The sequence below is a fragment of the Mesorhizobium sp. M0496 genome (assembly GCF_040321205.1).
GTDB lineage: Bacteria > Pseudomonadota > Alphaproteobacteria > Rhizobiales > Rhizobiaceae > Mesorhizobium.
The window spans coordinates 1-54,552 of sequence record NZ_JAMYRC010000026.1 but is presented as its reverse complement, the minus strand read 5'-3'; the positions used below and the strand labels follow the sequence as shown (position 1 = coordinate 54,552).

Here is a 54,552-nt window from a genome sequence, read left to right as displayed (position 1 = left end):
CTCCGTCATTGCGGCCCGGTGCGGGAGCCGAATTGCTTGACCACATGTATATCGGGACGGAGGTCGATCGCGTCAACGATCGGCGCCAGCCGTTCGGCCCATGCCAGAGCGCCCTTCTGGTCTGCTATCAGATCCTGGCGGATCTCGATCAATGCATGAGCAAAACCGTTGACGATGGCGTGCTTGTACATGGTGTCGCCTCGCAGTGCGCCGTCATAGGGCTCGTTATCGCCGACGACGAGGTCTTTGTCCTCGGCCAGCATGTCTATCAGCGGCCGCGCCACCCGGTCGTCGAGGTCCCACAGGATACCGACATGCCAGGGACGCAGTATCCCTTGCATGGCAGGCGTGAAGGAATGCACCGAGAAGATGAAGGGCGCCTGTGCAGAGGCCCGCGCGACCGAGGCAATCATGGCGCCGACGGCATCGTGATAGGGCCGGTAGAAGCCATCGAGCCGCCTTTCGCGCTCCTCGGGAGCGATGGGGTAATTACCGGGCACGACAGTGCCGTCATAGAGCTGGCGAATGAGTGTCGGATCGTCTTCGCCGCGATTGGGATCGATCAGCAGCCGCGAAAAATTGGCAAGCACCGCCGGTACGCCAAGCAGAGCGGCCAGTTCGCGCGTCACCGTTTCGACGCCGATGTCATAGGCGATGTGGCGGTCGAACTCCGCCGCAGGCAGGCCGAGGCTGCCATAGTCGTCGGGCAGGTCGCGGCGGGCATGGTCACACAGGAGCACGATGCCTCGCTTGCGGTCACCTTCGACAATGTCGAAAGGCGCGAAAACTGTGGATCGGGTCATTGATGGGAAATGGTCTGTTCGCTGGCTTCCGGGGAGGATGCTATCGTCATTCCACGAAGACGACGCTTGCGCAATGCCGTTGTTTGGCCAAGGTTTCCCGAGAAATCTGGCAGAGGTCGGCGAATTGTGCGCCGGAGCCTTTCTAAATCGATTGGAATTGAACAAAACGGTGCGTTGACATGCGCCCGGACTTTTCCGAAAAGGGGCGCAGAGAGATGCTGATGTGGTTCTTGAGGGGTTTTCGGATGGGTTCCGCCGGCAGGCAGCGCACGCGCTCTGCCTTTGCCATGCCGCTCCTGATCCTTGTCGTCGGCCTGTCGGCTATGGTCATGGCCTCGCCGGCGCGTGCCGATTTCCGTGTCTGCAACGCCACGCAGAACCTGGTCGGCGTCGGTATCGGCTATCGCGCCAAGGCCGGCTGGATCACCGAGGGCTGGTGGCACATCGAGGGATCGAGCTGCAAGACGCTGATCGAAGGGCCGCTGTCATCAAGGTTTTACTATCTTTATGCAGAAGACGCCGAGCGCGGTGGACGCTGGGACGGCCCGATCAACATGTGCGTGGCTGAAAAAGAGTTCAAGATCGCCGGCGTAACCGATTGCGTCGCCCGGGGCTTTCAGCGCGCCGGATTCCAGGAATATGACACGGGCGAACAGGCAAGCTGGATGGTCCAGCTGACCGATGAGTCCACAACGGGAGGCGCTCCAGCCGCCCCGGGAACAAACAGTCAATGAGACGTAGCCGCAAGGTCAAGATCCTAGCCACCATCGGTCCGGCCTCCTCGTCGGAGGAGATGCTGAAGAAGCTGTTCGAAGCTGGTGCCGACGTGTTCCGCATCAATATGAGCCATACCGATCACGAACTGATGCGCACGCTGGTCGGACGCATCCGCGCTGTCGAGGAAGCGGTTGGCCGGCCGATCGGCATCATGGCCGACTTGCAAGGGCCCAAGCTGCGCGTCGGCAAGTTCGCCAATGGCAAGGAAGTGCTGACCGTCGGCCAGACTTTTACACTCGACGACAATCCCGAGCCCGGCACCTCGACCAGGGTCTATCTGCCGCATCCGGAAATCCTGACCTCGGTCGAAGCCGGTCATCGCCTGCTGATCGATGATGGCAAGCTCGAGCTGAAGGCGGTGAAGAGCAACGGCAAGTCGATCGTCTGCACGGTCGTCGCCGGCACCACGATCTCCGACAAGAAGGGCGTCAGTCTGCCCGACACCGACCTGCCGGTTGGTGCGCTGACCGAGAAGGACCGCAAGGATCTCGATGCCGTGCTGGCCACAGGCGTAGACTGGGTTGCGTTGTCCTTCGTGCAGCGGCCGGAGGATCTTGCCGAGGCGCGCAAGATCGCGCGCGGCCGGGCGCTGATCATGGCCAAGATCGAAAAGCCGCAGGCTGTCGCCCGGCTGGCCGAGATCATCGAACTGTCCGACGCGCTGATGGTCGCCCGCGGCGATCTCGGCGTCGAGATGCCGCTCGAGGCGGTGCCTGGCATCCAGAAGCAGATCACGCGCGCGGCGCGCCGCGCCGGCAAGCCGGTGGTGGTTGCGACACAGATGCTGGAATCGATGATCACAGCACCCGTGCCGACCCGCGCCGAGGTGTCGGATGTTTCGACCGCAGTCTTCGAAGGCGCCGATGCCATCATGCTGTCGGCGGAATCGGCGGCGGGCGCCTATCCCGTCGAAGCCGTGGCGATGATGAACCGTATCGCCACCAAGGTCGAAACCGATCCGACCTATGCCGGCATCATCAACGCCCAGCGTTCCGAGCCGGAAGCGACCGGTGCCGACGCCATTTCGCTGGCTGCGCGTGAGATCGCCGAAACGCTGAAGCTGTCGGCGATCATCACCTATACGGCATCCGGCACCACGGGCCTGCGCGCCGCCCGCGAGCGTCCGCAAGTGCCGATCATCGCGCTGTCGCCGATCGTCAACACGGCGCGGCGGCTGTCGCTGCTATGGGGCACGCATTGCGTCGTCTCACCCGACGCAATCGATCTTGACGACATGGTCGACCGCGCCTGCCGCATCGCCTTCGAGGAAGGCTTCGGCAAGCCCGGCGACCGCGTCATCATCACAGCCGGTGTGCCGCTGAGGACGCCAGGCTCGACCAATATGCTGCGCATCGCCTATGTCGGATCGGACGTGCAGACTAGCCGTTAGATCGACCGTCCGAACCGGCAGGCGTGATCAGGTCGGCGCGAGTTCGGCCTGCGGCACCTTGATATCAGCGCATCTGCCGGCGCCATAAGCATCGCCGGCAATGCGCGCTTCCACTGTCTTGGCCATTGCCTGCAGGTCGATCTTCTTGCCAGCGACCTTCTCGATGGCGCCGACGGCCAGGTCGGGCGCAATCCAGTCCGGCTTGTGGCCGAGATTGTGCACCCAGATGAGTTGGGCGCCCGGTATGTCGCGCTGGAGGCCGATCGAGTGAATCTGCGCATAGACGACCTTGTCGCGATCACCCGAAATGACCACGGTTGGGGCCTTGATCTGATTGTAGTGCGGTGCGGCGCCAAGGGCGTAGCGATAGAGCCCGGCGACATCGGTGGCGTTGGCGCGAAAGGCCGATGGCCGCAGCACTAGCGGGATCGAAGCCACGGCAACATAGTTGTCCGGCACCTTGTTGGGCGAGAAGACGCAGGTCGTGGCGTCTTCCATCCGCAGCGTTCCCGTCGGATAGGTCAGCGTCTCGGAAAACAGCCAGCCAATCACCGGAATGGTCGTCAGATCATAGTACCAGGAGGTTGCGCCGCCCGGCCATGGATGGGTTGCCGGTGCCAGAAAGACCAGGCCGAGCGTCCTGTCGGGATGCTCGCGGCCGAACGCCGATGTCACCACACCACCGAAGGAATGGCCGACGACAACAGCCTTCCTGATGCCGAGACGGTCCATCAGCGCGGCGATGGTGTTGGCCTGCGCCGACGGGTCCTCGTTGTTGCCGGGACCACGACCCGACCAGCCGTGGCCTGGCCGGTCGAAGAACAGCATTTCGGCGCGGCCTTCGAGCAATGGCCGCAGCGGCAGCATCTGATCCCTGAGATTGGCACTGGCGCCGTGGACGAAGACGATCGGCGGCAATTCGGCGTTAGCGGGCCCCGGAATATGGACATAGTGGATGCGGGCGCCATCGATGTCGGCAAACTCGCCAATCGACGGATTGCGACGTTCGATCAGCCATGAGCCGGCGCGGGTGACGCCGACAAAGCCGAAGACAAGCGCCATCAGAAAGGCAAGGGCAGCGTAGATCAGGTTCATGGGGAGAGATACGGGGGTGGAGGGGGATAAGTTGTGCAGTAGCGAATAGGCAGTAGGCAGTAGGAATGTGCGTAACGCGATCTGCGCCTACTGCCTAATCCCTACTGCCTATTCCCTTAAATGCCTTCTCCAGCAAGCTCTTCCGAAAGCGTGCCGACCTGGTCCTGGGCGCTGCGCATCATTGGATAGATCGCCAGAACCTTCTGCCAGGCCTCGAGTGCCGATTGCTTGTGGCCGGTCAGCGCCATGATCTGCGCCAGGCCGGAGAGCGCGCCGAAATGGCGCGGCTCGAGTTGCAGCGTATGATCGATGTCGGACATCGACTTGCCGTAGTTTTTCATCATGAAATGCACGGTGGCGCGCCGATTCCAGCCTTCGGCGTAGGTCGGCTGCAAGGTCACGACCTGGTCGAGGAAATCGAGCGCAACGTCGAATTTCTGGCCTTCGACTGCCTTCTGCGACCATTGCATCATCAGGTCGATCGAGGCGCTGCCGGACTGGGACCACTCATTCCAGATGTTGCCGGCAATGCGCTCGGCTGCCTTTTCGTTGCGCTCACGCTTCAGGTCACCGAACAGCTGGTCGAGACGGGCCTGTTTCGTCATTGCCACCGGTGGCGCGTTCTGGGTGGCCGGCGGAGCGACAGCATCATCCGCCCGCGCCGGGCCATAAACGGCACCGGAAACAAGCAGAGATGTCAAAAATGCAAAAAGAATCCGCATCGCCGGACTCTAATCCCGGGCGGCGGAACGTCAAACTGAATTTGGCGTGAAGGGGCCGGCAGGCGGGCAACAAGCATCAACAGGCGGAGGCAACAGCCTCCAGCCCTAAACTCAGCCCTGGCGTGCCTTGTAGCGCGGGGCGGTCTTGTTGATGATGTAGATGCGGCCCTTGCGGCGAACCAGCTGGTTGTCGCGGTGACGCGCCTTCAGCGCCTTGAGCGAATTCTTGATCTTCATGGTCTTGCCTGTCGGTGTGGACCCTGTCCGGGTCGAAATTTTAAGGCGCGCCAGAAGACGCGCCTTTGAACTGTGGGTGGCTCATAAACGAGGAGCCTTGTCCGTGTCAACCGCAAGCGTCAATAGCGGATGTGATTCATCCCTATCATCAAATATCCGCCATCTCCACCTGGCGGCATTGCGCGGCCCCGGACCGGCTGGGATGATGCTGCCGCCATGAAGTGATTTGGGGATGACTATGCGCCGATTTTTCCTGTCCGCCTGCCTTGTCCTACTGGCGGGGGCCTCGGCTGCCCGCGCGCAGGAGTGCGACCGCAGCGACGACGGCCAGCAGATGATGAACATCTGTGCCGGCGAGGATTACCAAGCGGCCGACGCCAGGCTCAACACGGCCTACCAGGACCTCATCAGCGCGGATGACGCCAACAGCAAGAGATTGCTGCAGGTGGCGCAACGCGCCTGGATCGCTTTTCGCGACGCCGAGTGCGCCCATTCCACCGCCGCCAGTGAGGGCGGCTCGATCCATCCGATGGAGGTTTCGCAATGCCTGACCAGATTGACGAATGATCGCGTCAAGCAGCTTGCCGCGTTGGCCAATTGCGAGGAAGGCGATGTGAGTTGCGCCAGTCCCGACGAGGACGAGAGCGACGAGGTGCAATAGACGGCGTTATCAGGCGCGACGGCCGATCCGGGTGAAATGGCCCATCTTGCGGCCGGGCCGCGCCTCGGCCTTGCCGTAGAGATGCAGCATCAGATCCGGTTCGGCAAGCAGGGCCGGAACACGCAGCACATCGTCGCCGATCAGGTTCTCCATCACGCAGTCGGAATGGCGGTCCGGGCTTCCCAGCGGCAGGCCGGCAACCGCGCGGATATGCTGCTCGAACTGCGAAACGATGCAGGCTGCCTCCGTCCAATGACCGGAATTGTGCACGCGCGGCGCGATCTCGTTGGCCAGCAGCGAGCCGTCGGCGAGCACGAAAAACTCGACGCCGATGACGCCGACATAGTTCAGCGCCGACAGGATCTTCGATGCCGCTGCTCGCGCCGCTTCCGCCGTTTCGGGCATGATGGCGGCCGGCAAGGTCGATGTGTGGAGAATGCCGTTGCGATGGACATTCTCGGCCGGATCGTAGGCGGCGACCGCGCCGTCCAGCCCACGCGCCGCGATCACCGAGATCTCGCGCTCGAACGGCACGAAGGACTCCAGGATCAGCGGCACATTGCCCATCGCCTCGCAGGTGCCGGCGAAACCGCCCGTTTCCATGTTGCGGAAGATGCGCTGGCCCTTGCCGTCATAGCCCATGCGGCGCGTCTTCAGGATGCCGCTGCCGTCGAATGCTTTCAGTGCTGCCGTCAGTTCGTCATCATTGTCGACGGCGTGGAAATCCGCGGTGGCAATGCCGATGGCATTGAGGAATGTCTTCTCGCTCATCCGATCCTGCGCCACATCAAGCGCTCGCGCCGGCGGATAAACCTGAACCTGGATGGCAAGCGCGCTGGCGGCCGCAACCGGCACGTTCTCGAACTCGTAGGTAACGACGGAACTCGACGCTGCCAGTTCGGCAAGGGCTGCTGGGTCGTCATAGGCAGCCGTTATCTGCCGATTGGCGACCTGCGCCGCCGGGCAATCCGCCTGCGGCTCCAGCACCACCGTGCGGTAGCCGAGGCGGGCGGCGGCAATAGCCAGCATGCGGCCGAGCTGGCCGCCGCCAATGATGCCGATGGTCGATCCAGCGGGCAGGCTCACGGCGTGTCCGTCGGTTCGGTCGCGACCCTGGCGGTCTGCGCGGCGCGCCAGGCATCCAGACGGACGGCGAGCTTGTCATCGTTCAGCGCCAGCACGGCGGCGGCCAGAAGGGCTGCGTTGGTGGCACCGGCCTTGCCGATGGCCAGCGTCCCCACGGGAATGCCGGCGGGCATCTGGACGATGGACAGCAGCGAATCCTGGCCGGAGAGCGCCTTCGATTCCACCGGCACGCCGAACACCGGCAGCGGCGTCATCGCCGCTGTCATGCCGGGCAGGTGCGCGGCACCGCCGGCGCCGGCGATGATCACCTTGTAACCGGCCGCCTTGGCGCCTTTGGCAAAATCATAGAGCCGGTCCGGCGTTCGATGAGCGGAGATGATCAGCCGCTTGTGCGGGATGCCGAGTGCTTCCAGCGTTTCGGCCGCATGGCGCATCGTCGCCCAGTCGGACTGACTGCCCATGATGATGGCGACATCGGCGCGTTGATCGTCCAAGTCTGTGTTCCCCGGCGACAAAGGCGCGCCTTAGCGGAATTCGCGCCAAGCCGCAAGGATAGGCGGCGGCCGCAGTGGTTTGGTGAGGCGGAAACCAGTCTGTCAGATGCCGTCGCGCTCGGCCTCGGGTGTCGAGACCAGCAAGGCCGAAGCTGCATTGGCGGCGGTGACGGCCGCTTGCATGGTCTCCCCACGGGCAAGCCCCGCGGCCAGCGCACCGACGAATTCATCGCCGGCGCCATGCGTGCTGACGACCTTGACCGGGATGGCCGGCAGCGCGAAGGCCTCGCCGGTCCGCTCGCAACAGGCGACGCCTTCGCCGCCCGCCGTGACAATCGCGACAGGCCAAAGATCGGCCAGCAGCCGCGCGGTTTGCGCGGCGCCGTCCAGCGTCTCGACCACCGCCATGCCGGCCAGGAACTCCGCCTCGATGGCGTTGACCACCAATATGTCGACCAGCGCGGTCAACTCGCCGGAGAGTTTGCGCGCCGGGGCCGCGTTGAGCACGATGCGGCCGCCCTGCGCCTTGACCGCGCGTGCGGCGGCAATGTTGGCGGCTTCCGGCACTTCGTTCTGCAATAGGAGCACCGCCGTTTGGGACAGCATTTCGGAAGCGGCGGCAATATCGGCATCGCCCAGCGTGAGATTGCTGCCCGAGACGATCACCGCGCCATAGTCGCCGCCTTGGTCGAAGATCGCCACGCTCATTCCGGAGCCGGCGCCAGCGGCCACCCGTACGAAGCGGCGGTCGAGCCTGGCGCGATCGAGATTGGCCAGCAACGCCCGCCCGAAATCATCGTCGCCAACCGCTCCGATCATCGCCGCCCGCACCCCGGCCCTTGCCGCCGACGCGGCCTGGTTGCCGCCCTTGCCGCCACATTTCGGGTGCCAGGCATGGCCGGCCACCGTCTCGCCCTTGCGCGGGCGGTCGGGGGCGTCGACCATGATGTCGTAGTGCAGGCTGCCGAACACGGTGACCAGCGGCGGTGTCCTCATGAGCCCCGGTCTTTTCGTTTCGATGCCACCGCCGACATGGTGCGGCCGAGGTTGCGCTCCGCCGCCTGGTAGTCGCGCTGCGCCACGGCGACGAACAGCGCGTCGAGGATATTGAGCTGGGCGATCCGCGCCGCCGCGTTCTCGCCCATCAGCGGCGAGCCCTGCGCGGTCGAGCACAGCACGATGTCGGCGACTGAGGCCAGCGGCGAGTTGTCGTAATTGGTGATGGCCAGCGTGCGGGCACCGTTCTTGCGGGCCAGTTGGATGGCGTCGATGACGGCAGAGGTGTTGCCCGAATGCGAGAAGCCGACGGCGATGTCGTCGCCGCCGAGCAACGAGGCCGACATCAGCATCATGTGCGAATCGTCGTAGACGGATGCGCGGATGCCGATGCGCAGAAATTTGTGCGAGACGTCGCGCGCGATCTGCGCCGAGCCGCCGACACCGTAGAAATCCCGGTTCTTCGCACGATAGAGAAGATCGGCGGCGCGGTCGAAATCCTCAATGTCGAGGATCGCCAGCGTCTCCTCCAGTGCCTGGATGGAGGTGCGAAACACCTTCTGCACAATCTCGGCCGAACTGTCGTCCGACGACAGTTCCTGATGCATCTCGGCGGTCGGCAGGCGGCTGTATTCATAGACGGCGGTGCGGAAGTCGCGATAGCCGGAAAAGCCGAGCTTCTTGGCGATCTTGACCACCATTGCTTCCGACACGCCGGCCTCCTCGGCGATCTGCTTCAGCGGGATGCTCTCGTCAAAGCCGCGACGGCCGAAGACGGTTTCCACCACCTTCGCCTCCAGCGGGGTGAGATGCGGCATCATCATGCGGATGCGCGGTCCTACCGCTTTCAGGTCCAGCCCGCTCAAGGTCATCCACGCCCCCTCGTCACGCGATCGATAAGCATCGCGGCGAGGATTATAAGACCAGTTGCCAGAAGCTGATAGAAGGACTGCACGTTCATCAGCGTCAAACCGTTGCGCATGGCGCCGAGGATGACGGCGCCCAGGATGGTGCCGACGATACTGCCCTTGCCGCCCATCAGCGAGGCGCCGCCGATGGCGGCAGCGGCGATGGCGTCGAGTTCCCAGAGGTTGCCGAGGATGGGCTCGGCGGCACCGAGCCGGCCGATCAGGATTTGCGCGGCAAGGGCTGCCAGCAGGCCGGAGATCATGTAGGCGGCGATCTTGGTGCGGGCGATCGGCACGCCGGCGATGTAAGCAGCCTCCTCATTGCCGCCGACGGCGAGCAGATATTCGCCGAAGGGAGTCTTCTTCAAAACGACCCAGGCGACGATCGCCACGAAGGCGACGATGATAACCGCCAGCGGCAGCCCGAACAGCGAGCCGTTGAAGACGGCGCGAAAGCCTGCCGGCAGGCCGAGCACCGGATTGCCGCCGGTATAGATCAGCGCCAGTGCCCGGTATGTGCTGAGTGTACCCAATGTGACGATGAAAGGCTGCAGCCCGACATAGGCGACGAGCACGCCGTTGATGAGGCCGCACGCAAGACCAATGGCGAAGCCGGTGGCGATGGCGAGCGGAAACGGCACGCCGGCGACCATCATCGAGGCCGAGATGACGGCCGAGAGCGCTGCCGTCGGCCCGACCGACAGGTCGATGCCGCCGGAGATGATGACCAGCGTCATGCCCAGCGCCAGACAGGCATTGATGCTCGACTGCTGCAGGATGTTGATCAGGTTGCGCTCGGCAAAGAAGCCCGGCACCAGCGCTCCGAAGACGGCGAGGATCACGACAAGGCCGATCAGCGTGCCGGCATCGCGCATGGAAATCCCGCGCAGGAATTCGGCCCGTGGCTGCACCAGAGTGGTATCCGACATATCCTTCACCTACTGCCTTGCCGGCTGTGCGGCCGGCGTCTGTGTCTGCGGGATGGCGTGTGCCGCGATTGCCTGTTCGCTGATATCGTCGCTGTGGAGTTCGGCGGCGATCGTGCCGTCGCGCATGACCAGCACGCGGTCGGCGAGCCGGATCACCTCGGGAAGCTCGGAGGAGACGACGATCACCGCATGGCCTTCGGCGGCGAGTTCCTCGATCAGGTGATAGATCTCCGCCTTGGCGCCGACATCGATGCCGCGCGTCGGTTCGTCGAACAAGAGGATGCGTGTTCCGGCCGCCAGCCAGCGGCCGATGATCGCCTTTTGCTGGTTGCCACCGCTGAACAGGCGGATCGGCCGGTCGAGCAGGAATGGGCGCAGATTGACGCGGCCCATCTTGTCGACTGCCACCTGTTTCAACCTGGTGTGATCGATGAGGCCGCGCGACGCGAACACACCCATGGAAGCCAGCGCCATGTTGCTGGTGATCGAGCGCAGCGGCACGATGCCTTCGCGCTTGCGCTCCTCCGGAACCAGGCCGATGCCGGCGGCAATCGCGTCGCGCGGGCTGGCGAAGCGCGTCGCTTTGCCGTCGATGGCGATCGTCCCGGCCGTGGCGCGATCCGCGCCCGCCAGCAGCCGCAAAAGTTCAGTGCGGCCGGATCCGACCAGCCCGGCAATGCCCAGCACCTCGCCGCGATGCAGATCGAACGACACGTTGCGCACCTTCGTCGCCGAGGAGAGGCCGCGTGCGCTCAGCATCACCTCGTCCGAGGCATGGGAGCTATGGTGTTCCTGCGCCAGTTCGCGGCCGACCATCATCGCCACGACCGCTTTCTCCGACAGCTCTTTCAGATCGACGGAATCGACCACGCCGCCGTCGCGCATGATGGTGGCGCGCCGGCAGATGCCGAACACCTCATCCAGCTTGTGCGAGACATAGACGACGGCGACGCCGTCGCGAGCGAGGCCGGTGATGACATGCGCCAGCCGTTCGAATTCGCTCGGCGTCAGGCTCGATGTCGGCTCGTCCATGGCGACGATGCGGGCGCGGTCGAGCAGCGCGCGGGCGATCTCGACGATCTGCCGCTGCGCCACCTTCAGCGTGCCGAGTGGAGCGGCTGGGTCGATGGAGGGGTCTATTGCCGCCAGAGCCTCGGCCGCGCGACGCTCCTGCTCGCGCCGGGCGACAAAGATACCGCGCGTCAGCGGATGGCCAAGGAACATGTTCTGGGCAACGCTGAGGCGCGGCACCTGCTGCAGTTCCTGATGGATCATGGCGACGCCCGCCGCGCGCGCCGCGACCGGATTGGCGAGCGTAACCGGCTTGCCGTCGATAAGGACGCTTCCGGCCGTCGGCCTGTAGACGCCCGACAGGATGCGCAGCAGCGTCGACTTGCCGGCGCCGTTCTCGCCGAGCAGACCGTGGATTTCACCGGCACTGACCGAGAACGACACGTCGTTGAGCGCCCGGACGGCCGGAAACAGCTTGGAAATGCCCTGGAATTGCAGCCGGGGTGACATTGGGTTCTATCTCCGGGCAACGGTGCCGGCCGGGAGCGAATTGCTCTGGCCGGCACCCCGTCGATTGGCTCTACTGGCCCGCAGCGGCATCCTCGAGCAGTGCCTTGCGCGCGCCGGTGCCGGAATAGCGGTCGGCATTGTCCTTGGTGATCAGTGCCTGCGGCGTGGCAACGACGCGCGGCAGCTTTTGTCCGGCCACTAGCCGCAGCGCCGTTTCCAGTGCCACTTCGCCGGTCAGCACCGGAAAGCTGTCGACCGTGCCGGTCAGTTCGCCGGCACGGATCGAGGCATAGGCGTCGGAAATGCCGTCGGTGCCGAACACGGCAACCTTGTCCTGCAGGCCGGCAGCCTTGACCGCCTCGACAATGCCCAGCGCCATGCCGTCATTGTTGGCATAGAAGCCGATCAGGTCGGGGTGCTGCTGCAGGATGTTGGTGGCCGCATCATAGGAGGTCTGGCGGTCCCAATTGCCGGGAACGCTGGCGACGACCTCGAACTTGCCCCCTTCGGTGATGGTGGACTTGAAGCCATCGGTGCGCTGCACGGCTGCATAGACGCCGGCCTGGCCTTCGACGATGGCGACCTTGCCGCCATCCGGACGATTCTTGATGAACCATTTGGCGACGCGCACGCCATTGTCGCGCTGGACATTGCCCACATAGTGCTCGGCCTGCGGGATGACCGCGTCATTGACGTTGACCACCGGCACATTGGCGGCCTTGGCCTGCTCCATGATCGGCTGCAGATTGGCATCGGTCTGCGGCGAGACCAGCAGAACGTTGTAGCCCTGCGTCACCAGGCCTTCCGCGATAGTGAGCTGGCCGAGCTGGTCGCCTTCGCTCTGCGCCGCCTGGTAGACGACAGGCACGCCGACCTTCTCGCCGAACGCTTTGTAGCCCTCGCCCAGCGAGCGCCAGTATTCATTGGTCAGCGTCTTGGAAACCGCGCCCGCCTTTGTTCCTTCGGGCAGTTTGGGGAACGTGCCGAACTTGGCCTCGACCTGCGACCAGTCGATGCGGTCCTTTTCCGTATCGGAATTGAGCGGCGCGGGATCAGCGGAAAAGGCCGAGCCGATGGATAATGCCATCAGTGCGGCGGTAGCGGTGGCAAGCAGAAGTTTCATTGTATTCCTCCCTTGTTGAAAACGGCGATGGCTCGGATGCCTCAGCTGTCCGGCCCGAGCATGATTTCCTGGATGATGGCTTGCGACGTCACCGCGTCCTGACCGTCGATGGCGGCGGACAGGCGATTGTCCTGCTCCAGCCGGTCGACGACGCGCAGCATGCGCTTGACGGTGGCGATGTTGACTTCGCATTCGCGCACCGGGTCGAGCCCGGTCATGTCGGGGAATGTGTCGAAATAGATGGCGCCGGCATAGCCGTCCCTGCGGATCTGCCTGAGCAGCTCGATGGTCTGCAGCGTGTGCACCGCGCCGACCATCAGGCCGTCGTCGCGCTTGGCGTAACCGTCGTTGAGGTGCACGCCGAGCAGCTTGCTGTGACGCGCCACCAGGGCTGCGGCAAAGGCCGGCTGCTCGTCGGCATAGAGCACATGGGCGAAATCGAGCGTGACGCCGAGATTGGGCAGGCCGACGTCACGGATCGCCAGCAAGGTCGTCGCTGCGTCCGGCATCAGGCTATAGGATCGCGGCTCATTGGGCTTGTACTCAAGGCTGATCTGGCAGTCGGGGTCATGCGCGGCCACTTCACGAATGCCATCGATTTCGTGTTGCCAGAGCGAGGCATAGTCAGCCTGGAAGGCGTAATCGAAGCCGTCCTGGCCGAGCCACAGCGTCATCAGTTTGGCGCCCGCCTCGCGCACGGCGTCGATTCCCGCTTTGGTCAGGTCGATGGCCTCGCGGCGTACCGCCGGGTCCGGATTGGTGAAAGCGCCGAGCTTGAAGGCCGGGTTGGAGTAGTAGCGCATGGCGAAGCCATTGATGGAAAGGCCGAGGTCGCCGAGTTTGCGGGCGATTTCAGCAGGCTTTTCGCTGACATGGTCGGGGTAGTTCAGATCGAGGTCGGTCAGTCCGGCAACCTTGGCGGCGCGCGCCGCCATCTGCAGCAGCGACGGCTTGCCGGAGAGGTCGCGCCATTCGGCCTGTGGTCGCGAGGCAAAGGAATTCAGACGCGTGGCGAAGCGATTGGCTGTCATGATCGACCCTTCAATAGTCATAACTTCACACATACTAAAATATTTGTAAAGTTATTCTTTTGAAGGTCGGCGACTGTCTGGCCTCGTCGGCGGCCGGGCTGAGCCGCGCAAAGGCGGAGCCGGCAGTCTCCTGGCCGACGTCCTGGCCATAGAACCCGTCAGGGGAGCGGTCGCGTGATGGCGCGCGCCGATCGCGGCCGGCGCATTTTCAGGTGATGGTCTACCTGGCGTTTCAATCCGGCCAGCGCAGGACGCCGGATGAATCCTTGCGGGCAGGTCTCATGGCATTGGCGGGCCGCTCGGCCGCGGTCAGCATGGCGCGCAGACGTTCGGCGACGATCTCGGCCTCGCCGGGATGAAGGTTGCAGGGGTCGAGGAAGAAATGGCCGCGCTCCACTTCATGGTTGCGCACGATGATCGGCGGCGAGCCCGTCGCCAATGCCGAGGTGAGACCGGCCGCCGAGAACCGGCTTTCGGGCAATACAAAAATCTGCAGCCGGTCCAGAGGGTTGGCGGTCGGGTCGGGGATGATCTGCGCGACGATGCCCGGCAACCCCTGCAACGCGTCTTTCCACAGGTTCAGCGCCGCCTCTTCGCGCCGGCGGATGCCGGCGTGGTCGCGCTTTTCCCAGGCTTCCAGTGCGGCCATGGTGCCGGCGATGCTTTCCTTGCCGACCTTCATGGCGCGCGCGACGCCGCGGTTCTGCAGATAGGCGGCTCGAACCAGATCCTTGCGCCCGGTGACGATGCCACTGGTCGGTCCGCTCAGGAATTTGTGCCCGCTGTAGATGACAATGTCGGCGCCGCGCGCAAGGAAGCCGCGCAGATCATATTCGGAAGCCGCGTCGACGATGACCGGGACACCCCTGGCGTGGCAGATCTCGCAGAATTCCTCCAGCGACAGCATGCCGTACTGCACGGTGTGATGGGCGACGACATAGAGACCCGCCGCCGTGCGCTCGTTGATCGCCTGGCGCACGTGGTAGTCCTGCGTGACGCTGACGGTGCCGGCCGGCACGACCTTTGCGCCGGCCACGCGGACCGACTGGTCGATCGGCGCGCCGTAGTTGACGATGTGGCCGAGCTGGACGATGACCTCCGATTTCAGCCCTCCGGTGTCGTCCGGCAGGCGTTCGATGGCGAGCAAATTGGTTCCCGTCATCGCACCGGCGATCGCCATGGTGATGCCGCTGGCGCAGCAAGCGGTGATGAAACCGGCCTCGCCGCCGGTGAGACGCGCGACGATCGTGCTTGCGGCACGCTGCAGATCGTCCATCTCGACCCATTGCGAGGCTATTTCGGACATGGCGCTGATCGCTTCCGGGACGATGATCGACGCGCCGAGCGCCGTCATCGTGCCGGAGACGTTGATGATCGGGCGAAGGCCGAGCCGTTCGCGGATCGTGGTGTTGGAGCCGTCGGTGGACGTGGTTTTCATCTCTCGGATTCCATTTCTAGCGGGTCAGGCGGCGATCTCGACGACCGCCTCGATTTCGACGGTGATGTTTCCGGGCAAGGAACCGACGCCGATCGCCGAGCGGGCATGGCCGCCGATGGTGTCGAATACATCGGCGAACAGGTCTGAACAGCCATTGACCACTTTCGGGTGGTCGCTGAAGGTCGGTATCGCGTTGACGAAGCCGAGCAGTTTGACGATGCGCACGATACGGCCAAGGTCGCCGGTGGCTGCATGCATGACGGCGAGCAGATTGAGGCCGGTGAGGCGGGCATGGCCATAGGCCTCCTCGACGGTGACATCATCTCCCACCTTGCCGGTGAACAACGTGCCGTCGGTCCGCAGCGGCCCCTGACCGGACAGGAAGATCAGCCGGCCGCTTTCGGCATGGGTGACGAAATTGGCGATCGGGGTCGGCGGCTCGGGCAGCGTCAGGCCCAACGCGGCGAGCCGGATATAAGGCGTCATGAAAGAAGGCTCCTTGCGACAGCGCTCGCTGTCCCGTTCTAGAAATGCGAGGCGCGGAAACGTGCCAGGAAGGTGCGCAGGCGCTCGTTGTCGGTATCCGCCGCCAGGATTTCGGCGGGCGGGCCCGCCGCGCTGACGCCGCCATCGGCCATGAAGACGATGCGGCTCGAGGCATCGCGGGCAAAGGCCATTTCGTGCGTGACCATCACCATCGTCATGCCGTCCTCGGCCAGGCTGCGCACGACCTCGAGCACTTCGCCGACCAGCTCCGGGTCGAGCGCGGAGGTTATCTCGTCGAGAAGCAGGATCTTCGGCCCCATGGCCACGGCGCGGGCAATGCCGACACGCTGCTGCTGGCCGCCGGACAGTTCCGCGGGCAGACTGTCGGCCTTGTGAGCGAGGCCGACCCGGCCGAGCCAGTGTTCGGCGATGGTGCGGGCCTCCGCTCTGCTCTTGCCGCGCACCTTGGTTAGACCAAGCATGATGTTGCCGGCGGCAGTCAGGTGCGGAAAGAGGTTGAAGCTCTGGAACACCATGCCGGTTTCGGCGCGCATCGCGGCCAGATCGCGTTCGCTGCGGCGCTGGCGGGCTCCGGTTTCGCGAAAGCCGACCTCCTTGCCGTCGATGCGGATCGAGCCGCTGTCGTAGCTTTCGAGGAAGTTGACGCAACGCAGCAGCGTGGTCTTGCCGCTGCCGGAGGGGCCGATGACGGTCACCACCTCGCCGCGCGCCACCCGCAGGCTGACCGAACGCAGGACCTGGACGGTTCCAAAGGCTTTGGAGACGTCGCGGATGTCGAGAAGCGCCGGGGTGTCGTTCGAACCTGTGGACATTGCTAATCCCGAATGAAGGAGAAACGCCGCTCGAGCCGCCGGCTGGCGAACGAGAGGGCATAATTGACCGCGAAATAGATGAGCGCGCCGAGGAGGTAGAGCGGCATCGCCTCATACGTGCGGCCGATGACCTGATTGATGGCCTGCATCAGATCGGTGATGCCGAGCAGCGACACCAGGGCGCTGCCCTTGACCGCGTCGGTGACGCCATTGATCCAGGGCGGCAGGAAGCGCCTGAACGCCTGCGGGAAGATGACGTAGGCCAGACGCTGGCGAAAGGTCAGTCCGATCGCCATTGCCGCCTCGGACTGACCCTTCGAAATGGAGCCGACCGCACCCCTGAGATATTCGACGACCTGCGCCGTCTTGAACAGGGTCAGCGCCAGCACGGCAGCCCAGAAGGATGGGAGATGAAGCCCGACGGCCGGCAGGCCGTAATAGACAAAGAAGATGAGCACCAGGATCGGTATCCCGCGGATGGTATCGCTGAAGATGCGCACTGCCCATTGCAACGGCACGGGGCCATAAACGAGACCGACGCCCATGATCACGCCGGCGATCAGAGAAAACACCACGACCAGCAGGGATACCCACAGTGTCAGGGCAAAGCCCTGGGCGAGGAAAGGCAAGGCATAGGCGATCTGGGTCAGCATGTCAGCGCGCCGCCCTGAACCGGCGCTCGACAAGCCGAAGCGCAAAAAGCAGTGCGTAGCCGGTCACCAGATACATCGCCGTCACCACGAGATAGACCTCGACGATGCGGAAGGTGTTGAAGTTGATCCACTGGGCGCCGTAGGTCAGTTCCGGCACCGAGATGACCGACGCGACGGACGTATCCTTGAACAGCGATATGAAGGTGTTGGACAACGCCGGCAGCGTGATGCGCAGCATCGTCGGCAGGCGCACGTTGAGCAGCCTTTGCCAGGGCGTCAGGCCGATCGCCTTGCCGGCGTCCAGCTGTCCGCGCGGAACGGCCTCGAGCCCGGAGCGGAACACCTCGACCAGATACGCGCCGCTGTAGAGCGAGAGCGTGACGACAAACGAGGTCGGCGCGCTGTAGGCGATATCGACCACTGTCGGCAAGCCGTAGAAGACGAGATAGACGAGCAGGATCAACGGCACGTTGCGGATAAATTCGACATAGGCGGCGATGATGGTGCGCACCACGCGCCCGGCCGAAACATACCAGACCGCCAGTACCAGCCCGATGACGATGCCGATGGCGATCGAGATGACGGCGAGTTCGAGACTGAGCAGCAGGCCGCCCCACAGCTTGTCGAAATGCCGCCAGATCAGGTTGAAGTTGAGGGCATAGCCCATGCGTTCGCCTCGGTGCCGCAGGCCTTCGGGAGACGGACGGGCGCTGGATGCGCCCGTCCGTCCGTTGCAGGTCAGATGACCGGGAAGCCAGGATGGCGCGCTGGCGGCTCCTGCCCGAAATAGTCCTTGAAGGCGGCGTCATAGAGCGCCGTTTCGTGACCGAACATGGCGATGGTGAAGGTCTGGTTGACGAAGGTCAGCCAGTCGAGATCGCCTTGCCGGAGCGCCGCGCCGTAAAGCATCGAGAACCAGCTCTTGCCGGCATCGAAGTATTTGTCCGGATTGCGCGAGGCGAGCCAGCGCACGGTCGAAAGATCGACCGCGGCAGCGTCGACACGCTTCGATTCCAGCGCCTGCAGCACGTTGGCCTGGGTGTCGATCTGCATCACCTGCGATTGCGGCAGAGCGATGTGCACGGAGGCTTCCGCATCGACGTTCTGCAGGATGGAAACACGCGTTGCCGAGCCTGCGGCAAGCAGCTTGTCGAAAGTCTTGTTCTCGGCGGTCGGAAGCGTCAGCAAGGCAACGCCTTCGACGTAGTATGGTCGGGAGAAGTTGATCAGCTGCGAGCGCTGCGCGCTCATGGTCATGAACTGGATGGTGATGTCGACCTTGTTGGTGGTCACGTTGGGGATGCGCTGTGCCGGATCCTGCATGACGAACTCGACCTTGGTCGGATCGTCGAAAAGGCCCTTGGCGAGAATGCGCCCCATGGTAATGTCCATGCCGACCAGTTCGCCGGCATCGTTCTCGAAGTGCCACGGTGCGTTGGTGCTGCCGGTGCCGACGATCAGCTTGCCGCGATCGAGCACGGTGCGCAGCAGGCTGTCGGATGCTGCCTGGGCCGCGGCCTTCCGGGCATCGACGGTTGCCAGCACGCCGGCCGTGGCCAGCCCTGCCATTCCCATTTTCAGAAAATCACGTCTTCCGGATGTGTCGTTCACGGCGACCTCCTTTCATGTTGTGTTCCCCTTGTACACAGGCAAGACACGCGTCGGTGATTTTGTCTCTTACAAGAGACGAGTGTATCCTGTACAAGACAGATATTAACACCGGGAATCGACAATGCAAGATGGCAATGCCTCCGTGATTTCAGCCGACGAGAAAATCTCGGGCTCCCGTGAAAAGGGGCTTAACCGGGTGCTCGAGATTCTGGAGTTTCTTCACACGACCCAGCGGGCGATCGGCATTGGCGACCTTGCCAAAGGGGTGAATGCACCCCGCTCGACGACCTACACGTTGGTGCGGTCGCTGGTCGATGCGGGCCTGCTGGAGATGGCAGGCGACGGCAATCGCGTCTATTTCGGCAAGAAGCTCTATCTCTATGGAATGGACTATGTGCGCGGCAACGACCTTCTGAGGCGAGGGCGCCAGGAGGTCGACAACCTGTCGCGCGAGACCGGCGAGACTTCAGAACTGTGCATGCTGCAAAGCGGTCGCTACACGATCGTCCACGCGAGCCCTGGCACCAGGCCTTTCCGGATCAGCTCCGCCACGGGCTTGCAGATACCGCTGCCCTGGACCGCTTCGGGGCGGCTGCTTCTGGCGGGACTGGAGAGGGCTGAGATCGAAGGCATGGTGTCCGACGACGATCTCGTGCTGCCCGACGGGCGCAAACTGCGGCTCGACGATTTTGTCAACGACATCGCAAAGGCACAAGTCGCAGGCTATTGCATCACCTCGGGCCTTGTCGATGCTTATACGAAGTGCCTTGCCGCGCCGGTCTTTTCAGCGCCCGGCAAGGTCGAGGCGACGATGTGCCTGGTGGTCCCCATCGATACGTCCGAGGAGCGGACCGGTGAGCTCATCGGCCTGCTGCGCAACCGCGCCGCGAAGCTTTCGATCGCCGGATAGCGCTCGAAAGCGTACGCGCCCTTCAGGCAATGATGTCGGGAATGATCTTGTCTTCCAGCGCCATCAGCCGGTCCTTGAGGAACAGCTTTTTCTTCTTCATGCGCTGAATCTGCAGTGGATCGCAGGCCATGGCGATCATGGCGTTGATGGCCGCATCGAAATCGGCGTGCTCCTGCTTCAGCCGGGAATATTCGAGCCGGATATCAGCCTGTTCCTGATCGGACATTATCTACCGTCTGCACGTCTGCGGCGCCCAAAAATGGGCCTGATTGGGCGGGGCCGGTGGGATTTTACAACCGGCGCGCAGCCCATATCACATTTCACATTGTCGTGGAATGCTACCACGGATCATTCGACATCGCTGCCGGAAGGTGACACACTGTCATCATGCCGTCACAGAAGCGAACCTGCGGTGGACGCGCCATGACGGCTGCAATCGAGGAAACCATGAAAGGGAGAACCAATCATGTCTCTTGCATCCCATCTTGATGAGTTGCAGCGGAAACACGGCGACATCGAACGTGAAATCGATGACGCGATGAACCATCCATCGGTCGATGACCTCGAAATCGTGAATCTCAAGCGACGCAAGTTGGCACTCAAGGACGAGATTGAAAAACTGAGAGGGAAACCGACCACGCATTGATGTCCTCCTGACATAGTCGCTTACCATCCGCGGCCTCTTTTTCCCGGCGGCACCTGCCGCCGGCGTGATGGGTTTTGATTTCCAGCACTGGCCATCAGCCTGAGCCGGACTTCCACCCGCTTTAATTTCCGCTCGGCTGTCACCAGATTTCGCCAGATCATCGATTGTTTCTGGTCCCTGGCGGCGGGCCGATTCCGGCCAGTGGCGACCTGTCGCCATTGACAAGCCATCTTTGCTCCTCCACCTCATGCCCGGACTTTAGCGCATCGGCCCGGAGCGCACTTTGTGCGTTCAAGTGGACGCATGGCGCTCCAAAGACAAAAGGCTGCCGGCATGACCGGATATTTTTCCTCTCCTTTCCCCCGCCGCACCTCGGTCGGCGTCGATGTCGGCGGCGTGGTCGTCGGCGGCGGCGCGCCCGTTGTCGTGCAGTCGATGACCAACACCGACACGGCCGATATCGACCAGACTGTTGCGCAAGTTGCAGCACTCCACCGTGCCGGCTCCGAGATCGTGCGCATCACCGTCGATCGCGACGAGAGTGCGGCCGCCGTGCCGCGCATTCATGAGCGGCTTCAGCGTCTCGGCATCAACGTGCCGCTGGTCGGCGATTTCCACTATATCGGCCACAAGCTTTTGGCGGACCATCCGGCCTGCGCCGAGGCGCTGGCCAAATATCGGATTAACCCCGGCAATGTCGGCTTCAAGGACAAGAAGGACCGGCAGTTCGCTGATATCGTCGAGATGGCGATCAGGTATGACAAGCCGGTGCGCATCGGTGTCAATTGGGGCTCGCTCGACCAGGAGCTTTTGACCCGGCTGATGGACGACAACCAGGACAAGGGTTTTCCGCTGACGGCGCAAGAGGTGATGCGCGAGGCGATCGTACAGTCGGCGATCCTGTCGGCCGAGATGGCGGAAGAGATCGGCCTTGGCCGCGAGAAAATCATCCTGTCGGCCAAGGTCAGCGGCGTGCAGGACCTGATCGCCGTCTATACCGAACTCGCCACCCGCTCCGACCATGCGCTGCATCTCGGCCTCACCGAAGCCGGCATGGGCTCGAAAGGCATCGTGGCTTCGTCGGCCGCGATGGGCATCCTGCTCCAGCAAGGCATTGGCGACACTATTCGCATTTCGCTGACGCCGGAGCCGAATGGCGACCGCACACGGGAGGTGCAGGTGTCGCAGGAATTGCTGCAGACCATGGGGTTCAGGCAGTTCGTGCCGATCGTTGCGGCTTGCCCCGGCTGTGGTCGCACGACCTCCACCGTGTTCCAGGAACTCGCCCAGAACATCCAGGCGGATCTGCGCAAGAACATGCCGGTGTGGCGCGAAAAATATCCCGGCGTCGAGAACCTCAAGGTCGCGGTGATGGGCTGCATCGTCAACGGTCCGGGCGAGTCCAAGCATGCCGACATCGGCATTTCGCTGCCCGGCACCGGCGAGACGCCGACGGCGCCTGTCTTCGTCGACGGCAAGAAGGCGGCGACGCTGCGCGGGCCGTCGATCGCGGCGGATTTCGAGAAAATGGTCGCCGACTATATCGAGCAACGGTTTGGTCGCGGCAAAGCCGCGGCCGAGTAGATCAGATGCAGCGTTTCCTCTGGGCGACGCTGATCCTGTTGTGCGGGCTGGGCTGGTCGACGCTGGTTCAGGCAGATCCGCCGCAATCCGCCAAGCAAAGGCTGATCGACAAGGTCTGCAACCTGATCCAGGCACATGCCGATCAGAATGGTCTGCCCAGGGATTTCTTCGCCCGGCTGATCTGGAAGGAAAGCCGGTTCGATCCCAACGCCGTCAGCCCGGTCGGCGCCGAAGGCATCGCCCAGTTCATGCCGGGCACCGCCAAGATGCGCGGGCTGGCCAATTCCTTCGACATCAACCAGGCGATCCCGGCGTCGGCTAGATATCTCGCCGAAATGAAAACCGGCTACGGCAATCTCGGGCTGGCGGCGGCCGCCTACAATGCCGGCGAAAGCCGGGTGTCGCGCTGGCTCAGTTCCGGCGGCTTCCTGCCGATGGAGACCGAGAGCTATGTCTTCGATATCATGGGCGAGCCGGCCGACAAGTTCACCGACCGGGCCTATGCCGGACAGATTGAGCCGCTCGACACAAAGTCGGATTTTGCCGTCGCCTGCCGCAGGCTGCCGGTGATCATGTCGCGGACCGTGGCGATGGCCTCGATCAACATAAAACCGTGGGGCATCCAGGTGGCCGGCAACTTCCGCCGCAGTGCCGCGATCAACCAGTGGCTCAGGGTAAGAAGCCGGTTCCCGGCCCTGCTCAGCGGACATGATCCGGTGGTCAGCCGGGTGCGCACGCCAATCGGCCGGCGCGGCATCTACGCAGTCCGGATCGGGGTCGACGACCGCGCCGATGCCAACGTCATCTGCCAGAAATTGCAAAGCATCGGCGGGGCGTGCGTGGTGGTGCGCAACCGGTAATTTGGTCCGCTGCCGACAGGGTGTTTGTCCGAGAGACATTTGAAGGCGACCGCCAGCCCGTCGCATCCAGCAAAGATTTCAGCTATAGCGGCGGCCATCATTTAGCCGCGGGCCCCGCCTCCGGCGAGCGGCACGGGCGTTATATGTTTGACGGCTACATTCTCTGCGGCACGCCGAGGACCGGCAGCACTTTGCTGTGCAAGCTCCTGGCGTCCACGAAGACGGCCGGCGATCCTCACTCGTTCTATCGGCGGCAGGACGTGCCGGAGTGGGCCGAAGAGTGGAAGCTGCCTGACCGCGACACGATGAGCGAGCTCGACTTCAATGTCGCCTATCTCGATGCGGCGATCGATGCCGGCAAGGGTGGCACAAGCATTTTCGGCCTTCGTCTGATGCGCGAAAATCTGGACGAGCTTTCGGCAATCCTCGACCGGATTTTCCCAAAGCTGCCATCTGACAGAGCGCGGTTCGAAAGAGCATTCGGCCAAATTCTCTACATACACCTCTCGCGAGAGGACAAGCTTGCGCAGGCTGTCTCCCTGATCAAGGCAGAGCAGACCGGTCTTTGGCATATCGCTCCCGACGGCACCGAGATCGAAAGAGTCGCACCACCGAAAGAGCCCCAATATGATTTCGAGCGTATCAAACGAGAGGTCACGGAACTCGAGACCCATGACGCAGCCTGGAACATTTGGTTCGAAGAGCAAGGCATAGTCCCGCTGCGGGTCAGCTATGAGCGCCTCGCCGCGAATCCGGCTGCGACCTTGCTGATCATCTGCGAAGCCCTGGGGGTCCGAGCACCCGACGCCGAGGATGTAAGCCCTGGCGTTGCAAAGCTCTCCGACGACACTAGCCTCGATTGGATGCGCCGCTATCAACTGGACGCGGCCGTCTGAGGCATTTGCGGATGCAGGCTACGCCGTCTTCGCCACCACCGTTTCGCTGAGCCAGGTGCCGATCTTGGTGCCGAGGCGGTCGGGCGAAACCGGCTTCGGCAGATAGTCGTCCATACCGGCTTCGATGCACTTGTCGCGATCGCCCTTCAGCGCATGCGCGGTGACGCCGATGATCGGTATGTGGGTGCCCGTCGAGACCTCCATGGCTCGGATGGCGCGGGCTGCTTCGTAGCCGTTCATCTCCGGCATCGAGACATCCATCAGGATCAGCTTGGGGCGCAGCGCCCGGTACATCTCGACCGCCGTGCGGCCGTTGCCGGCGATGCGGTAGCTGAGGCCCAACCCGTTGAGGATTTGGCCGAACACCAGCTGGTTGACGTCATTGTCCTCGGCAATGAGGATGTCGATCGGTCCGTTCGGCGTGGCCGTCGATTCCGGCACCAACGCGACCGGCATCGCCGGACCGCGAATGACGGTGAAGGCAGGCGGCGCTGTCGGCGGAGCCTGCACGATCGGTTCGCGGACGAACTGCGCCTTGCCGACCTGCGAGCGGGCCTTCTGGACGACCGAGATGACGGTGCCGAGCAGGACCGCGGAGCGCGCCGGCTTGGTCAGGTGCGCGGCAATGCCGAAGTCGATGATCATCTTGCCGAAATCGACCTGGTCGACCGAGGTCAGCAATACCACCGGGATGGAAGACAGCCGGCTGTCGGAAGCAATGGCTCTGGCGACATCGGCGCCGTTCATGCCCGGCATCTGGTAGTCGAGGATGATGCAGTCGACGGCGGCTCCCAGTTGGCAGGCGCGATCGAGGAAGGCCAGGCCCACGGCGCCGCTTTCGGCGGCGGCGCAATCGAAGCTCCAGCTTCTGAGCTGCTCGAGCAGGATTTCTCGGTTGACCGGATTGTCGTCGATGACCAGCACGCGCGCGCCGGTGACGTCGACCGGCACGATCTCGTCGCGAGCCGCGGCCTGATGCGCCGGCAACGGCACCGCGAACCAGAAAACCGAGCCGCGGCCGATCTCGCTCTCGACGCCAATCTTGCCTGCCATCAAGTCGACGAGGCGGGCGGCGATGGCGAGGCCAAGGCCAGTGCCCTCGTGGCGGCGGGTCGACGAACCGTCGACCTGGGCGAATTTCTCGAACACGTTCTGCAGCTTTTCGGCCGGGATGCCGATGCCGGTGTCTTCGACGCGAACCTTGAGCTGGACCACGTCATTGACGATCTCGCCGCCGACATCGATCAGCACATGACCTTTTTCGGTGAACTTCACCGCGTTGCCGAGCAGGTTGGTGATGATCTGCCGGAACCGGCCGGCGTCGCCGACGACATGGGCCGGCAGGCGCGGGTCGACACGCACGATCAGTTCGAGGTTCTTTTCGGCGACGCGTGCCGAGACCAGCGTCGCCACATCCTCGACCGCCTCGGAGAGACGGAAGGGAGCAGGATCGAGGGTGAGTTGCCCGGCATTGATCTTCGAAAAATCGAGAATGTCGTTGATGATGGTGAGCAGCGCGTTACCGGATTTGACGATGACGTCGGTGAAGGTCTTCTGACGCGCCGTCAAATCGGTCTTGGCCAGCAGTTCAGCCATACCGAGCACACCATTCATCGGCGTACGGATTTCATGGCTCATATTGGCCAGGAATTCCGACTTGGCGCGGTCGGCTGCCTCGGCCTTGAACAGGGATTCGGCGGATTCGGCAAAGGCGCGGCGGATCGCCACTTCCATCGGCCGGAAGATCCAGAAGGCGACGATGGCAAGGGCTGCGAACAGGATGCCGCTCGCCCACAGCAGCAGCCTGTCGCTGGAGGCATCGGCCAGATGGCGCTCATCGTCCATGGCGGTGCGGACGCGGACCAGCATGGGCTGGGCGAACAGGTCGTTCTGGTTGCGGATTTCGCGATAGCTCCATTCATCGACCTTCTGCGCCACCGACATCAGGTTGAAGTTGCGCACCATGTCGCGCGGCGACCAGAACAGGTCGCCGTTGACGGAAGCGGATTGGAGTTCGTTGACGGTCTTGGTCGACAGGCGCGGCCGGACCGCTGCAAACTGCGCGGTCAGTATCTCGATCTCACCGGTCAGGCGTTCTGAATGGCCGCGCGCCGATGTGGTCAGCGCATCGCGTGTCTCCGCCCGCCAGGCGGTGCCGGTCGTCTCGGCGAAGCTGGTCGCGTTGCGCAGGTCGCGGGTGAAGACGACGAGGTTGCTGCTCAGCGCATCGATGTCCCGGCGAAAGGAATTGACACGATCGAGCGCAAGCACGATGGCGGTCGAGGCCAGGGCGAAGATCAGCAATCCTGAAATATAGCGAATCCGGACCGACCGGATGAAGGACGAATATTCAGGCATGCGCAACCCCAACACATACGCACCATTTTAATGGTCGGGATTACGCTTCATTTACATTAAAATTTCGTGTGGATAGGGGAACCATGCGGACCACCGGATAGATGACAGCTTTTTGACCGTCCTTTCGTCGCCAAAGCGTGTGGCGTCTGAACGGAATTCAGGCGATCCGCTTCAGATGTTTGTTTTTATGCATGTCTTCCAAACCGAGCAGACTTTTGAGCGACATGCATCAGGCTGCCGTCACGACGAGGGCGCGGATGCGGCCTCTCACCGGACCTTCCCCGAACCGTTTCCCCATGGCATTTGCAACGTGTCGCGTTACCTCCTCCAGCGAGCCGCCGCGGGCCTCGATCTCGGCCCGCAGGGGCGTGCCCTGGCAATAAGCCACGGCCGCCTCATACGGCGACGGAGCGGCGCTCACGGCGCCCAGAGGCTCGATGGTGACGTCGCGAAATCCGGCGGCATGCAGGTCGGCGCGGATGACGTCCGCATTGTGATAGCCGTGCGGGGTCCTCGCCATGAAGCGAGGTGGATCGGCGGGGAAGAAATCGCCGAGCGCCCGCGTTGCTTCTTCGGCGAACTCGTTCTCTTCGATGGCACTCCAGACGTTGAACAGGAAATGCCCGCCCGGTCGCATCACCCGCCGAACTTGGCCATAGGCGGCCACCCGATCGGGGAAGAACATCGCGCCAAATTGGCAGACCACGGCGTCGAACCGGGCATCCTCGAAGGGCAGCGCCTGGGCGTCGGCCTGCTGCCAGATGATACGAGGATCGTCCGTCATCCGCGTGCGCGCGTGGTCGAGCATGGGCTGGTTAAGGTCGGTGGCCACGATGCGTGTTTGCGCCGGCAATCTTGCTGCCAGCGCACGCGTCACCACACCGGTGCCCGCCGCCACTTCGAGCACCGATTGCGGCCCGAGCTTCGACACTCTCTCCGCCAGATCCTGCGCATAAGGCTCGAAGATCAGCGGCACCATCGCCCGGTCGTAGATCTCGGGAATGGAACCGGTGAACAGCTTGTCGGTGGTCGACATGGCATCCCTCCAACTGTGTCCGCACCGCGTGGTTGCCGTGTGGATGGCAAAGCCATATCGATCCTCTGCTTCGGCAGGCTTCCACTCAAGTTCTATTTCTGAACCGGCCGGCGGAGGACGAGCATGCTTCGGTCAGTCCGATGTCCTGGTTGGGTCCAACCTCAGCTGTTACGCGCCGCCACGAACGTCGCCGCTTCCTTTAGAAGCTGGGCACCGTCGCCATAGGGCTCAAGCAGTGCATGCGCCTGTTCGACGAGGCCGTGAAGCTGGCTGCGCGCCCAATTCGCGCCATGCAGCGCGACCAGCGTCGCCTTGCCGGCGGCAGCGTCCTTGCCGGTCGCCTTGCCCATCTGGCTGGCATCGGCGGTCAGGTCGAGCAGGTCGTCGGCAAGCTGGAAGGCAAGGCCGATCGCGGAACCGAATTCGGCCAGCCGCTCGCGATCCTCGGCGGAGGCGCCGGCAATGAGTGCGCCTGCCTCGCAAGCGAAGCGGATCAGCGCGCCGGTCTTCATCGCCTGCAGCCGGATGATGCCGGTCTCGTCCGGCGGCGCCTGTTCGGCTTCGAGGTCGAGCTTCTGGCCGCCGACCATGCCACCGGCTCCGGCCGCACGAGCAAGCGCCAGCACCAGGGCTACCCGCCGTTCCGCCGGCAGAGCGGTCGCCTCGCCGGCGATGATGTCGAATGCCAGCGTCAGCAAGGCGTCGCCGGCCAGGATGGCGGTCGCCTCGTCGAAGGCCTTGTGCACCGTCGGCTGGCCGCGGCGCAAATCATCGTCGTCCATGGCGGGCAGGTCGTCGTGGATCAGCGAATAGCAATGCACGCATTCAAGTGCTGCCGCGACGCGCAGTGCCGCCTCGCCGTCAGCGGAAAAAAGGGCCGCACTTTCCATGACCAGGAAGGGGCGCAGGCGCTTGCCGCCGTTCAGCACGCCGTGGCGCATCGCAGCCATCAGCCGGTCAGGCCGGGCGATCTCGCCCGAAAGCGAACGATCGTCGAGCAACCGCCGCAGCAGCACCTCGACGGCGGCTGCCCGTCTGATAAGCGCCATTTCGAACGCCATTTCGTCGTCATTCGTCATGGTCGGGACCGGTAGCCGACACTCAGACATTGCGCAAGAAGCCAAGCGCCATTATGCCGGGGCAGGGAGAGCACGGGTTGGGCGGCTTGGCGGAACCGATCGTCGATCATGAAACCGAAAAGCTGGACATGGCGACGAGATCGCGAGGCGTGAACCGCCGCAGTCTCAAACGCTGGGTCCGGCGCGGTATCACCGTGGCCGCGGTGCTGGCGTTTATACCGACGGTGCTGACGCTCCTGTACCTGCCATTCTTCGTGCATCCGGTCTCGACGCTGATGCTGAAGGACCTGGCGACATTCTCCGGCTATGAGCGCCGCTGGGTATCGATCGATGACGTGTCGCCGGTGCTGGCCAATTCCGTCATCATGTCGGAGGACGGGCAGTTCTGCTTCCATCGTGGCGTCGATCTCGGCGAATTGCGGGGCGTCGTCGACGACGCGCTGGCCGGTGAAGCAACGCGCGGCGCCTCCACCATCACCATGCAGACGGTGAAGAACCTCTTTCTCTGGTCGCGGCCGCTGGGTTCGGTGCGCAAAGTGGTCGAACTGCCGCTGGCCGTCTACTTCGACGCGGTGATGTCTAAACGGCGCATCATGGAAATCTATCTCAACATCGCCGAATGGGGGCCGGGCATCTACGGTATCGAGGCTGCGGCACAGCATCATTTCGGCGTTTCGGCAAAACAGCTGTCACGACGGCAGGCCGCCCTGCTTGCCGTCTCCTTGCCCAATCCGATCGCCCGAAATCCGGCCAAACCCGGACCGGGCCTGAGACGGCTGGCCAATCTGATCGAGCGGCGCGCCGGCCGCTCCGGCGCCTATGTCGGTTGCCTGCGCTAGCCAACTCAAAAAAATTCGCGCCAGTGCTGGCCAAAACGGCACAGGGCGTGTATAGGGCACCCGACTTTCTCAGATTCCGGCCCCGACATGGCCCTTTCACGAGGGCGGGCGGGGCTTTTTGACCATGTAGTGGAGCATATCCATGGCCGTTCCGAAACGAAAAACCTCTCCGTCCAAGCGCGGCATGCGCCGCTCGGCCGACGCACTCAAGGCCCCGACCTATGTCGAGGACAAGAATTCCGGCGAAATGCGCCGTCCGCACCATATCGACCTGAAGACCGGCATGTATCGCGGTCGCCAGGTGTTGACGCCCAAGGAAAGCTGAGACCAGCTTTTCCAAAGGTTTGAATTACAAAATGACCGGCCGGTGGCCGGTCTTTTTGCGTTTGGCGGAGAAATAGCGCGCATTTCGAAGCGTGGGCGGCAATCGTCGCGGTTCTCCAGCCGGTCAACCAACTGACATGGTTGTTGCGTGCGGTCTTCGACCGTGTTCAACGCTGCCACCGAAACATCTTGACGGCGTGCTTGTGGCGCATTCTACAAAGGATTGCCCCCACATGGAGACGCCAGATGTTCGGTGCCATTCCGCTGCTGATCGTGCCTTTCGTGCTCTACAATCTCGGCCTGCTGGGAATATTCGGCAGCGGTGACGATCCGTGGGCGAGCGAGGTCTTCTCGTTCAGCATGATGTCGGGCGGGGTGTTCTCGATGACGCTTGGCGACCTGATGGTGCTGATCGGGCTGATCTTCCTGTTCCTCGAAATGGCGAAGTCGGTGCGCACCACCAATGCCTCGATCATGGACCACCTTCTGTCGACCCTGGTCTTCGTGGCGTTCCTGGTCGAGTTCCTGCTGGTGAAGGGCGCTGCCCATTCCGTCTTCTTCACGCTGATGGTCATCGCGCTGTTCGATGTGCTGGCCGGATTCGCGGTGTCGATGCGGTCGGCCAGCCGGGACATCAATCTGAATTAGAGCCGGACCGGCGCCGATGCTCAGCCCGGATCGGCGGTGAAACCGGCTGCCTCGATGCCGGCGATGGCCGCGGCCTCGTCATTGTCCGACGTATCGCCGGAAATGCCGACGGCACCGATGATGGCACCGGCCTTGTCGCGGATCAGCACGCCGCCGACGACCGGCAGCACGCGCCCGCCCGAGACGTCCGAGATGCCGGCGACGAGATGCGGGCGTTCCTTGGCGAAGGCCTCGACTTTGCGCGAGCCCATGCCGATGGCCAGTGCACCATAGGCCTTGCCGGCCGACATTTGCGGGCGCAGGAACGAGGCGCCGTCCTGGCGCTGGAAGGCGACCAGATGTCCGCCGGCATCCAGCACCGAGACGCCGAGCGGCTTGAGCTTGAGATCGGCGCCCTTGGCAAAGGCGGCATCGATGATTTGCCTGGCTTTTTCGAGCGGCAGTGCGGTCATGGCAGTCTCCTGTTTGAAAACGCGTCGATCATTGACCGTCGACGGGCGAGATAACATCCCCGTTTCGGTTGAAATTGCTTCGCGTGAAGAGGCGGGATGGAAAGCGGCCTTCGCTGACACCATCCGGATACGCGTTGCCGCTTGTGGCGCTCCAGACGTGTCTGGGGGACGGCTATTTTTTCTTGGCGCGGGTCGGCTTCTTGGCGGGTGCCGCCGGCGCATTGGCAAGATCTTCGGCTTCCTTGGCGAGACGCAGCGCCCGCAGCTTGTTGGTCTTGGCCTGGCGGGCGTCGCTCTCGGCGACGTATTCGGCCATTGCCTTCTGACGGACGGTCGCCGCCTCTTCCTGCTTCTTGAAACGCAGGTCGGCGCGCGCGCGGGCAGCATCCCGAGAGTTTTCAACCAAGACCTTATCCAATCCCGTAAATTGTGATTTTCCGTCTCTTCTAGCAGAGCGGGGCTCCAAACGGGAAAATAAAGTTGGCTACGCGGCCGTGCTGGCGGCGAGCGCCTTGCTGGCAACCACCTCCTCATAGGCGGCCTGCAAGGTCGCGCGGACGGAAGGACCCGAAGCTGTGTTGAGCGGCATGCCGAGGTGTTCGTGGCGCAACTCGTCCATGAACTTGTCCCACATCGGCTGTCCGCCCTTTTCCAAGAGTTCGGCGCGGATCGATAATTCGTCGCTGACCGGCAACCAGACGCGGCCCCAGGCGCCGAGATGGGCCAGGATCGGCACCAGCGTGATCGCCATCTCGGTCAGGCTGTAGATCGCCTTCTGCTTGTGCGACGGATCGTCGGCCTTGGTCAGCATGCCCAATTCCATCAGCCGCTTCAGCCGGTCAGCGAGGATGTTGGAGGCGATGCCTTCGATCGATCCGTTGAGCAGTTCGCGAAAGTGGCGTCTGCCGCCGAAGATCATGTCGCGAAGGATGATCAAGCTCCAGCGGTCGCCGAACACTTCCAGCGACAGGTTGATCGGGCATCCGGACCGGCGATCCATGCTCATGAGATTTCTTCTCCAAAACCGGTTGCATTATCGTATCAGTTTTATTATCGTGCAACTGATTGCAAAATGCAATCAGTATTGCGAAGAGGGAGACTACGCCATGACGACGATCGAACGTCCCATAATCATGTCCGAGTCCTTTGGCGATCCGGCAAACCCACCGCTGTTGCTGATCATGGGAGCGATGGCCTCCATGCTCTGGTGGCCGGAAGCATTGTGCCGGAAACTGACCGATGCCGGCCTGTTCGTGATCCGCTATGACAATCGCGATACCGGCCGTTCGACCAAATACAGACCGGGCGAGCCGCCCTACACATTCGACGACATGGCGGACGATGCGATGCATGTCCTCGACGAGCACGGCATCGGCAAGGCGCATGTCGTCGGCATGTCGATGGGCGGCATGATCGCACAGCTTGTGGCGCTCAAGCACCCATCCCGCGTCGCGTCGCTGACCGTGATCAGCAGTTCGCCGGTGGGGACAGACACTTCGCATCTGCCGCAGACGGGCGATGCCTATGCCGAGCATTCAGCCGAGGGCGCTCAGGTCGATTGGTCGGATCGTGGCCAGGTCATCGATTTCATCGTCAGGGATGCGCGGGCGATCGCCAGCACCGCGCACCCATTCGACGAGGCCCGGATGCGTGCCTTCGTTGAGCGGGACTACGATCGTTCCGGCGGTTTCCTGAGCGCGACCAACCATTTCATGCTTCGGGGCGGTGACGCATGGAAGGGCCGGCTGCACGAGATGACGGCGCCGTTGCTGGTCATCCATGGCACGGCGGATCCGATCTTCCCGGTCGAGCATGGCGAGGCGCTGGCCGAGGCGGTCTCCGGCGCGAAAATCATTCGCATCGAAGGCGGCGGCCATGAGCTGCATCCGGACGACTGGACGAAGATATCCGCCGCTATCGTCGCCCATACCCAAGCCGCTTACGGCGACAAAAGCAGGCCTTGACGGACAGCGCCTGTCGCAAAGTTAATGCTTCAGTATTTGCCTCCGGTTGGCAGCGCAGTGCCGGCCATCGACGAACCACGAGACCGACGAGCAAGACATGTCCCTGACACTCCATTTCCATCCACTGGCCTCCTTCTGCTGGAAGCCGCTGATCGCGCTGTACGAGAACGGCACGCCGTTCTCGCCGGTCATTGTTGATCTCGGCGATGCCGAGTCGCGCGCGGCCTTCCTGAAGATTTCGCCGACAGGCAAGATGCCGGCGCTGCGCGACGATGCGCGCGACCGCACAGTGTTGGAATCGACCATCGTCGTCGAATATCTGGCCGCGCACTATCCGGGGCCGGTCGACCTCGTTCCCGCCGACATAGACCTGGCGCTGGCGATCCGCCAAGCCGATCGCTTCTATGATTTTTATGTGCAGGAGCCGATGCAGAAGATCGTCGGTGATAGGCTACGGCCGCAGGACAAGACCGATCCGTTCGGCGTCGAGCAGGCTCGTGCCCAGCTGCGCATTTCCTACGCCATCATCGAGCAGGAGATGCTCTCCAGGACCTGGGCGATGGGCGACGCCTTCACCATGGCCGATTGCGCTGCATCCCCCGCGCTGTTCTATGCCAACAAGGTCGAGCCGTTCGGCGACAACTACCCGGCCGTGAAGCGCTATCACGACCGGCTGCTGCAGCGGCTTTCCTTCGCCCGGGTGATCGAGGAGGCGCAGCCTTACTTCAAGTTCTTTCCTTACAACAACGGCTGATCGCGATGCTGCTTCGGTCAGCCAGCTGGGCGAGGGTGCTGACCGAGCGGGGCGCCTTCTTGCGCAGCGAAGCTTGATCTTCGCGGCGCGTGTTGCGAACGGGGTCAGGCTTCCCAGAACTGATCGAGCCAGATGTTGAGTTTGAGGAAGCCGTTGTTGCTCACCGCATAGACGCGCCTCGTCCCTTCCGGCTTGGCGTTGACCAGGCCGGCATCGAGCAGCACTTTCAGATGTTGCGAGACGGCCGGGCGTGAAACCGGCAAGCCGGCGGCCAGTTCGGTGACGGTTTTCGGGCCGCGGCGAAGTTCTTCCAGAAGATGGCGCCGATTGGGATCGGCAATCGCCATGAAGGCGTCGGAAAACATCATGCCTGTATTAGTGAGGCAAAGCCTTTCGAATCTCAACCGTCTGCTTCTGCTTTTCTTCTGGGATCAAGCCGCAATGCTTCCGGCGTCACCGAACGGTCGGCCGGCTGCGTCTTGAAGGCGTCACGATCGCCGATCGGCACCGGAGCGCGGCGGCTGATGCGCAGCAGCGTATAGCCCGCCAGGCAAAGATGCGCGAAGGCGGTCGCCAGGAACAGGCCTTCCGGGCGCATCCAGCCCATCAGGGCGGCGGCCAGCAAGGGTCCGATCATCGTGCCAAAGCCGTAGAGCAGCAGCAGGCCGCCCGACACCTTGACGAAATCCTCCGAGCGCGCGTGGTCGTTGGCATGCGCCACGGCGATCGAATAGAGCGTGTAGGCGAAGGCGCCATAGGCTGCAGTGAAGACGATGACGAAAACGCCGGAGCGTGGCTCGAACAGGAAGATCATGAGCGCGAACAAGGCCGCACCGAAAGCCGCCCCCGCCAGCACGAAACGCCGGTCGGTCTTGTCGGACATGCGCCCTGCCGGAAGCTGCATGGCGGCACCGGCAACGACCACAAGGCTCATCATCAGGGCGATCTCGGCCGTGGAGATGCCGATGCGGGCGCCGTAGACCGCGCCAAGCGTGCCCCAGGCCCCGTTGGCAATGCCGATCAACACGCAGGCGACCGCCGAAACCGGCGAATTGGCATAAAGGCCTTTGACGTCGAGCGAGACATCCTGCAGCGGCTTGGGGTGGGAGGCGGTCGAGACCGCGGTCGGAATGAGCGACAGGCAAAACAGGATGCCGGTGATCATGAACAGCGACGCCGATTTCACGTCGCCGCCGGCGACGATCATCTGCCCGCCCATGATCGAGGCATAGGTGACCATCATGTAGAGGCCGAAGACGGTGCCGCGATTCTCGTTGGTGGCCTTCTCGTTCAGCCAGCTTTCGATGACCATGAAGGCGCCGGCCATGGTGAAGCCGGTGAAGGCGCGCAGCAGGATCCAGACATATTCGTCGATGATCAGGCCGGTGAGCAGCGCCACGATGGCGCCCGACGCGGCAAAGGCGCCGAAGGCGCGCACGTGGCCCGCGCGGCGTACGATGCGCGGCGCGAAGAAGCAGCCGGTGACGAAGCCGCCGGCCCAGGCCGTGCCCATCAGGCCGAGCGATGCGGTCGAGAAGCCTTCCAACTGACCGCGTAGGGGCAGCAGCAGCCCGTGCAATCCAGACGCTGCCAGCAGGAAGGCGGTGCCGCGAAGCAGCGAGAGGATCGGACGGTAGGTTGCGAACATTGTTTGATCCGGCTCATGTTTGACAGGGGCGCTGGGTCTGAGGACAGTCGCATTCGGGTTTTTCGGCGGCGGGCTTTGCGCCCGCGCTTCTATCCGCGGCGGAACAGCGCCTCGGCAGCCGATTTGGTGGTGTCCTTGGCCTTGAGCTCGGCCTCCAGCCTGGCGATCTCCTCGCGCAAGATGCCGATGCGTTCCGACAGCTCGCCAACGGAAAGCAGCGAGAGGTCCTGCCCGATCTCGTGCGGGCGCGCCTTCTTGGGTTCGTCGTCGAAGATCGCCATCGTCGCTCCTCCCTGATTTGGCCATTTGCCTGATTTGGCAATCAGCATACATAGGGCAGGGGCGTCGATGCAAACAGCCGATCGGATAACGGCGAGGAAAGACGGGAAATGTCATGGCGAACGGACAGAAAATTCCGGCAAGAATGACGGCCATAGCGATCTCGGAGCCGGGTGGCCCACGGGTGCTGAAGCCGGAAACGCGCGACGTACCGCAGCCCGGTCCCGGCGAGATCCTGATCAAGGTGCATGCCGCCGGCGTCAACCGGCCGGATATCCAGCAGCGCAAGGGCGCCTATCCGCCGCCGCCCGGCGCGTCGGACCTGCCGGGCCTCGAGGCGTCGGGCGAAGTGGCGGCCGTTGGCGATGACATATCGCGCTGGCGCATCGGCGACCGCGTCTGCGCGCTGACGCCCGGTGGCGGCTATGCCGAGTATGTCAAGGTTCATGCCGGCAGCGTCCTGCCGCTGCCGGCCGGCTTCACCCACACCGAAGCTGCGGCCGCGCCGGAAAACTACTTCACCGTTTGGCACAATGTGTTCGAGCGCGGCGGCCTGAAGCGCGGCGAGACGCTGCTCGTCCATGGCGGCTCTTCCGGCATCGGCACCACCGCAATCCAGCTGGCCTCGGCCTTCGGCGCCTATGTGATCACCACTGCCGGCAGCAAGGAGAAATGCGATGCCTGCCTGAAGCTCGGCGCCGACCGCGCGATCAACTATCGCGAGGATGATTTCGTTGCCGCGGTGAAGGAGGCAACGGGCGGCAAGGGCGCCAATGTTATCCTCGACATGGTCGGCGGCGACTACGTGGCGCGCAACTACGAGGCCGCGGCGGTCGAAGGCCGTATCGTCCAGATCGCCGTGCAGGCCGGTGCTGTCGCAAGCGCGGACTTTTCGAAGATCATGGTCAAGCGGCTCGTCCACACCGGTTCCACGCTGAGGCCGCGCACCGTGGAGTTCAAGGCGGCGATCGCGGCGGCGCTGGAAGCGCAGGTATGGCCGTTGCTCGGTACCCGCAAGGTCGCTCCCGTCATGGACATGATCTTCCCGCTCAGCGAAGCCTGGCGGGCGCATGAGCGCATGGAAGACGGCGAGCATATCGGCAAGATCGTGCTCGACGTCGGCTAGGCCGGCATCGCTTGGATCTCGACACGTCCTGAGCGGCGCCTCACTGCCTACGAGATGAACAGAAGCTTAATGCTGCAATGCAGCATTTGCATCATTGCTATGCAAAATCAGCCATTCAAGTCCTCATCGATGATGACTATTTGAGCATCATCGAAACGAACAATCCTTGGAGGACTACCATGAACCCGATCCGCGCTTTCCGTAACTGGCGCATGTACAACGAGACCGTGCGCGAACTGAACCGCCTCAACGCACGTCAGCTCAGCGATCTCGGCATCAACCGTGGCGATATCGAAAAGATCGCCCGCAGGGCCATCTGATTTGAGCATGGTCCGCTCCAAGGAGCGGACCATGCCGTAGAAGCAAGAGCCGAAGCAGACGGTTTTGCCGTCGCCGGTTCCGAGCCCGCTGGACCCTGTCCGGCGGGTTTTGTCGTTTTGGGCGCAGTTTCGCTCGCGGCAATGGCGCGAGCGCCCTGGCGACAGCCAGTTCGGCGGTGTCAGCAGCTTTTGTGCCGGCAGCTTTTCACGATAGGAATTTTTTCTTGACTCCGTGCCCTCAGCTATGGTACATATTCGTCCATGGTGCTGATTTGCGCCAGTGACCCGCCGCAAGGCGGGTTTTTCGTTTGATGCTCCGTCAGCCAATGCGCAGGCGAAGGCTGCGAAGGAACCCGTTAACCCGAGTTCGTTGCCCTGCCGTTGCTTCCAAAAACATTGCGAAACAACAATGGAACGGTTATACAGGCCGCGAATTTCCCATTTTGGTGGCTCTAAACCACCGCCCGCGCGGGAACGCGGGCGAACGAGAAGGATTTTTTAAATGGCCAATACGCTGCTTATGCCCAAGGCGACCGCCGTCTGGCTGGTCGACAACACCGCGCTTTCCTTCGAGCAGATCGCGCAGTTCTGCGGGCTGCATCCGCTCGAGGTCAAGGCGATCGCCGACGGCGAATCGGCGCAAGGCATCAAGGGCATGGACCCGATCATGACCGGCCAGCTGACCCGCGACGAGATCGCGCGCGCCGAGAAAGACCCGAACCAGCGCCTCAAGCTTTCGGACCCCAAGGTGCGGGTGCCCGAATCCAAGCGCAAGGGTCCGCGCTACACGCCGCTTTCGAAGCGCCAGGACCGGCCGAATGCAATTCTCTGGCTGGTGCGCAACCATCCCGAGCTCAAGGACGCGCAGATCTCGCGCCTCGTCGGCACCACCAAGTCGACGATCGAGCAGATCCGCGAGCGCAAGCACTGGAACTCCGCCAATCTGCAGCCGATGGACCCGGTGACGCTGGGCCTTGCGTCGCAGATCGACCTCGACATGGAAGTCAATCGCGCCTCGCGCGGTCGCGAACAGGCGCAGCCGGTCGGTGACACGCTGTTGCCGGCGGCCTTGACCGAGCGGCTGGTGCCGGCTCCCGAGAAACCGAAGGACGAGGATGCCGAACTCGATGCCAACGCCGTGTTCGCCAAGCTCTCGGCGCTGAAGTCGAAGAACACGGACAATGACGACGACGAGTGAGACGTCGCACGCCCAATGGAAAAAGCCCGCTTCGAGCGGGCTTTTTTGTGCCGTTTTCTCAGGTTCGCGCGGCGCGATCCGGCGCCATGCCGTAATCCTCGCTGCGCTCCACGGCCCGGTAGAAGTCGGCAAGCTGCTTGCCGCGCTCCGGTTTGAAGATGCGGCCGGCGATGACCACCGAGGCGATGCGGTCGATGCGGAAGGCGCGAAAATCGTCGCGCATCTCGCACCAGGCGACCAGCGTCCACACCTTGCCCCAGAACCACAAGCCAAGCGGGCGGATATCGCGGGCGGTGCCGCGGCCGGCCTCGTCCGAGTAGTCGATGGTCAGCACCTGGCGCTTTTCGACCGCGCGCTCGATCAGGTCGATTGCTTCGCGGGCGGCATCGCTGACCACCCACATCGGCGTGTGGATCTCGGTGCGGGCGATGCGGTCCTTTTCGGCTTCGGGCAGTACGGCGCCGATCTTGACCAGCGCCTCGTCGGCGGCGCGCGCCATAGCAGCGCCGCCAAAGGCGCGCACCATGCGGGCGCCGGCAACCAGCGCGACGATCTCGTCACGCGTGAACATCAGCGGCGGAAGGTCGAAACCCTCCCTCATCATGTAGCCAACGCCGGCCTCGCCGTCGATCGGCACACCGGTCGACTGCAGGTCGGCAATGTCGCGGTAGATGGTTCGCTCGGAAACCTCGAGCCACGTGCCGAGCTTCTGAGCGGTGACCAGACGGCCACCACGCAGATGCTGCACGATCTGAAAGAGCCTGTCGGCGCGGCGCATCGTTTGCCTCCCCAGTGTTGGTCCCATGCACGGCGTGGCTCCGGGACCGGATCCACTTCCAGATGACATGCATTACGGCTTCAGCCCTTCGCGCTTGCGCTGCGTGGCGACGAATTTCGCGCCGAAGGACAGTTTACTCGTTTTACTCGTTGTCGACGTCTACGCATCAAGCACGCGCCAGAAAGGGGGCGATGTCGCTCAGCGTCATGCCGCGCTCGAGATCCTCATTGGCGGCCTCGGCAACCGTGCGCAGATGATAGCCTATCGTGACCGGACATGTCACTTCGGCGCCATGCTCGATGGCGAGCGGCGTGCGCAACGCACGCAGCATCGGCTGACCTTCGACGGCGCCGGCCATCGTGCGCGCGCCGTTGATGCCAGGTGTGTTCAATCTGCCGTTCCAACTCTTCATCGATCGTCCTTTCGACCGCCGATGCGCAGTGTCCGAGGCTCGCACCATCGCACGTCCCTCCTGACAGCATACTGTCAGGAGGCTTCAGCATACTCCTTGGCGAACAGCGTTCGCATCTGGGCGAGGTCGCTGCCTCTTTCTGGATAGAGTGCGTTGAGAAAGGCGAGCGCGAAGGTACCTGGCGCCGAACCGGGCGCGGAAACAATTTTGCCGTCAGCCACGGCATACGGCACATCCTGATAATTGCTGTCGCCGGCATAGCCGGCCTCATGACCGTTGATCCAGTCGCGGCCATTGCTGGTGTGCCTGGCTTTCTCGAACAGGCCGGCACGGGCCAGTGCCAGCGTGCCGGCGCAGATACCGCCGACCACGCCGCCGCGCGACGCAATGGCGGTAAGCAGTTCCGCCGCATCCGGGGGCGCCTTGCCGAACCACAGATCGGAGCCGATGACGGCGATGGCATCGAGATCGGTATTCTGATCCGCCTCGGCCGAACGGTCAGGCGTCAGCCCGAAGCCGCTGATGCCGGTCACCGGCTTGCCGTCAGGTGCTAGCGATACGGCGCGGGCGCCGAACCATTCGACCGCCGAAGCCGCCAGCAGCCCGTACTCCCAGTCGGCAAAACCTTCGATGAAAAGAAAGCCGATTGTCTTCTGTTCGGGCATAAGCTCGCTCCATCCCTCGCGCGCCAAACCTGCTATTTGGTTTCTTATCTGGGCGTCTCAGCGCCCACATCCAATCGCAGGGTCGAAAAATTCGTCTCAATTGCCGCGAAAGCCACGGTCGGCATACATGTCCGGCCAGCCGATATCCTTGCGAATGTCCGCTGGCAGCGAGTTCATGAGCCGCCGGGTACGGATCTCGTTGCGCATCGTGCGGATCTTGCCGACATAGTGCTGCATACCGCGCAAAATGGTAAAACCGTTCATGGCTGGTCTCCTCTCTTCTGATGGAGACACTATCGCATACCCCTCCTGACAGCAGTCTGTCAGGAGGATGGCAGGGCATGCGATGATAGTTCGGGCCGCCGCGCTCGCCCGAGGAAAGCATCGCTTTCGCTGCATCGCATTCTGCCCGCGGCAGGGCCACAGCTATCCAATTGTTCACCGAGGCAATTAAATCGAGACGCTATTGTTCATCCTGCGGCGACGGACCGTCCGGATAGGCAGGCCTTCAGCGACGTGGCCGCAGTTCTGATATGAAGCGAGAAAATTCTTCCCCAAAACAGGGAGACGACCATGAGCTTGCAACTGACAGGTATCCACCATCTGACCGCCATCACCGCCAATGCGCCGGGCAATGTTCACTTCTACACGAAGGTGCTGGGTCTGCGGCTGGTCAAGAAGACCGTAAACCAGGACGACACCTCGGCCTACCATCTCTTCTATGCCGATGGCGAAGCCACACCGGGCACCGATCTCACCTTCTTCGACTGGCCGGTCGGACGGGAGCGGCGCGGCACCCACAGCATTGCGCGGACCAGCCTCAGGGTCCGTAGCCATGAGAGCCTTGCCTGGTGGAAGCAGCACTTGGCAGACGAAGGCATCGTAACAGGAGAGATCGCCGACATCGGCGGCTACCCCAGTCTGGATTTCGAGGACCCGGAGGGCCAGCGCCTGCGGCTCATCAGCGACGGCGGCAAGGGCGACAGCCATCCCTGGGCGCAGAGCCCGGTGCCGGCCGAACACCAGATCCGCGGGCTCGGGCCGATCGTCATCAGCGTTCCTGATATCACCAACACCGAGGCGGTGGTGACCAGGGTGATGAACATGCGCAAGGTACGCGAGTATGCGTCGCCGGAGGGCCAGGTTCACGTCTTCGAAATGGGAGAGGGTGGGCCCGCGGCGGAATTGCATGTTCTGGTGCAGCCGGGACTGGCGCCGGCACGGCAAGGCGCGGGTGCGGTTCACCATGTCGCCTTCAGGGCGCCGGACCAGGAGACGCTGCATCAATGGACGGCGCGGCTGGCCGAATTCCGGCTGCCGTCGAGCGGCGAGGTCGAGCGCTATTACTTCCGCTCGCTCTATTTCCGCGAGCCGAACGGCATCCTGTTCGAGATCGCCACCGACGGGCCGGGCTTCACCGCTGACGAGCCGCTGGAAAAGCTGGGTGAAAGCCTCGCCCTGCCGCCGTTCCTCGAACCGAAGCGCGCCTCGATCGAGGCCGGCCTCAAGCCGCTGAAATAGGCCGCTCTCCGGTCAAGGGCGGGCGCCGCGTTCCGGTTCGGGATCGCGACGCCCATTCTTTCTCAGGCAACGAACGAGGTGCTTTGACAGCCGGCCGCGTTGCTGGTCAAAGGCGGCATGTCGAAACTCCTCGCGCTCGTCATTGTTGGCATCATGGTCATTCAGCTGATCAAGCCGCTCGGCTGGCCGGGTCTGAAACGGCGCAGCGACTTCTGGAAGCTGGCGCTGCTGGCGATGGCGGCGATTTCCATAACAGCCGTGCTGGGGCACTGGGCATAGGCCTCGCATCGGGCGAGGCCAGCTACTACCCCTTCAGATGGCCAGCACCGGACCGACGAGATGTTCGGCCCAGGCGCGGTAGCCGGCTTCCGAGGCGTGAAAGCCGTCGGAGGCAAAGCCGGCCTCAGGATTTGTGATTGGCAGGCGCGGCGCCGGCACCGCGCCGCGCTCCAGGCAAAGGCGTTCACCCATCCGGTTCATTTCGCTGGCGCGGATTTCAAGAATTTTTCCGAGTAGCGGCGGCATGGCCGGCGCCCGCGTGAACTCCAGCACCGGCGACCACACCACGCGCGCTTCCGGCCATTTGGCGCGCAGCGCGTAGAGCAGGCCGCCGAACTCCTTCTTGAAGCGCGGCACCGAGTGAAAATTCTTGGTGTCATTGGTGCCGATGGCCAGCACGATATGCGTCCATGCATCGGCCGACAGATTGGGCAGGACATGGTCGCGGATCTGGCCAGACGTCGCCGAATTGAAGCCGGCGGCGCGCCAGCGCACGGCGCGGCCTGTGCTCTGCCAAATCAGCACGGCGAGTTGTGCGGCAAGCCCGTTTTCGGAGTTGCCGATGCCGACCGAAGCGGCCGAGGAATCCCCCAGCACCAGCAGCGAAATTGGCGGTGCCGTGCCGGCGAGATCGTGCATGACCGGCCCCTGAGCCGGCAGCATGCGCGTGGTGCGGCGTCTCACGCCGAGGCCCTGCCAGATATAGACAGGGAAGGCGAGCCAGGTGAGGAGGGCCGGGAGGCGCATGACAATACCGTTAAACGATCAGCGGCAGGCTTAGCGCATGTTTGGGCTGACGTGAACGATCTTCAATCGCAACAACTCGCCTGAGCTGTCTGTCTGTCCTGATATTCGTCGTGCAAGCGCACCCAGTCCATCAGGCCGTGATAGGGGCCGGTTTCGTTGCGGCCCTTCGGCGTCATGTCGAGATAATCATACGTGCCGATTAGCGCCTCGCCGCCGCGGGCGCGCGATAGGAAGGTGAGGAAGGTGTCGCCGTTCTCGTCCCTGTAGAAAACACTGGTGCCGGGAAGCTCCTTCGATGTTCGGGGACGGGTCTCGAAATTGTAGGTGGTGTCGCCGGCGGCGATCTGCCTGTCGGTGAAGGAAACCTGCATGTCGAAGTTGAAATCCGAGGCATAGGATGACACCCAGTCGAATTTCCAGCCCATGCGCTGCTTGTAGGGCAGAAGTTCCGCCAGCGGCGCGCGCGAAACCACGACCAGCGACACGTCGTGATGCCTGAGGTGCTGATTGGCGCCGTCGATATGGTCGGCAAGGAATGAGCAGCCCTGGCAATGATGGCTGCAACCCGGCCCGAACATGAAGTGATAGACGATCAGCTGGCTGTTGTTGGCAAACAGGTCGGCCAGTTTCCTCGGCCCTTGCTCGGTCTCGAAGACATAGTCCTTCCTGATCTTCAGCCAGGGCAGTTCACGCCGCTCAGCCGCGATCCGCTCGCGAAACCGTGTCAGTTCCTTCTCGCGCGCCAGATGCGCCTTGTGCGCCTGGAACCAGTCTTCGCGCGAAACGACCTTGTTGCGATGCATGAAACTCTCCCTGTCTGTCATCCCCAAGGACGTTCGGGGCAGGCGCAAACCGACATCGCCGGCTGTTTGTTTGAGCATGATCTCTGGACAAACGGTTTCCGTTTGTCAGAGAAAACCGGATTCCACTTTTCGGGATCATGCTCCAGCGCCGATTGGCAGATAAGGACGACGAGGCTCCGTCCCAAGCCCGGCCAAGCCGCAAACAAAAAACCCGGGCGCATCGGCCCGGGTTCGAAGGAAGACGGAAGGACTGCAATCAGGCGGCCTGTTCCAGGCTCGCCTTCCATTTTCCAAGCGCCGCCAGGTGGTTCATATGGGCGCGATGGGTGAAGGCGGCTTGGCCGGCGGCGACGTTCGACGCCTTGCCGCTCCAGGCTTTCTGCGGCGCGGCCTGCAGCGCGCGGCCGTAGGAGAAGGTCAGCTTCCACGGATGCGGGCCGATGGCGTTGATGGCGTTGAGGTTGGCGGTCGCTTCCTCGTCCTCCTGGCCGCCGGAGAGGAAGGCGATGCCCGGCACGGCTGCCGGTACGGTCTGGCGAAACAGCTTTATGGTCTTTTCCGCGACTTCTTCCGGGCTGCTCACCTTGCCCGATTTCTTGCCCGCCAGCACCATGTTGGGCTTCAGGATGGTGCCTTCGAGCACGACGCGCGCCGAATGGAGCTCGTCGTAGAGCTTGATCAGCGTGGCCTTCGAGATGTCGTAGCAGGTGTCGATGTCGTGTGCGCCGTCCATCAGCACTTCCGGCTCGACGATCGGCACGATGCCGGCCTCCTGGCAAAGGGCCGCATAGCGGGCGAGTGCATGGGTGTTCGAACCGATCGAATTGGCCGAGGGCACGCCCCTGCCGATGTCGATGTCGATCACCGCGCGCCATTTGGCGAAGCGCGCGCCGAGCTTGTAGTAGTCGGCAAGGCGCTCGCGCAGGCCGTCGAGGCCCTCGGTGATGGTGTCGCCGGGAAAGCCGGCCAGAGGCTTGGCGCCGGCGTCGACCTTGATGCCGGGTATGGCGCCGGCCGCCTTGATGATGTCGACCAGCGGCGTGCCGTCGGCGGCTTTCTGGCGGATCGTCTCGTCGTAGAGGATGACGCCGGAAATGTACCGGGTCATCGCATCCCTGGTGCGGAACATCATCTCGCGGTAGTCGCGGCGGCTGTCGGCGGTCGATTCGACGCCGATGACGTCGAAGCGCTTCTTGATGGTGCCGGAACTTTCGTCGGCGGCCAGCAGGCCCTTGCCATCGGCGACGATCGCGGCGGCAATGTCTTCGAGACGTTCGCTCATTCTGCTTCTCCTGAAACGGTTGTTCCGCGCTTAACGGAAGTCTACCGCCAAAGGAATGGCATCGGAAAGCTCGAATCGATTGAAAGCTTCCGGCGCCCTTGTTCGCTCTCCTAGTGTTGATCGGGTTGTTTGGTTTAGCCGCAATTCCCAAGGGAAAGCGCTATGCGCTTTTCCCGGGAAAACCGTTTCACCCTTTTCCTGAAATTGTTTTAGCGTTTCAGCACATCGACGCCGGGCAGCGGCTTGCCTTCCATCCATTCCAGGAAGGCGCCGCCGGCGGTCGAGACATAGGTGAAGTCGTCGGCGACACCGGCATGGTTGAGGGCCGCCACCGTATCGCCGCCGCCGGCAACGGAGACCAGCTTGCCGGCCCTGGTGCGCTGAGCCGCGTGCTTTGCCGCCGCCACCGTCGCATGGTCGAAGGGTGCGATCTCGAAGGCGCCGAGCGGGCCGTTCCATACCAGTGTCGCGGCGCGGTCGATCCATTCGCCGATGGTCGTCACGGTTTTGGCGCCGACATCGAGGATCATGCCGTCTGCCGGCACATCCGAGATGGCGACGGTCTCGCAGGCAGCGCCCGCCTTGAATTCCTTGGCGACGACGCCGTCGACCGGCAGGATGATGGCGCAGCCGGCCTCGGCGGCCTCGATCATGATCTGCTTGGCGGTCGTGGCGAGATCATGCTCGCACAGCGATTTGCCAACATCGGTGCCGCGCGCTGCAAGGAAGGTGTTGGCCATGCCGCCACCGATGACCAGTGCGTCGACCTTCTTCACCAGGTTCATCAGCAGGTCGATCTTGGTCGAGACCTTGGCGCCGCCGACGATGGCGACAACCGGACGGACAGGATTGCCCAGACCCTTCTCCAGCGCTTCGAGTTCGGCCTGCATGGTGCGGCCGGCAAAGGCCGGCAGCAGATGCGCCAGCCCCTCGGTCGACGAATGGGCGCGGTGCGCGGCGGAAAAGGCGTCGTTGACGAAGATGTCGCCATTGGCGGCAAGCTTTTCGGTGAAGGCCGGATCGTTCTTTTCCTCGGCCTTGTAGAAGCGGGTGTTTTCAAGCAGCAGCACATCGCCCTTGTTCATGGCGGCGACGGCGCTTGCCGCGGTGTCGCCGACGCAGTCACTGGCGAAGCCGACGGGGCGGCCGAGCACGTCAGCCGTTGCCCTGGCTATAGGCTCCAGCGAGAATTCGGGCGAGGGGCCATCCTTGGGCCGGCCGAAATGCGCAAGCAGGATGACCTTGGCGCCCTTGCCGGACAGTTCCGCGATGGTCGGCGCGATGCGTTCGATGCGGGTGGCGTCGGTGACCTTGCCCTCAGTGACGGGCACGTTGAGGTCGACGCGCACCAGCACACGCTTGCCGCTGATGTTGCCGATATCGTCGAGTGTCTTGAAGACGGCCATGCGGGTTCCTTTCCGTGGAAAATCGCCGGGACCATACCTCGCATCGATGATGATGCAAGGCTTGAGCCCGGCTTCGAAACGAATTTTCGAAGCCGGGACGATTTTGTGCCGTGGGCGGATTAAGGGCAGCGCTCACAATCGAAGTTGTCAGTGTTCGGTCGCTGTCTTTTCCGGCGCGGGATCCGGCGTCGGTTTCTCGTCTGCTCGCACCTCGGTCATCTTCGTCTGGGTCGGCTTGCGCCAGTTGCGGATGAAGGTGGAGAGACGGTCGGCGATTTCGCCGGCGCTGAGGAAAACCGGCACCCGGGCCACCGGCGCGGTCGGTTCGAAGGAAAGGCCAAGGCCTGTGATCTTGCCCTTGTCGTCGACGTCGCGAACGATCAGCTCGATCGGCCCGATCAGCACCCGGTCGGCATATTCGGCATGGCCGCCGAGCCGCGCCGTGACCAGCGCGCCGACGGTCATTTGCTGCTCCACGTCGGTGAGCCCGGGCGCATAGGCTATTTCCAGTTCGGCGGCGGAGCGTGCCGGATCGACGGCGAAGGCACCGAAGAAATCGGCGTCCTCGGGATCGACCACGGCGCGGCTGGCGAAGAGCTTGTCGAGCAGGCGCGGATAGCGGTCCGGCACGAAGATGTAGACCTGGTCGCCGGCGGCGAGCCGGCCCATGTCTTGAAAGCGCATCGAGCGGCCGTCACGCAGCACCAGCGAAGGCCGTGCCCAGCGCGGTATGCGCTCGCCGCGCGCCACCGGGCTGCCGGGGGCGACGCGATAGGCAAGAAGCTCGTGGTGGGCTGAGCCCGGCAGTTCCAGCTCGACCTTGTCCAGCGGGCCAAGGCGGGCCGGGACGATCAGACCGAGGCGGCGGGCCAGCGGTCCGACCGTCCAGCCCTGGATGACCAGCGACACCAGCACGATGATGAAGGCGGTGTTGAAGATGACGCGGCCGTTTTCCAGGCCGCCGAGCAGCGGGGTGATGGCGAGCAGGATCGACACCGCACCGCGCAGGCCGACCCAGGAGACGAAGGCGACTTCGGGGCGCGGCAGACGGAACGGGATCAGGCACAGCCAGACCGCAATCGGCCGTGCCACGAACATCAGGAACAGGCCGAGCAGCACCGCCGGCACCATGATCGCCGGAAACTGCGATGGCGTCGCGAACAGGCCGAGGATGAGGAACATGATGATCTGCGCCAGCCACGACATGCCGTCCTGGAAGCGCTTGAGGATGGTGACGGCGCGGATGTCGGAATTGCCGGCGATGAGGCCGGCGATATAGACCGCCAGGAAGCCTGAGCCGCCAATGGCGCCGGCAGCGGCAAACACCATCAGCGACAAGGTCAGCACGAAGATCGGCAGCAGGCCGTGATCGAGGTTGAGCCGGTCGACGAGACGCACGATGGCGAGGCCGCCAAGCACGCCGACGACGGCGCCGAGGCCCATGTTGAGCAGGAAGCCGAGGAACAGGCTGGTGACCAGGACATTGGTCTCGGGGTTGGCGTGGGCGGCGATGATCTCGACCAGGGTGATGGTCAGGAAGATGGCGATCGGGTCGTTGGTTCCGGATTCCACCTCAAGCGTCGAGCGCACGCGTTCGCGCAGATTGATCTCGCCGGCGCGCAACAGGAAGAACACGGCCGCTGCATCGGTGGAGGCGACGGCGGCGCCGAGCAGGAAGGATTCCAGCCAGGTGAGGTCGAGCAGATAGTGGGCGGCGGCGCCGAACAGGCCGGTCGTGACAAGCACGCCGAAGGTCGCCAGCGACAGGGCCGGGCCTGCAGCCTGCCGCAAGGCGTTGAGCGGCGTGCCGAACCCGGAATCGAACAGGATGACGGCGAGCGCCAGTGAGCCGGCAAAATAGGCGATGCGGGCGTTGTCGAACTCGATGCCGAGACCGTCGGTGCCGGTGGCCAGGCCAATGCAAAGAAACAGGAGCAGAAGAGGGGCGCCGAAGCGGAAGGCGATCAGGCTCGAAAAGGCGGCGGCGACGACAAGCGCTGTGCCGACCAGCGTGACGAGATAGATCGCATGCTCCATCCGTGATTTGCCCCTCGAATTCCTCTTTCCCTCGCTTCACGGCAGAGTGGGGCGAAGACATGACCAGTGCAAGGCGGCGGGGTGGTTTTTTGCTCTATGCTGCTGATTTTTGGGCGTTTTGGCACTCAGGACACAGGAAGGCGCAGGCCGCCCTCATGAAAAACGCCCGGACAAAGCCGGGCGCTTCAGGTCTCGAAAAGAGAGCTCTGCGATCAGGCGATGGTCTTGCCGAAAGCGACCGCGGTGTCGCCCATGCGGTTGGAGAACCCCCATTCATTGTCGTACCAGGACAGCACCGAAACGAAGTTGCCGTCCATCACCTTGGTCTGGTCGAGCGCCACGATCGAGGAACGCGGATCATGGTTGAAGTCGATCGACACGTTCGGGTGATGGGTGACGCCGAGAATGCCCTTCAGCTTGCCGTTGGAGGCGGCGATCACCGCGTCGTTGATCTCCTGCACCGTGGTCGAACGCTTCGCGATGAACTTGAAGTCGACGACCGAGACGTTCGGGGTCGGCACGCGGATCGAGATGCCGTCGAGCTTGCCCTTGAGATCGGGGAGCACCAGGCCGATCGCCTTGGCGGCGCCGGTCGAGGTCGGGATCTGCGACAGCGCGGCGGCGCGGCCGCGGTAGAGATCCTTGTGCATGGTGTCCAGCGTCGGCTGGTCGCCGGTGTAGGAATGGATCGTCGTCATCATGCCCTTTTCGATGCCGACCGTCTCGTGCAGCACGGCTGCAAGCGGCGCCAGGCAGTTGGTGGTGCACGAGGCATTCGAGATGACGATGTGGTCCTTGGTCAGCTGATCGTGGTTGATGCCGTAGACGACTGTGAGGTCGGCGCCTTCGGCCGGGGCCGAGACGATGACGCGCTTGGCGCCGGCGGTCAGATGCGCGGCCGCCTTGTCGCGGGCGGTGAAGATGCCGGTGCATTCGAGCGCGATGTCGATGCCGAGTTCCTTCCACGGCAGCTGCGTCGGATCCTTGATGGCGGTGACCTTGAACGTCTCCTTGCCAACGGTGATCTGGTCGCCGGAAACCGAAACTTCGTGCGGGAAGCGGCCATGCACGCTGTCGTAGCGCAACAGGTGCGCATTCGTCTCGACCGGGCCGAGGTCGTTGACGGCGACGACGTCGATGTCCCTGCGGCCGGATTCATGGATGGCGCGCAGGATGTTGCGGCCGATGCGGCCGAATCCGTTGATGGCAACTCTGACGGTCATTATTCTCTCCCTGGGAGCTGAGGGCAGACGATGGGTCCGCAGTTTCATAGCGGCGGAAGCGGAAAGAATCCAGCCGCGGCGACGTGGATTTAAATCGATTAGGTTGGGCCAGCGCGGCGAAATCGCTTTGCGCGGTTTCGCCGGGCCCCTTTTGTTTCGTGCATGCCGTTACCCAAAACCGTGGTACGCTTTTGGGCGACGTGCACAGGCCCTACTTGGTATGCAGGCGGGCTTCCGCTGCCTTGGCAGCGGCTTCGGCGGTGATGCCGAAATGCGGATAGAGCTGCTCGATCGTGCCCGAAGCGCCGAAGCCGGTCATGCCGACGAAGATGCCGTCGGAACCGATGAAATGATCCCAGCCCTGGCGGATGCCGGCTTCGATCGCCATTTTCACCGGCGCGTTGCCGATCGTCTTCTTGCGGTAGTCGTCGCCCTGCTTGTCGAACAGTTCGAAGCAGGGAACCGAGACGACGCGGGTCGGGTGGCCATGCTTTTCCAGCAGGTCGCGGGCGCCGAGCGCGATCTCGACTTCGGAGCCGGTGGCAAAAATAGTCACCGCCGCCTCGCCATTGGCTGCGGCCAGTTCGTAGGCTCCCCGGCCGCTGAGATTATCGGCGACGAATTCGGTGCGGACCGTCGGCAGGTTCTGGCGGGTCAGCGCCAAGGTCGACGGCGTCTTTTCCGACTCGATCGCCAACTGCCAGCATTCGGCGGCCTCGACCGCATCGGCCGGACGGAAGACATTGTGGTTGGGGATAGCGCGCAATGCGGCCAGATGTTCGACCGGCTGGTGGGTCGGACCGTCTTCGCCCAGACCGATTGAATCATGGGTCATGACGAAGATCGAGCGGATGCCCATCAGCGAGGAAAGCCGCATCGACGGACGGGCATAGTCGGAGAAGCACAGGAAGGTGCCGCCATAGGCGATGAGACCGCCATGCAGCGTCAGGCCGTTGATAGCGGCGGCCATGCCGTGCTCACGGATGCCGTAGTGGACATAGCGCTGGCCGTAGTCGTCTGATGTGATGTTCTTGGTCTGGCTGGTCTTGGTGTTGTTGGAGCCGGTCAGGTCGGCCGAACCGCCGATGGTCTCGGGCACGGCGCCGTTGATGACCTCCAGCGCCATCTCGGACGATTTGCGGGTGGCGACCTTCGGCTTGTCGGTAGAGAGCTTCTTCTTGTAGTCGGCAATGACGGCGTCGAAATTAGACGGCAGCTTGCCATCGATGCGGCGCTCGAACTCGGCCTTCAGCTTTGCGTCGGCCTTGGCCAGGCGGCCTTCCCAGTCTGTGCGCGCCTTGACGCCGGCTCTGCCGGCGGAGCGCCAGGCGTCGAGGATGTCAGCCGGAATCTCGAAGGGCGGCGAATCCCAGTTGAAGAACTTCCGTGCGCCGGCGATCTCGTCGGCACCGAGCGGCGAACCGTGCGCCTTGTTGGTGCCGGCCTTGGTCGGCGCGCCGAAGCCAATGGTCGTCTTGCAAGCGATCATCGTCGGCTTGTCGGAATGACGGGCGGCTTCGATGGCATAGGCGATGGCTTCCGGATCGGTGCCGTCAATATGGCTGGCGTTCCAGCCGGAGGCCTGGAAGCGGGCGACCTGATCCGTAGTGTCGGACAGCGACACCGGACCGTCGATTGAGATGTTGTTGTTGTCCCAGAAGACGATCAGCTTGTTGAGCTTGAGGTGGCCGGCAAGCGCGATGGCTTCCTGGGAAACACCTTCCATCAGGCAGCCGTCGCCAGCGAGCACATAGGTGTAGTGATCGACGAGGTCATTGCCGAATGCGGCGTTCATGATGCGTTCGCCGAGCGCGAAGCCGACCGAATTGGCCAGGCCCTGGCCGAGCGGGCCGGTCGTCGTCTCGATGCCGGTGGCATGGCCGTATTCGGGGTGTCCGGCGGTCTTCGAGCCCAACTGGCGGAAGTGCTTGATCTGGTCGATGGTCATGTCTTCGTAGCCGGTCAAATGCAGCAGCGAATAGAGCAGCATCGAGCCATGGCCGGCCGACAGGATGAAACGGTCGCGGTCGGCCCAGTGCGGGGCCTTGGAATCATATTTCAGGAAGCGCGTGAACAGCACCGTGGCGATGTCGGCGCAGCCCATGGGCAGGCCGGGATGGCCGGAATTTGCCTTCTCGACGGCGTCCATGGAGAGAAAGCGGATCGCATTGGCCATCCGGTCATGTTGTTCACGCGACGTCATGGTTCCTCCAGAAGTGGGGGTTTGGGGGCTTGGGAGAGCCCTTGAAAAGGGTGCGCGACACATAGCAGGCGCGCGCTTTTAGTCAACAAATCGGGTGCACATTTGCCGGTCTTGTGATGCCGGCGGCGGGTCTACATTAGCGTTAGCAGGGGACAGTCGCGAGAGCTTTGTTGACGTTGCCTTCACCCGGTGCCTAATGTTTCGGAGATAACGCGTTCTGAACGCGAACGATTCGGTGATGGGCAGGGCACAGGACGAAGGCCATGACCGGGGAAGCCACACTCAAGGAAGTTATAGCCAGGCTGGGCAAGGCCATCGAGGGGCTGGAAAACGCCGTCGCGGCCAAGCTCGAGCATGAACGCGATTACTCGGAAGCCGAGGCCGAAGTGCAGCGGATGAATGCCGATCGCTCCCGGCTGGCGCAGGAACTCGACAATTCCGAAGCACGCGCCGAACGGCTGGAAGACGCCAACAAGGAAGTGTCGCGACGGCTGGTGACCGCCATGGAAACCATCCGCGCTGTGTTGGACAGGTAGGGGGCTGGACAGGTAGGCTCATGGCTCAAGTCACCGTTTCCATCGACGGCAAACAGTATCGGATGGCCTGCGACGAGGGCCAGGAAGAGCATCTGATCGACCTTGCCGAACGTTTCGACCGCTATGTCTCGCATCTGAAGGACTCCTTTGGCGAGATCGGCGACCAGCGGCTGACGGTGATGGCCGGCATCATGGTGATGGACGAGCTTTCGGAGCTGCAGAAACGCGTCAAGGGCATGGAAACCGAAGTGCTGACCTTGCGCAAGACGCGCGACGATGCGCTGACCAAGGCCGACAAGAACGACAGCGTGCTGACCAACGCGCTTGGCGCGCTGGCACAGCGCATGGAAGACCTGACGGCGACCCTGGCGGTCAACAAGACCTGAGGCAGCGCGCACTTCGAGTTCAAACCAAAGCTCTCATCCGCTGGCGGTGCCCCCGGCAGCATGAAAATTCTCGCTCTGCCGCCGACAAGAGTTTGATATTATCTCGCGGCCGCAATTTTTGCGCTAATATGCGGCGATTGCCGGAGCGTGGACATGTGATGGCGGCCATGGTTTGCCGCCTCTTGCTTCTGGCGGAATCTGTTTACAGGGGAGATGTGCCATGAGCCTTCGTATCAACGATATCGCGCCGGATTTCACCGCCGAGACCACGCAAGGGACGATCAACTTCCATGAATGGATCGGCGACGGCTGGGCGATCCTGTTCAGCCACCCGAAGAATTTCACGCCGGTCTGCACGACCGAGCTTGGCACGATGGCTGGGCTGGAGGGTGAGTTCAAGAAGCGCAACGTCAAGATCATCGGCATTTCGGTCGATCCGGTCGCGAGCCATGACAAGTGGCAGGCCGACATCAAGACGGCGACTGGCCAAACGGTGCACTATCCCCTGATCGGCGACAAAGACCTCAAGGTCGCCAAGCTCTATGACATGCTGCCCGCCGGTGCCGGTGAAACGTCGGAAGGCCGCACGCCGGCCGACAACGCCACAGTGCGCTCGGTCTACGTCATCGGGCCGGACAAGAAGATTAAGCTGGTGCTGACTTACCCGATGACCACGGGCCGCAACTTCGACGAGATCCTGCGCGCGGTCGATTCCATGCAGCTGACCGCCAAACACCAGGTGGCGACGCCGGCGAACTGGAAGCAGGGCGAGGACGTCATCATCACCGCCGCCGTTTCCAACGAGGATGCGATCAAGCGTTTCGGCGCTTATGAGACCATCCTGCCCTATCTCAGGAAGACCAAGCAGCCATCCGCCTGATCGCTTCGGAACAGTTTTTGGCTTTCTCGCCGCTGCGAGCGAAATGAACCTTGACTGGACCACCCGAGCGGACAACCATGCTCTTCTCGGGTGCAGCCAGAGAAAATCATTCCTGCGAGCCGAGGGTTGGACCAAGGGTTGGGGAAGCCGAAATTGGACGTAGCTTTGGCCAGGCCACAGGTCAGCGGCTTCTACGACAAGCCGACCGGGGCCATTCAGTATGTCGTCGCCGACCAGGCGACGAAGCGATGCGCCATCATCGATCCGATCCTCGATTTCGACGAGAGATCCGGCGCCACGGCAACAACGAACGCCGATGTCCTGCTCGACTTCGTCGGCGAGCAGGGGCTGAGCGTCGAATGGATTCTCGACACCCATCCGCATGCCGACCATTTCTCGGCGGCGCATTATCTGAGAGAGAAGACCGGCGCACCGACGGCGATCGGCGACAGGGTCGTCGGCGTCCAGAAACTGTGGAAGGCGATCTACAACTGGCCGGATTTTCCCGCCGACGGTTCGCAGTGGGACAGGCTTTTTGCGGAAGGCGAAACCTTCCAGGTCGGCACGCTTCCGGTCAAGGTGCTGTTCTCGCCCGGGCACACGTTGGCCTCGATCACCTATGTGGTCGGCGATGCCGCTTTCGTCCACGATACGCTGTTCATGCCCGACAGCGGCACGGCGAGGACGGATTTTCCCGGCGGTAGTGCCGCGCGGCTCTGGCGCTCGATCCAGGACATCCTGGCACTACCGGACGAGACGCGCGTCTTCGTCGGCCATGATTATCAGGCCGGCGGCCGCGAGCCCTTATGGGAAAGCACGGTCACCACACAGAAGGCGACCAACATCCATCTTGCCGCCGCGCGCAGCGAGGCCGATTTCGTCGCCTTGCGAGAGGCTCGTGACAGGACGTTGCCGATGCCGCGGCTGATCCTGCATGCGCTGCAGGTCAACATGAATGGCGGACGGCTGCCGGAGCCCGAGGCGAATGGCCGGCGGTATTTGAAGTTTCCGCTGGATGGGCTTTGAGGGGTATTTTTTGTGGCGGGCGCGGCCGGTGAAGCGTCCGATCTCCCCACCTGCGGGGGAGATGCCCGGCAGGGCAGAGGGGGGTGCTGCCCCATAGGCGCTAACTTAGGTGTGGACTGGTGGAATCGAGATGTGATTCCTGGGCCAGATGCGAACGAATGATTCGATCGAAACCGACTGGCAGGCTCTGATATCGAGGCTGTCGCAATCGCTTGACCTTGATGCGACGGCGCGGGCGACGGGAGCGCTGGTGCGTCGTCGCAATGTTGCGGACGCAGCGACATTACTGCGCTTGGCGTTGGCCTATGGCCCCGGTGGGATGAGCCTGCGCACGGCTGCCGCCTGGGCCGGGGTGAACGAGATTGCGAGCCTTTCCGACGTTGCTCTTTTGAAGCGCTTGCGCGCCGCCGCCGATTGGCTCGGCGACATTGCGGGCGCCTTGCTCCAAAACGCTTGCGCCAAAAGCGCCGCGCCGACGGGGCGCCGGCTGCGCGTTGTCGATGGCAGTTCGATCTCGCACCCCGGCAGTGCCGGCACGGACTGGCGGCTGCATGCCACCTACGAACCCGCGCTCGCGCGCTTCACGCATCTGGAGATCAGCGACGCGCGCGGTGGTGAAAGCTTCTTGCGTGCTCCGCTGCGCCAAGGCGACA

At 63.2% G+C, this 54,552-nt stretch carries 61 protein-coding genes and 1 pseudogene; 23 read left to right on the top strand and 39 right to left on the bottom strand.

Going from position 1 to position 54,552, the window contains the following annotated elements:
* Positions 1-5 precede the first annotated feature (5 nt).
* Positions 6-803: an N-formylglutamate amidohydrolase gene (locus tag NKI73_RS21085; protein ID WP_352632823.1), complete on the bottom strand. Its 798-nt coding sequence runs from the start codon at positions 801-803 to the stop codon at positions 6-8.
* Between the two features lie 287 nt (positions 804-1,090).
* On the opposite strand from NKI73_RS21085, the gene NKI73_RS21080 reads away from it, so the two are divergent.
* Positions 1,091-1,537 carry a DUF1036 domain-containing protein gene (locus NKI73_RS21080; RefSeq protein WP_352632857.1) on the top strand — a complete coding sequence of 149 codons (447 nt, stop codon included), beginning with the start codon at positions 1,091-1,093 and terminating at the stop codon, positions 1,535-1,537.
* Positions 1,534-2,970, top strand: a complete 1,437-nt coding sequence (pyk, locus tag NKI73_RS21075) for a pyruvate kinase (RefSeq protein ID WP_352632822.1) — start codon at positions 1,534-1,536, stop codon at positions 2,968-2,970. The genes NKI73_RS21080 and pyk overlap by 4 nt, the downstream gene beginning before the upstream one ends.
* Positions 2,971-2,997: 27 nt before the next feature.
* Here the strand turns inward: pyk and NKI73_RS21070 are convergent, their stop codons facing one another.
* From NKI73_RS21070 to ykgO, 3 genes are all read right to left on the bottom strand, one after another.
* Positions 2,998-4,065 carry an alpha/beta fold hydrolase gene (locus NKI73_RS21070; RefSeq protein ID WP_352632821.1) on the bottom strand — a complete coding sequence of 356 codons (1,068 nt, stop codon included), beginning with the start codon at positions 4,063-4,065 and terminating at the stop codon, positions 2,998-3,000.
* A gap of 116 nt (positions 4,066-4,181) precedes the next feature.
* The gene (locus NKI73_RS21065; RefSeq protein ID WP_352632820.1) at positions 4,182-4,787 is read right to left on the bottom strand and encodes a tetratricopeptide repeat protein; all 606 of its coding nucleotides are present in this window, start codon (positions 4,785-4,787) and stop codon (positions 4,182-4,184) included.
* Positions 4,788-4,898: 111 nt separating this feature from the next.
* Positions 4,899-5,024 carry a type B 50S ribosomal protein L36 gene (gene ykgO / locus NKI73_RS21060; RefSeq protein ID WP_006203764.1) on the bottom strand — a complete coding sequence of 42 codons (126 nt, stop codon included), beginning with the start codon at positions 5,022-5,024 and terminating at the stop codon, positions 4,899-4,901.
* Between the two features lie 238 nt (positions 5,025-5,262).
* Between ykgO and NKI73_RS21055 the strand changes: the two genes are divergently transcribed.
* Positions 5,263-5,685: a lysozyme inhibitor LprI family protein gene (locus NKI73_RS21055; protein WP_352632819.1), complete on the top strand. Its 423-nt coding sequence runs from the start codon at positions 5,263-5,265 to the stop codon at positions 5,683-5,685.
* A gap of 9 nt (positions 5,686-5,694) precedes the next feature.
* Here the strand turns inward: NKI73_RS21055 and NKI73_RS21050 are convergent, their stop codons facing one another.
* The 14 genes from NKI73_RS21050 to NKI73_RS20985 all read right to left on the bottom strand — a co-directional run bounded on the left by NKI73_RS21050 (position 5,695) and on the right by NKI73_RS20985 (position 18,794).
* On the bottom strand, positions 5,695-6,771 hold the full coding sequence (locus NKI73_RS21050) for a 5-(carboxyamino)imidazole ribonucleotide synthase (protein ID WP_352632818.1): 1,077 nt from the start codon (positions 6,769-6,771) through the stop codon (positions 5,695-5,697).
* Positions 6,768-7,265, bottom strand: a complete 498-nt coding sequence (gene purE / locus NKI73_RS21045) for a 5-(carboxyamino)imidazole ribonucleotide mutase (protein ID WP_352632817.1) — start codon at positions 7,263-7,265, stop codon at positions 6,768-6,770. The genes NKI73_RS21050 and purE overlap by 4 nt, the downstream gene beginning before the upstream one ends.
* A 102-nt stretch (positions 7,266-7,367) precedes the next feature.
* Positions 7,368-8,261, bottom strand: a complete 894-nt coding sequence (locus NKI73_RS21040; protein ID WP_352632816.1) for a ribokinase — start codon at positions 8,259-8,261, stop codon at positions 7,368-7,370.
* Positions 8,258-9,133 (bottom strand): MurR/RpiR family transcriptional regulator, encoded by an 876-nt coding sequence (locus NKI73_RS21035; protein WP_352632815.1) that lies wholly within the window; start codon positions 9,131-9,133, stop codon positions 8,258-8,260. The genes NKI73_RS21040 and NKI73_RS21035 overlap by 4 nt, the downstream gene beginning before the upstream one ends.
* Positions 9,130-10,098: an ABC transporter permease gene (locus tag NKI73_RS21030; protein WP_352632814.1), complete on the bottom strand. Its 969-nt coding sequence runs from the start codon at positions 10,096-10,098 to the stop codon at positions 9,130-9,132. Before NKI73_RS21030 ends, NKI73_RS21035 begins: the two co-directional genes overlap by 4 nt.
* A gap of 9 nt (positions 10,099-10,107) precedes the next feature.
* A complete protein-coding gene (locus NKI73_RS21025; RefSeq protein ID WP_352632813.1) occupies positions 10,108-11,619 on the bottom strand; it encodes a sugar ABC transporter ATP-binding protein in 1,512 nt (503 codons plus the stop codon).
* 70 nt (positions 11,620-11,689) lie between these two features.
* Entirely contained in the window at positions 11,690-12,742 is a 1,053-nt protein-coding gene (locus NKI73_RS21020; protein ID WP_352632812.1) for a sugar ABC transporter substrate-binding protein, read from the bottom strand.
* 41 nt (positions 12,743-12,783) lie between these two features.
* Positions 12,784-13,773 carry a sugar phosphate isomerase/epimerase family protein gene (locus NKI73_RS21015; RefSeq protein WP_352632811.1) on the bottom strand — a complete coding sequence of 330 codons (990 nt, stop codon included), beginning with the start codon at positions 13,771-13,773 and terminating at the stop codon, positions 12,784-12,786.
* A gap of 232 nt (positions 13,774-14,005) precedes the next feature.
* Positions 14,006-15,211 (bottom strand): aminotransferase class V-fold PLP-dependent enzyme, encoded by a 1,206-nt coding sequence (locus NKI73_RS21010; protein WP_352632810.1) that lies wholly within the window; start codon positions 15,209-15,211, stop codon positions 14,006-14,008.
* Positions 15,212-15,235: 24 nt separating this feature from the next.
* Positions 15,236-15,697, bottom strand: a complete 462-nt coding sequence (locus tag NKI73_RS21005) for a RidA family protein (RefSeq protein ID WP_352605817.1) — start codon at positions 15,695-15,697, stop codon at positions 15,236-15,238.
* Positions 15,698-15,735: 38 nt separating this feature from the next.
* Positions 15,736-16,530, bottom strand: a complete 795-nt coding sequence (locus tag NKI73_RS21000; protein ID WP_352632809.1) for an amino acid ABC transporter ATP-binding protein — start codon at positions 16,528-16,530, stop codon at positions 15,736-15,738.
* Positions 16,531-16,532: 2 nt separating this feature from the next.
* A complete protein-coding gene (locus NKI73_RS20995) occupies positions 16,533-17,183 on the bottom strand; it encodes an amino acid ABC transporter permease (protein WP_352632808.1) in 651 nt (216 codons plus the stop codon).
* Between the two features lies 1 nt (position 17,184).
* On the bottom strand, positions 17,185-17,850 hold the full coding sequence (locus NKI73_RS20990; RefSeq protein ID WP_352632807.1) for an amino acid ABC transporter permease: 666 nt from the start codon (positions 17,848-17,850) through the stop codon (positions 17,185-17,187).
* Between the two features lie 71 nt (positions 17,851-17,921).
* The gene (locus tag NKI73_RS20985; RefSeq protein WP_502905653.1) at positions 17,922-18,794 is read right to left on the bottom strand and encodes a transporter substrate-binding protein; all 873 of its coding nucleotides are present in this window, start codon (positions 18,792-18,794) and stop codon (positions 17,922-17,924) included.
* A 121-nt stretch (positions 18,795-18,915) separates the two neighbouring features.
* On the opposite strand from NKI73_RS20985, the gene NKI73_RS20980 reads away from it, so the two are divergent.
* The gene (locus NKI73_RS20980) at positions 18,916-19,704 is read left to right on the top strand and encodes an IclR family transcriptional regulator (protein WP_352632806.1); all 789 of its coding nucleotides are present in this window, start codon (positions 18,916-18,918) and stop codon (positions 19,702-19,704) included.
* A 22-nt stretch (positions 19,705-19,726) separates the two neighbouring features.
* Here the strand turns inward: NKI73_RS20980 and NKI73_RS20975 are convergent, their stop codons facing one another.
* Positions 19,727-19,930: a YdcH family protein gene (locus NKI73_RS20975; RefSeq protein WP_023757446.1), complete on the bottom strand. Its 204-nt coding sequence runs from the start codon at positions 19,928-19,930 to the stop codon at positions 19,727-19,729.
* Between the two features lie 240 nt (positions 19,931-20,170).
* On the opposite strand from NKI73_RS20975, the gene NKI73_RS20970 reads away from it, so the two are divergent.
* The 4 genes from NKI73_RS20970 to NKI73_RS20955 all read left to right on the top strand — a co-directional run bounded on the left by NKI73_RS20970 (position 20,171) and on the right by NKI73_RS20955 (position 23,690).
* Complete coding sequence (locus NKI73_RS20970) at positions 20,171-20,350, top strand: YdcH family protein (protein ID WP_013529217.1); 180 nt, start codon at positions 20,171-20,173, stop codon at positions 20,348-20,350.
* A 333-nt stretch (positions 20,351-20,683) separates the two neighbouring features.
* A complete protein-coding gene (ispG, locus tag NKI73_RS20965) occupies positions 20,684-21,934 on the top strand; it encodes a flavodoxin-dependent (E)-4-hydroxy-3-methylbut-2-enyl-diphosphate synthase (protein ID WP_352632805.1) in 1,251 nt (416 codons plus the stop codon).
* Between the two features lie 5 nt (positions 21,935-21,939).
* The gene (locus tag NKI73_RS20960) at positions 21,940-22,794 is read left to right on the top strand and encodes a transglycosylase SLT domain-containing protein (RefSeq protein WP_352632804.1); all 855 of its coding nucleotides are present in this window, start codon (positions 21,940-21,942) and stop codon (positions 22,792-22,794) included.
* On the top strand, positions 22,770-23,690 hold the full coding sequence (locus NKI73_RS20955) for a Stf0 family sulfotransferase (protein WP_352632803.1): 921 nt from the start codon (positions 22,770-22,772) through the stop codon (positions 23,688-23,690). The genes NKI73_RS20960 and NKI73_RS20955 overlap by 25 nt, the downstream gene beginning before the upstream one ends.
* Before the next feature lie 18 nt (positions 23,691-23,708).
* Here NKI73_RS20955 and NKI73_RS20950 read toward each other — a convergent pair whose 3' ends face one another.
* The 3 genes from NKI73_RS20950 to NKI73_RS20940 all read right to left on the bottom strand — a co-directional run bounded on the left by NKI73_RS20950 (position 23,709) and on the right by NKI73_RS20940 (position 28,163).
* Positions 23,709-26,048, bottom strand: a complete 2,340-nt coding sequence (locus NKI73_RS20950; RefSeq protein WP_352632802.1) for a response regulator — start codon at positions 26,046-26,048, stop codon at positions 23,709-23,711.
* A 229-nt stretch (positions 26,049-26,277) separates the two neighbouring features.
* The gene (locus NKI73_RS20945) at positions 26,278-27,084 is read right to left on the bottom strand and encodes a class I SAM-dependent methyltransferase (RefSeq protein WP_352632801.1); all 807 of its coding nucleotides are present in this window, start codon (positions 27,082-27,084) and stop codon (positions 26,278-26,280) included.
* 161 nt (positions 27,085-27,245) lie between these two features.
* Complete coding sequence (locus NKI73_RS20940; protein ID WP_352632800.1) at positions 27,246-28,163, bottom strand: polyprenyl synthetase family protein; 918 nt, start codon at positions 28,161-28,163, stop codon at positions 27,246-27,248.
* A gap of 77 nt (positions 28,164-28,240) precedes the next feature.
* Between NKI73_RS20940 and NKI73_RS20935 the strand changes: the two genes are divergently transcribed.
* The 3 genes from NKI73_RS20935 (at position 28,241) to NKI73_RS20925 (ending at position 29,974) form a co-directional block, all read left to right on the top strand.
* Positions 28,241-29,002 (top strand): biosynthetic peptidoglycan transglycosylase, encoded by a 762-nt coding sequence (locus NKI73_RS20935; RefSeq protein ID WP_352632799.1) that lies wholly within the window; start codon positions 28,241-28,243, stop codon positions 29,000-29,002.
* Positions 29,003-29,144: 142 nt separating this feature from the next.
* Positions 29,145-29,327: a 50S ribosomal protein L32 gene (gene rpmF, locus NKI73_RS20930; protein ID WP_008834724.1), complete on the top strand. Its 183-nt coding sequence runs from the start codon at positions 29,145-29,147 to the stop codon at positions 29,325-29,327.
* A 245-nt stretch (positions 29,328-29,572) separates the two neighbouring features.
* The gene (locus tag NKI73_RS20925) at positions 29,573-29,974 is read left to right on the top strand and encodes a hypothetical protein (RefSeq protein ID WP_013529226.1); all 402 of its coding nucleotides are present in this window, start codon (positions 29,573-29,575) and stop codon (positions 29,972-29,974) included.
* Positions 29,975-29,994: 20 nt separating this feature from the next.
* Here the strand turns inward: NKI73_RS20925 and NKI73_RS20920 are convergent, their stop codons facing one another.
* The 3 genes from NKI73_RS20920 to NKI73_RS20910 all read right to left on the bottom strand — a co-directional run bounded on the left by NKI73_RS20920 (position 29,995) and on the right by NKI73_RS20910 (position 31,432).
* Positions 29,995-30,426, bottom strand: a complete 432-nt coding sequence (locus tag NKI73_RS20920) for a GlcG/HbpS family heme-binding protein (protein ID WP_023810947.1) — start codon at positions 30,424-30,426, stop codon at positions 29,995-29,997.
* 172 nt (positions 30,427-30,598) lie between these two features.
* Complete coding sequence (locus NKI73_RS20915; protein WP_127296851.1) at positions 30,599-30,832, bottom strand: hypothetical protein; 234 nt, start codon at positions 30,830-30,832, stop codon at positions 30,599-30,601.
* Positions 30,833-30,910: 78 nt separating this feature from the next.
* Entirely contained in the window at positions 30,911-31,432 is a 522-nt protein-coding gene (locus NKI73_RS20910; protein WP_352632798.1) for a winged helix-turn-helix transcriptional regulator, read from the bottom strand.
* Positions 31,433-31,532: 100 nt separating this feature from the next.
* Between NKI73_RS20910 and NKI73_RS20905 the strand changes: the two genes are divergently transcribed.
* Both NKI73_RS20905 and NKI73_RS20900 read left to right on the top strand, forming a co-directional pair.
* The gene (locus NKI73_RS20905) at positions 31,533-32,390 is read left to right on the top strand and encodes an alpha/beta fold hydrolase (RefSeq protein WP_352632797.1); all 858 of its coding nucleotides are present in this window, start codon (positions 31,533-31,535) and stop codon (positions 32,388-32,390) included.
* A gap of 97 nt (positions 32,391-32,487) precedes the next feature.
* Positions 32,488-33,144, top strand: coding sequence for a glutathione S-transferase family protein (locus NKI73_RS20900; RefSeq protein ID WP_352632796.1), 657 nt, complete (start codon positions 32,488-32,490; stop codon positions 33,142-33,144).
* 104 nt (positions 33,145-33,248) lie between these two features.
* On the opposite strand, the gene NKI73_RS20895 is transcribed toward NKI73_RS20900, so the two are convergent.
* The 3 genes from NKI73_RS20895 to NKI73_RS20885 form a co-directional block, all read right to left on the bottom strand.
* On the bottom strand, positions 33,249-33,512 hold the full coding sequence (locus NKI73_RS20895; RefSeq protein ID WP_352632795.1) for an ArsR/SmtB family transcription factor: 264 nt from the start codon (positions 33,510-33,512) through the stop codon (positions 33,249-33,251).
* Between the two features lie 32 nt (positions 33,513-33,544).
* A complete protein-coding gene (locus NKI73_RS20890) occupies positions 33,545-34,792 on the bottom strand; it encodes an MFS transporter (RefSeq protein WP_352632794.1) in 1,248 nt (415 codons plus the stop codon).
* Between the two features lie 89 nt (positions 34,793-34,881).
* Positions 34,882-35,073 carry a DUF1192 domain-containing protein gene (locus tag NKI73_RS20885; protein WP_352632793.1) on the bottom strand — a complete coding sequence of 64 codons (192 nt, stop codon included), beginning with the start codon at positions 35,071-35,073 and terminating at the stop codon, positions 34,882-34,884.
* Between the two features lie 113 nt (positions 35,074-35,186).
* On the opposite strand from NKI73_RS20885, the gene NKI73_RS20880 reads away from it, so the two are divergent.
* From NKI73_RS20880 to NKI73_RS20870, 3 genes are all read left to right on the top strand, one after another.
* Positions 35,187-36,197 carry an NAD(P)H-quinone oxidoreductase gene (locus NKI73_RS20880; RefSeq protein ID WP_352632792.1) on the top strand — a complete coding sequence of 337 codons (1,011 nt, stop codon included), beginning with the start codon at positions 35,187-35,189 and terminating at the stop codon, positions 36,195-36,197.
* Positions 36,198-36,376: 179 nt separating this feature from the next.
* Positions 36,377-36,517: a DUF1127 domain-containing protein gene (locus tag NKI73_RS20875; RefSeq protein ID WP_352632791.1), complete on the top strand. Its 141-nt coding sequence runs from the start codon at positions 36,377-36,379 to the stop codon at positions 36,515-36,517.
* A gap of 502 nt (positions 36,518-37,019) precedes the next feature.
* A complete protein-coding gene (locus NKI73_RS20870; protein WP_023810957.1) occupies positions 37,020-37,715 on the top strand; it encodes a DUF1013 domain-containing protein in 696 nt (231 codons plus the stop codon).
* 58 nt (positions 37,716-37,773) lie between these two features.
* Here NKI73_RS20870 and NKI73_RS20865 read toward each other — a convergent pair whose 3' ends face one another.
* The 4 genes from NKI73_RS20865 to NKI73_RS20850 form a co-directional block, all read right to left on the bottom strand.
* Positions 37,774-38,493, bottom strand: coding sequence for a helix-turn-helix transcriptional regulator (locus NKI73_RS20865; protein ID WP_352632790.1), 720 nt, complete (start codon positions 38,491-38,493; stop codon positions 37,774-37,776).
* A gap of 166 nt (positions 38,494-38,659) precedes the next feature.
* Positions 38,660-38,884: a hypothetical protein gene (locus tag NKI73_RS20860; RefSeq protein ID WP_352632789.1), complete on the bottom strand. Its 225-nt coding sequence runs from the start codon at positions 38,882-38,884 to the stop codon at positions 38,660-38,662.
* Between the two features lie 95 nt (positions 38,885-38,979).
* Positions 38,980-39,570, bottom strand: a complete 591-nt coding sequence (locus NKI73_RS20855; RefSeq protein ID WP_352632788.1) for a DJ-1/PfpI family protein — start codon at positions 39,568-39,570, stop codon at positions 38,980-38,982.
* A gap of 96 nt (positions 39,571-39,666) precedes the next feature.
* Positions 39,667-39,834 (bottom strand): hypothetical protein, encoded by a 168-nt coding sequence (locus NKI73_RS20850; RefSeq protein ID WP_352632787.1) that lies wholly within the window; start codon positions 39,832-39,834, stop codon positions 39,667-39,669.
* A 309-nt stretch (positions 39,835-40,143) separates the two neighbouring features.
* Here NKI73_RS20850 and NKI73_RS20845 point away from each other — a divergent pair, with 309 nt between their 5' ends.
* The gene (locus NKI73_RS20845) at positions 40,144-41,091 is read left to right on the top strand and encodes a ring-cleaving dioxygenase (RefSeq protein WP_352632786.1); all 948 of its coding nucleotides are present in this window, start codon (positions 40,144-40,146) and stop codon (positions 41,089-41,091) included.
* Between the two features lie 117 nt (positions 41,092-41,208).
* Positions 41,209-41,370: a hypothetical protein gene (locus tag NKI73_RS20840; RefSeq protein ID WP_023757423.1), complete on the top strand. Its 162-nt coding sequence runs from the start codon at positions 41,209-41,211 to the stop codon at positions 41,368-41,370.
* A gap of 33 nt (positions 41,371-41,403) precedes the next feature.
* Here the strand turns inward: NKI73_RS20840 and NKI73_RS20835 are convergent, their stop codons facing one another.
* From NKI73_RS20835 to tkt, 7 genes are all read right to left on the bottom strand, one after another.
* Positions 41,404-42,117, bottom strand: coding sequence for an SGNH/GDSL hydrolase family protein (locus NKI73_RS20835; protein ID WP_352632785.1), 714 nt, complete (start codon positions 42,115-42,117; stop codon positions 41,404-41,406).
* 62 nt (positions 42,118-42,179) lie between these two features.
* A complete protein-coding gene (locus NKI73_RS20830) occupies positions 42,180-42,920 on the bottom strand; it encodes a DUF899 domain-containing protein (RefSeq protein ID WP_352632784.1) in 741 nt (246 codons plus the stop codon).
* A 256-nt stretch (positions 42,921-43,176) separates the two neighbouring features.
* On the bottom strand, positions 43,177-44,202 hold the full coding sequence (locus NKI73_RS20825) for a class I fructose-bisphosphate aldolase (protein ID WP_352632783.1): 1,026 nt from the start codon (positions 44,200-44,202) through the stop codon (positions 43,177-43,179).
* Positions 44,203-44,411: 209 nt separating this feature from the next.
* Entirely contained in the window at positions 44,412-45,608 is a 1,197-nt protein-coding gene (locus NKI73_RS20820) for a phosphoglycerate kinase (RefSeq protein WP_352632782.1), read from the bottom strand.
* A 147-nt stretch (positions 45,609-45,755) separates the two neighbouring features.
* Complete coding sequence (locus tag NKI73_RS20815) at positions 45,756-47,645, bottom strand: potassium/proton antiporter (RefSeq protein WP_352632781.1); 1,890 nt, start codon at positions 47,643-47,645, stop codon at positions 45,756-45,758.
* A gap of 212 nt (positions 47,646-47,857) precedes the next feature.
* Entirely contained in the window at positions 47,858-48,868 is a 1,011-nt protein-coding gene (gene gap / locus NKI73_RS20810; RefSeq protein WP_352632780.1) for a type I glyceraldehyde-3-phosphate dehydrogenase, read from the bottom strand.
* A gap of 211 nt (positions 48,869-49,079) precedes the next feature.
* Entirely contained in the window at positions 49,080-51,071 is a 1,992-nt protein-coding gene (gene tkt, locus NKI73_RS20805) for a transketolase (protein WP_352632779.1), read from the bottom strand.
* A 263-nt stretch (positions 51,072-51,334) separates the two neighbouring features.
* Here tkt and NKI73_RS20800 point away from each other — a divergent pair, with 263 nt between their 5' ends.
* From NKI73_RS20800 to NKI73_RS20780, 5 genes and pseudogenes are all read left to right on the top strand, one after another.
* On the top strand, positions 51,335-51,607 hold the full coding sequence (locus NKI73_RS20800) for a DUF4164 domain-containing protein (protein WP_013529251.1): 273 nt from the start codon (positions 51,335-51,337) through the stop codon (positions 51,605-51,607).
* Positions 51,608-51,627: 20 nt separating this feature from the next.
* Positions 51,628-51,993 carry a cell division protein ZapA gene (locus tag NKI73_RS20795; protein WP_352632778.1) on the top strand — a complete coding sequence of 122 codons (366 nt, stop codon included), beginning with the start codon at positions 51,628-51,630 and terminating at the stop codon, positions 51,991-51,993.
* A 220-nt stretch (positions 51,994-52,213) separates the two neighbouring features.
* Positions 52,214-52,873, top strand: coding sequence for a peroxiredoxin (locus NKI73_RS20790; RefSeq protein ID WP_352632777.1), 660 nt, complete (start codon positions 52,214-52,216; stop codon positions 52,871-52,873).
* Between the two features lie 153 nt (positions 52,874-53,026).
* The gene (locus NKI73_RS20785) at positions 53,027-53,899 is read left to right on the top strand and encodes an MBL fold metallo-hydrolase (RefSeq protein WP_352632776.1); all 873 of its coding nucleotides are present in this window, start codon (positions 53,027-53,029) and stop codon (positions 53,897-53,899) included.
* A gap of 250 nt (positions 53,900-54,149) precedes the next feature.
* Positions 54,150-54,552 (top strand): annotated as a pseudogene (locus NKI73_RS20780) (IS4 family transposase); the annotation flags it as partial.

Bases quoted from the DNA above. Each gene is read 5' to 3' on its own strand.
- NKI73_RS20990 (WP_352632807.1), bottom strand. From the start codon at position 17,850: ATGGGCTATGCCCTCAACTTCAACCTGATCTGGCGGCATTTCGACAAG.
- NKI73_RS21015 (WP_352632811.1), bottom strand. From the start codon at position 13,773: ATGACAGCCAATCGCTTCGCCACGCGTCTGAATTCCTTTGCCTCGCGA.
- NKI73_RS20855 (WP_352632788.1), bottom strand. From the start codon at position 39,570: ATGCCCGAACAGAAGACAATCGGCTTTCTTTTCATCGAAGGTTTTGCC.
- NKI73_RS20825 (WP_352632783.1), bottom strand. From the start codon at position 44,202: ATGAGCGAACGTCTCGAAGACATTGCCGCCGCGATCGTCGCCGATGGC.
- NKI73_RS20980 (WP_352632806.1), top strand. From the start codon at position 18,916: ATGCAAGATGGCAATGCCTCCGTGATTTCAGCCGACGAGAAAATCTCG.
- ispG (WP_352632805.1), top strand. From the start codon at position 20,684: ATGACCGGATATTTTTCCTCTCCTTTCCCCCGCCGCACCTCGGTCGGC.
- NKI73_RS20800 (WP_013529251.1), top strand. From the start codon at position 51,335: ATGACCGGGGAAGCCACACTCAAGGAAGTTATAGCCAGGCTGGGCAAG.
- NKI73_RS20950 (WP_352632802.1), bottom strand. From the start codon at position 26,048: ATGCCTGAATATTCGTCCTTCATCCGGTCGGTCCGGATTCGCTATATT.
- tkt (WP_352632779.1), bottom strand. From the start codon at position 51,071: ATGACGTCGCGTGAACAACATGACCGGATGGCCAATGCGATCCGCTTT.
- NKI73_RS20945 (WP_352632801.1), bottom strand. From the start codon at position 27,084: ATGTCGACCACCGACAAGCTGTTCACCGGTTCCATTCCCGAGATCTAC.
- NKI73_RS20900 (WP_352632796.1), top strand. From the start codon at position 32,488: ATGTCCCTGACACTCCATTTCCATCCACTGGCCTCCTTCTGCTGGAAG.
- NKI73_RS21080 (WP_352632857.1), top strand. From the start codon at position 1,091: ATGCCGCTCCTGATCCTTGTCGTCGGCCTGTCGGCTATGGTCATGGCC.
- pyk (WP_352632822.1), top strand. From the start codon at position 1,534: ATGAGACGTAGCCGCAAGGTCAAGATCCTAGCCACCATCGGTCCGGCC.
- NKI73_RS20790 (WP_352632777.1), top strand. From the start codon at position 52,214: ATGAGCCTTCGTATCAACGATATCGCGCCGGATTTCACCGCCGAGACC.
- NKI73_RS21040 (WP_352632816.1), bottom strand. From the start codon at position 8,261: ATGAGGACACCGCCGCTGGTCACCGTGTTCGGCAGCCTGCACTACGAC.
- gap (WP_352632780.1), bottom strand. From the start codon at position 48,868: ATGACCGTCAGAGTTGCCATCAACGGATTCGGCCGCATCGGCCGCAAC.
- NKI73_RS20925 (WP_013529226.1), top strand. From the start codon at position 29,573: ATGTTCGGTGCCATTCCGCTGCTGATCGTGCCTTTCGTGCTCTACAAT.
- NKI73_RS20815 (WP_352632781.1), bottom strand. From the start codon at position 47,645: ATGGAGCATGCGATCTATCTCGTCACGCTGGTCGGCACAGCGCTTGTC.
- NKI73_RS20830 (WP_352632784.1), bottom strand. From the start codon at position 42,920: ATGCATCGCAACAAGGTCGTTTCGCGCGAAGACTGGTTCCAGGCGCAC.
- NKI73_RS20995 (WP_352632808.1), bottom strand. From the start codon at position 17,183: ATGCTGACCCAGATCGCCTATGCCTTGCCTTTCCTCGCCCAGGGCTTT.
- NKI73_RS20885 (WP_352632793.1), bottom strand. From the start codon at position 35,073: ATGGCGATCTTCGACGACGAACCCAAGAAGGCGCGCCCGCACGAGATC.
- NKI73_RS20840 (WP_023757423.1), top strand. From the start codon at position 41,209: ATGTCGAAACTCCTCGCGCTCGTCATTGTTGGCATCATGGTCATTCAG.
- NKI73_RS20870 (WP_023810957.1), top strand. From the start codon at position 37,020: ATGGCCAATACGCTGCTTATGCCCAAGGCGACCGCCGTCTGGCTGGTC.
- NKI73_RS20975 (WP_023757446.1), bottom strand. From the start codon at position 19,930: ATGTCCGATCAGGAACAGGCTGATATCCGGCTCGAATATTCCCGGCTG.
- rpmF (WP_008834724.1), top strand. From the start codon at position 29,145: ATGGCCGTTCCGAAACGAAAAACCTCTCCGTCCAAGCGCGGCATGCGC.
- NKI73_RS20845 (WP_352632786.1), top strand. From the start codon at position 40,144: ATGAGCTTGCAACTGACAGGTATCCACCATCTGACCGCCATCACCGCC.
- NKI73_RS21010 (WP_352632810.1), bottom strand. From the start codon at position 15,211: ATGAAAACCACGTCCACCGACGGCTCCAACACCACGATCCGCGAACGG.
- NKI73_RS20875 (WP_352632791.1), top strand. From the start codon at position 36,377: ATGAACCCGATCCGCGCTTTCCGTAACTGGCGCATGTACAACGAGACC.
- NKI73_RS21025 (WP_352632813.1), bottom strand. From the start codon at position 11,619: ATGTCACCCCGGCTGCAATTCCAGGGCATTTCCAAGCTGTTTCCGGCC.
- NKI73_RS20940 (WP_352632800.1), bottom strand. From the start codon at position 28,163: ATGACGAATGACGACGAAATGGCGTTCGAAATGGCGCTTATCAGACGG.
- NKI73_RS20865 (WP_352632790.1), bottom strand. From the start codon at position 38,493: ATGCGCCGCGCCGACAGGCTCTTTCAGATCGTGCAGCATCTGCGTGGT.
- NKI73_RS21055 (WP_352632819.1), top strand. From the start codon at position 5,263: ATGCGCCGATTTTTCCTGTCCGCCTGCCTTGTCCTACTGGCGGGGGCC.
- NKI73_RS21070 (WP_352632821.1), bottom strand. From the start codon at position 4,065: ATGAACCTGATCTACGCTGCCCTTGCCTTTCTGATGGCGCTTGTCTTC.
- NKI73_RS20850 (WP_352632787.1), bottom strand. From the start codon at position 39,834: ATGAACGGTTTTACCATTTTGCGCGGTATGCAGCACTATGTCGGCAAG.
- NKI73_RS21065 (WP_352632820.1), bottom strand. From the start codon at position 4,787: ATGCGGATTCTTTTTGCATTTTTGACATCTCTGCTTGTTTCCGGTGCC.
- NKI73_RS20890 (WP_352632794.1), bottom strand. From the start codon at position 34,792: ATGTTCGCAACCTACCGTCCGATCCTCTCGCTGCTTCGCGGCACCGCC.
- ykgO (WP_006203764.1), bottom strand. From the start codon at position 5,024: ATGAAGATCAAGAATTCGCTCAAGGCGCTGAAGGCGCGTCACCGCGAC.
- NKI73_RS20910 (WP_352632798.1), bottom strand. From the start codon at position 31,432: ATGAGCATGGATCGCCGGTCCGGATGCCCGATCAACCTGTCGCTGGAA.
- NKI73_RS20835 (WP_352632785.1), bottom strand. From the start codon at position 42,117: ATGCGCCTCCCGGCCCTCCTCACCTGGCTCGCCTTCCCTGTCTATATC.
- NKI73_RS20970 (WP_013529217.1), top strand. From the start codon at position 20,171: ATGTCTCTTGCATCCCATCTTGATGAGTTGCAGCGGAAACACGGCGAC.
- NKI73_RS21035 (WP_352632815.1), bottom strand. From the start codon at position 9,133: ATGACCTTGAGCGGGCTGGACCTGAAAGCGGTAGGACCGCGCATCCGC.
- NKI73_RS21030 (WP_352632814.1), bottom strand. From the start codon at position 10,098: ATGTCGGATACCACTCTGGTGCAGCCACGGGCCGAATTCCTGCGCGGG.
- NKI73_RS20905 (WP_352632797.1), top strand. From the start codon at position 31,533: ATGACGACGATCGAACGTCCCATAATCATGTCCGAGTCCTTTGGCGAT.
- NKI73_RS21020 (WP_352632812.1), bottom strand. From the start codon at position 12,742: ATGAAACTTCTGCTTGCCACCGCTACCGCCGCACTGATGGCATTATCC.
- NKI73_RS20820 (WP_352632782.1), bottom strand. From the start codon at position 45,608: ATGGCCGTCTTCAAGACACTCGACGATATCGGCAACATCAGCGGCAAG.
- NKI73_RS20880 (WP_352632792.1), top strand. From the start codon at position 35,187: ATGGCGAACGGACAGAAAATTCCGGCAAGAATGACGGCCATAGCGATC.
- NKI73_RS21085 (WP_352632823.1), bottom strand. From the start codon at position 803: ATGACCCGATCCACAGTTTTCGCGCCTTTCGACATTGTCGAAGGTGAC.
- NKI73_RS20920 (WP_023810947.1), bottom strand. From the start codon at position 30,426: ATGACCGCACTGCCGCTCGAAAAAGCCAGGCAAATCATCGATGCCGCC.
- NKI73_RS21005 (WP_352605817.1), bottom strand. From the start codon at position 15,697: ATGACGCCTTATATCCGGCTCGCCGCGTTGGGCCTGACGCTGCCCGAG.
- NKI73_RS20895 (WP_352632795.1), bottom strand. From the start codon at position 33,512: ATGATGTTTTCCGACGCCTTCATGGCGATTGCCGATCCCAATCGGCGC.
- NKI73_RS21000 (WP_352632809.1), bottom strand. From the start codon at position 16,530: ATGTCCACAGGTTCGAACGACACCCCGGCGCTTCTCGACATCCGCGAC.
- NKI73_RS20795 (WP_352632778.1), top strand. From the start codon at position 51,628: ATGGCTCAAGTCACCGTTTCCATCGACGGCAAACAGTATCGGATGGCC.
- NKI73_RS20960 (WP_352632804.1), top strand. From the start codon at position 21,940: ATGCAGCGTTTCCTCTGGGCGACGCTGATCCTGTTGTGCGGGCTGGGC.